The 56,508-nt window shown below is 60.1% G+C and carries 54 protein-coding genes, 3 tRNA genes and 2 pseudogenes (2 of these 59 running past the window's edge); 41 read left to right on the top strand and 18 right to left on the bottom strand.

Annotated features, from left to right (window positions below; genetic code table 11):
- The 3 genes from KX729_RS01940 to KX729_RS01930 all read left to right on the top strand — a co-directional run.
- On the top strand, positions 1-67 hold the end of the coding sequence (locus tag KX729_RS01940) for an ABC transporter ATP-binding protein (RefSeq protein WP_219740748.1). Its footprint begins 1,031 nt before the window's first position; only the last 67 of its 1,098 coding nucleotides appear in the window; the start codon falls outside the window, past its left edge; it ends in the stop codon at positions 65-67.
- Positions 68-121: 54 nt separating this feature from the next.
- Positions 122-1,408: an ABC transporter substrate-binding protein gene (locus tag KX729_RS01935; RefSeq protein ID WP_219741196.1), complete on the top strand. Its 1,287-nt coding sequence runs from the start codon at positions 122-124 to the stop codon at positions 1,406-1,408.
- A 70-nt stretch (positions 1,409-1,478) separates the two neighbouring features.
- Complete coding sequence (locus KX729_RS01930; protein WP_219740747.1) at positions 1,479-3,344, top strand: DUF2264 domain-containing protein; 1,866 nt, start codon at positions 1,479-1,481, stop codon at positions 3,342-3,344.
- Positions 3,345-3,577: 233 nt separating this feature from the next.
- Here KX729_RS01930 and KX729_RS01925 read toward each other — a convergent pair.
- A tRNA-Asn gene (locus tag KX729_RS01925) sits at positions 3,578-3,652 on the bottom strand.
- Positions 3,653-3,838: 186 nt separating this feature from the next.
- Between KX729_RS01925 and KX729_RS01920 the strand changes: the two genes are divergently transcribed.
- The gene (locus tag KX729_RS01920) at positions 3,839-4,090 is read left to right on the top strand and encodes a hypothetical protein (protein WP_246617349.1); all 252 of its coding nucleotides are present in this window, start codon (positions 3,839-3,841) and stop codon (positions 4,088-4,090) included.
- Between the two features lie 31 nt (positions 4,091-4,121).
- On the opposite strand, the gene KX729_RS01915 is transcribed toward KX729_RS01920, so the two are convergent.
- On the bottom strand, positions 4,122-4,763 hold the full coding sequence (locus KX729_RS01915; RefSeq protein ID WP_246617348.1) for an exopolysaccharide biosynthesis protein: 642 nt from the start codon (positions 4,761-4,763) through the stop codon (positions 4,122-4,124).
- A gap of 420 nt (positions 4,764-5,183) precedes the next feature.
- Here KX729_RS01915 and KX729_RS01910 point away from each other — a divergent pair, with 420 nt between their 5' ends.
- Complete coding sequence (locus tag KX729_RS01910; RefSeq protein WP_219740744.1) at positions 5,184-5,468, top strand: hypothetical protein; 285 nt, start codon at positions 5,184-5,186, stop codon at positions 5,466-5,468.
- Between the two features lie 313 nt (positions 5,469-5,781).
- On the opposite strand, the gene KX729_RS01905 is transcribed toward KX729_RS01910, so the two are convergent.
- Positions 5,782-6,030, bottom strand: a complete 249-nt coding sequence (locus tag KX729_RS01905) for a DUF982 domain-containing protein (protein WP_219740743.1) — start codon at positions 6,028-6,030, stop codon at positions 5,782-5,784.
- 183 nt (positions 6,031-6,213) lie between these two features.
- On the opposite strand from KX729_RS01905, the gene KX729_RS01900 reads away from it, so the two are divergent.
- A complete protein-coding gene (locus KX729_RS01900; RefSeq protein ID WP_219740742.1) occupies positions 6,214-6,510 on the top strand; it encodes a KTSC domain-containing protein in 297 nt (98 codons plus the stop codon).
- 241 nt (positions 6,511-6,751) lie between these two features.
- On the opposite strand, the pseudogene KX729_RS01895 reads toward KX729_RS01900, so the two are convergent.
- From KX729_RS01895 to KX729_RS01880, 4 genes and pseudogenes are all read right to left on the bottom strand, one after another.
- Positions 6,752-6,881, bottom strand: a pseudogene (locus KX729_RS01895) (IS21 family transposase); the annotation flags it as partial.
- Positions 6,882-7,068: 187 nt separating this feature from the next.
- On the bottom strand, positions 7,069-7,842 hold the full coding sequence (locus tag KX729_RS01890; protein WP_219740741.1) for an ABC transporter permease: 774 nt from the start codon (positions 7,840-7,842) through the stop codon (positions 7,069-7,071).
- Positions 7,843-7,908: 66 nt separating this feature from the next.
- Entirely contained in the window at positions 7,909-8,244 is a 336-nt protein-coding gene (locus KX729_RS01885) for a hypothetical protein (RefSeq protein ID WP_219740740.1), read from the bottom strand.
- A gap of 484 nt (positions 8,245-8,728) precedes the next feature.
- Entirely contained in the window at positions 8,729-10,603 is a 1,875-nt protein-coding gene (locus KX729_RS01880) for a GSCFA domain-containing protein (RefSeq protein WP_219740739.1), read from the bottom strand.
- 610 nt (positions 10,604-11,213) lie between these two features.
- On the opposite strand from KX729_RS01880, the gene KX729_RS01875 reads away from it, so the two are divergent.
- From KX729_RS01875 to KX729_RS01835, 9 genes are all read left to right on the top strand, one after another.
- Positions 11,214-11,287, top strand: a tRNA-Cys gene (locus KX729_RS01875).
- 174 nt (positions 11,288-11,461) lie between these two features.
- Positions 11,462-11,659, top strand: a complete 198-nt coding sequence (locus KX729_RS01870) for a hypothetical protein (protein WP_219740738.1) — start codon at positions 11,462-11,464, stop codon at positions 11,657-11,659.
- A gap of 142 nt (positions 11,660-11,801) precedes the next feature.
- On the top strand, positions 11,802-12,455 hold the full coding sequence (locus tag KX729_RS01865) for a protein-L-isoaspartate O-methyltransferase family protein (RefSeq protein WP_219740737.1): 654 nt from the start codon (positions 11,802-11,804) through the stop codon (positions 12,453-12,455).
- Between the two features lie 263 nt (positions 12,456-12,718).
- Complete coding sequence (locus tag KX729_RS01860) at positions 12,719-13,618, top strand: PopZ family protein (RefSeq protein WP_219740736.1); 900 nt, start codon at positions 12,719-12,721, stop codon at positions 13,616-13,618.
- A 161-nt stretch (positions 13,619-13,779) separates the two neighbouring features.
- Positions 13,780-16,695, top strand: coding sequence for a valine--tRNA ligase (locus KX729_RS01855; RefSeq protein ID WP_219740735.1), 2,916 nt, complete (start codon positions 13,780-13,782; stop codon positions 16,693-16,695).
- A 356-nt stretch (positions 16,696-17,051) separates the two neighbouring features.
- Positions 17,052-18,284 carry an OmpP1/FadL family transporter gene (locus KX729_RS01850; RefSeq protein WP_219740734.1) on the top strand — a complete coding sequence of 411 codons (1,233 nt, stop codon included), beginning with the start codon at positions 17,052-17,054 and terminating at the stop codon, positions 18,282-18,284.
- Between the two features lie 234 nt (positions 18,285-18,518).
- Positions 18,519-18,758, top strand: coding sequence for a hypothetical protein (locus KX729_RS01845; protein ID WP_219740733.1), 240 nt, complete (start codon positions 18,519-18,521; stop codon positions 18,756-18,758).
- Between the two features lie 24 nt (positions 18,759-18,782).
- A complete protein-coding gene (exoR, locus tag KX729_RS01840) occupies positions 18,783-19,553 on the top strand; it encodes an exopolysaccharide production regulator ExoR (RefSeq protein WP_246617381.1) in 771 nt (256 codons plus the stop codon).
- A 21-nt stretch (positions 19,554-19,574) separates the two neighbouring features.
- The gene (locus tag KX729_RS01835) at positions 19,575-19,925 is read left to right on the top strand and encodes a VOC family protein (RefSeq protein WP_219740731.1); all 351 of its coding nucleotides are present in this window, start codon (positions 19,575-19,577) and stop codon (positions 19,923-19,925) included.
- Here KX729_RS01835 and xth read toward each other — a convergent pair whose 3' ends face one another.
- The gene (gene xth / locus KX729_RS01830) at positions 19,926-20,714 is read right to left on the bottom strand and encodes an exodeoxyribonuclease III (RefSeq protein WP_219740730.1); all 789 of its coding nucleotides are present in this window, start codon (positions 20,712-20,714) and stop codon (positions 19,926-19,928) included.
- 72 nt (positions 20,715-20,786) lie between these two features.
- The gene (gene erpA / locus KX729_RS01825) at positions 20,787-21,116 is read right to left on the bottom strand and encodes an iron-sulfur cluster insertion protein ErpA (protein WP_219740729.1); all 330 of its coding nucleotides are present in this window, start codon (positions 21,114-21,116) and stop codon (positions 20,787-20,789) included.
- A 156-nt stretch (positions 21,117-21,272) separates the two neighbouring features.
- Between erpA and KX729_RS01820 the strand changes: the two genes are divergently transcribed.
- The 15 genes and pseudogenes from KX729_RS01820 to KX729_RS01750 all read left to right on the top strand — a co-directional run bounded on the left by KX729_RS01820 (position 21,273) and on the right by KX729_RS01750 (position 38,090).
- Entirely contained in the window at positions 21,273-22,493 is a 1,221-nt protein-coding gene (locus tag KX729_RS01820; RefSeq protein ID WP_219740728.1) for a deoxyguanosinetriphosphate triphosphohydrolase, read from the top strand.
- A 114-nt stretch (positions 22,494-22,607) separates the two neighbouring features.
- Entirely contained in the window at positions 22,608-24,365 is a 1,758-nt protein-coding gene (gene argS / locus KX729_RS01815; RefSeq protein WP_219740727.1) for an arginine--tRNA ligase, read from the top strand.
- 66 nt (positions 24,366-24,431) lie between these two features.
- A complete protein-coding gene (locus KX729_RS01810; RefSeq protein ID WP_219740726.1) occupies positions 24,432-27,557 on the top strand; it encodes an SPOR domain-containing protein in 3,126 nt (1,041 codons plus the stop codon).
- Between the two features lie 94 nt (positions 27,558-27,651).
- Positions 27,652-28,668 (top strand): beta-N-acetylhexosaminidase, encoded by a 1,017-nt coding sequence (nagZ, locus tag KX729_RS01805; RefSeq protein ID WP_219740725.1) that lies wholly within the window; start codon positions 27,652-27,654, stop codon positions 28,666-28,668.
- Positions 28,669-28,694: 26 nt separating this feature from the next.
- Positions 28,695-29,561, top strand: a complete 867-nt coding sequence (locus KX729_RS01800) for a segregation and condensation protein A (RefSeq protein WP_219740724.1) — start codon at positions 28,695-28,697, stop codon at positions 29,559-29,561.
- Positions 29,558-30,292, top strand: a complete 735-nt coding sequence (gene scpB, locus KX729_RS01795) for an SMC-Scp complex subunit ScpB (RefSeq protein WP_219740723.1) — start codon at positions 29,558-29,560, stop codon at positions 30,290-30,292. The genes KX729_RS01800 and scpB overlap by 4 nt, the downstream gene beginning before the upstream one ends.
- Before the next feature lie 51 nt (positions 30,293-30,343).
- Positions 30,344-31,441, top strand: coding sequence for an ABC transporter ATP-binding protein (locus KX729_RS01790; protein ID WP_219740722.1), 1,098 nt, complete (start codon positions 30,344-30,346; stop codon positions 31,439-31,441).
- Positions 31,442-31,481: 40 nt separating this feature from the next.
- Positions 31,482-31,718: a twin-arginine translocase TatA/TatE family subunit gene (locus tag KX729_RS01785; protein ID WP_219740721.1), complete on the top strand. Its 237-nt coding sequence runs from the start codon at positions 31,482-31,484 to the stop codon at positions 31,716-31,718.
- Between the two features lie 34 nt (positions 31,719-31,752).
- Complete coding sequence (tatB, locus tag KX729_RS01780; protein WP_219740720.1) at positions 31,753-32,478, top strand: Sec-independent protein translocase protein TatB; 726 nt, start codon at positions 31,753-31,755, stop codon at positions 32,476-32,478.
- The gene (gene tatC / locus KX729_RS01775; RefSeq protein WP_219740719.1) at positions 32,475-33,317 is read left to right on the top strand and encodes a twin-arginine translocase subunit TatC; all 843 of its coding nucleotides are present in this window, start codon (positions 32,475-32,477) and stop codon (positions 33,315-33,317) included. The genes tatB and tatC overlap by 4 nt, the downstream gene beginning before the upstream one ends.
- 55 nt (positions 33,318-33,372) lie before the next feature.
- Positions 33,373-34,032 (top strand): annotated as a pseudogene (locus tag KX729_RS34360) (serine--tRNA ligase); the annotation flags it as partial.
- A gap of 45 nt (positions 34,033-34,077) precedes the next feature.
- The gene (gene serS / locus KX729_RS34355; RefSeq protein ID WP_312990545.1) at positions 34,078-34,794 is read left to right on the top strand and encodes a serine--tRNA ligase; all 717 of its coding nucleotides are present in this window, start codon (positions 34,078-34,080) and stop codon (positions 34,792-34,794) included.
- A gap of 1 nt (position 34,795) precedes the next feature.
- Positions 34,796-35,551: a 5'/3'-nucleotidase SurE gene (gene surE / locus KX729_RS01760; RefSeq protein WP_219740718.1), complete on the top strand. Its 756-nt coding sequence runs from the start codon at positions 34,796-34,798 to the stop codon at positions 35,549-35,551.
- A 37-nt stretch (positions 35,552-35,588) separates the two neighbouring features.
- Complete coding sequence (locus tag KX729_RS01755; RefSeq protein WP_376775898.1) at positions 35,589-36,230, top strand: protein-L-isoaspartate(D-aspartate) O-methyltransferase; 642 nt, start codon at positions 35,589-35,591, stop codon at positions 36,228-36,230.
- 159 nt (positions 36,231-36,389) lie between these two features.
- Entirely contained in the window at positions 36,390-38,090 is a 1,701-nt protein-coding gene (locus KX729_RS01750) for a peptidoglycan DD-metalloendopeptidase family protein (protein WP_219740716.1), read from the top strand.
- 62 nt (positions 38,091-38,152) lie between these two features.
- On the opposite strand, the gene KX729_RS01745 is transcribed toward KX729_RS01750, so the two are convergent.
- Positions 38,153-39,022 carry an ATP-binding protein gene (locus KX729_RS01745; RefSeq protein ID WP_219740715.1) on the bottom strand — a complete coding sequence of 290 codons (870 nt, stop codon included), beginning with the start codon at positions 39,020-39,022 and terminating at the stop codon, positions 38,153-38,155.
- 197 nt (positions 39,023-39,219) lie between these two features.
- Here KX729_RS01745 and yajC point away from each other — a divergent pair, with 197 nt between their 5' ends.
- The 4 genes from yajC (at position 39,220) to KX729_RS01725 (ending at position 41,427) form a co-directional block, all read left to right on the top strand.
- Positions 39,220-39,576, top strand: a complete 357-nt coding sequence (gene yajC, locus KX729_RS01740) for a preprotein translocase subunit YajC (protein WP_219740714.1) — start codon at positions 39,220-39,222, stop codon at positions 39,574-39,576.
- Between the two features lie 77 nt (positions 39,577-39,653).
- Positions 39,654-40,040, top strand: coding sequence for an Mth938-like domain-containing protein (locus KX729_RS01735; protein WP_219740713.1), 387 nt, complete (start codon positions 39,654-39,656; stop codon positions 40,038-40,040).
- Position 40,041: 1 nt separating this feature from the next.
- Positions 40,042-40,896, top strand: coding sequence for a phytoene/squalene synthase family protein (locus tag KX729_RS01730; RefSeq protein WP_219740712.1), 855 nt, complete (start codon positions 40,042-40,044; stop codon positions 40,894-40,896).
- A gap of 69 nt (positions 40,897-40,965) precedes the next feature.
- Entirely contained in the window at positions 40,966-41,427 is a 462-nt protein-coding gene (locus tag KX729_RS01725) for a hypothetical protein (protein ID WP_312990536.1), read from the top strand.
- A gap of 9 nt (positions 41,428-41,436) precedes the next feature.
- On the opposite strand, the gene trmFO is transcribed toward KX729_RS01725, so the two are convergent.
- The 3 genes from trmFO to KX729_RS01710 form a co-directional block, all read right to left on the bottom strand.
- Positions 41,437-42,846, bottom strand: coding sequence for a methylenetetrahydrofolate--tRNA-(uracil(54)-C(5))-methyltransferase (FADH(2)-oxidizing) TrmFO (gene trmFO, locus KX729_RS01720; protein ID WP_219740711.1), 1,410 nt, complete (start codon positions 42,844-42,846; stop codon positions 41,437-41,439).
- A gap of 223 nt (positions 42,847-43,069) precedes the next feature.
- Entirely contained in the window at positions 43,070-43,213 is a 144-nt protein-coding gene (locus KX729_RS01715; RefSeq protein ID WP_219740710.1) for a DUF1127 domain-containing protein, read from the bottom strand.
- 254 nt (positions 43,214-43,467) lie between these two features.
- Positions 43,468-43,614, bottom strand: a complete 147-nt coding sequence (locus KX729_RS01710) for a DUF1127 domain-containing protein (protein WP_219740709.1) — start codon at positions 43,612-43,614, stop codon at positions 43,468-43,470.
- 705 nt (positions 43,615-44,319) lie between these two features.
- On the opposite strand from KX729_RS01710, the gene KX729_RS01705 reads away from it, so the two are divergent.
- The 3 genes from KX729_RS01705 (at position 44,320) to KX729_RS01695 (ending at position 47,767) form a co-directional block, all read left to right on the top strand.
- Positions 44,320-44,404, top strand: a tRNA-Leu gene (locus KX729_RS01705).
- Between the two features lie 159 nt (positions 44,405-44,563).
- Positions 44,564-46,054 carry a trigger factor gene (gene tig / locus KX729_RS01700; protein WP_219740708.1) on the top strand — a complete coding sequence of 497 codons (1,491 nt, stop codon included), beginning with the start codon at positions 44,564-44,566 and terminating at the stop codon, positions 46,052-46,054.
- Between the two features lie 90 nt (positions 46,055-46,144).
- A complete protein-coding gene (locus KX729_RS01695; protein WP_219740707.1) occupies positions 46,145-47,767 on the top strand; it encodes an ABC-F family ATP-binding cassette domain-containing protein in 1,623 nt (540 codons plus the stop codon).
- 161 nt (positions 47,768-47,928) lie between these two features.
- On the opposite strand, the gene KX729_RS01690 is transcribed toward KX729_RS01695, so the two are convergent.
- Together KX729_RS01690 and KX729_RS01685 are read right to left on the bottom strand one after the other, a co-directional pair.
- Positions 47,929-49,512: a Na+/H+ antiporter gene (locus KX729_RS01690; protein WP_219740706.1), complete on the bottom strand. Its 1,584-nt coding sequence runs from the start codon at positions 49,510-49,512 to the stop codon at positions 47,929-47,931.
- Positions 49,513-49,744: 232 nt separating this feature from the next.
- Entirely contained in the window at positions 49,745-50,104 is a 360-nt protein-coding gene (locus KX729_RS01685) for a hypothetical protein (RefSeq protein ID WP_219740705.1), read from the bottom strand.
- Positions 50,105-50,372: 268 nt separating this feature from the next.
- Here KX729_RS01685 and KX729_RS01680 point away from each other — a divergent pair, with 268 nt between their 5' ends.
- Positions 50,373-50,726, top strand: coding sequence for a hypothetical protein (locus tag KX729_RS01680; RefSeq protein ID WP_219740704.1), 354 nt, complete (start codon positions 50,373-50,375; stop codon positions 50,724-50,726).
- Positions 50,727-50,769: 43 nt separating this feature from the next.
- Here the strand turns inward: KX729_RS01680 and KX729_RS01675 are convergent, their stop codons facing one another.
- From KX729_RS01675 to KX729_RS01665, 3 genes are all read right to left on the bottom strand, one after another.
- On the bottom strand, positions 50,770-51,396 hold the full coding sequence (locus tag KX729_RS01675; RefSeq protein ID WP_219740703.1) for a glutathione S-transferase family protein: 627 nt from the start codon (positions 51,394-51,396) through the stop codon (positions 50,770-50,772).
- 74 nt (positions 51,397-51,470) lie between these two features.
- Positions 51,471-51,917, bottom strand: a complete 447-nt coding sequence (locus KX729_RS01670; protein WP_219740702.1) for a GNAT family N-acetyltransferase — start codon at positions 51,915-51,917, stop codon at positions 51,471-51,473.
- A 76-nt stretch (positions 51,918-51,993) separates the two neighbouring features.
- Positions 51,994-53,208 carry an NADP-dependent isocitrate dehydrogenase gene (locus KX729_RS01665; RefSeq protein ID WP_219740701.1) on the bottom strand — a complete coding sequence of 405 codons (1,215 nt, stop codon included), beginning with the start codon at positions 53,206-53,208 and terminating at the stop codon, positions 51,994-51,996.
- Between the two features lie 224 nt (positions 53,209-53,432).
- On the opposite strand from KX729_RS01665, the gene KX729_RS01660 reads away from it, so the two are divergent.
- From KX729_RS01660 to KX729_RS01650, 3 genes are all read left to right on the top strand, one after another.
- Positions 53,433-53,975 carry a hypothetical protein gene (locus KX729_RS01660; protein ID WP_219740700.1) on the top strand — a complete coding sequence of 181 codons (543 nt, stop codon included), beginning with the start codon at positions 53,433-53,435 and terminating at the stop codon, positions 53,973-53,975.
- Positions 53,976-54,111: 136 nt separating this feature from the next.
- On the top strand, positions 54,112-56,103 hold the full coding sequence (locus tag KX729_RS01655; protein WP_219740699.1) for an FUSC family protein: 1,992 nt from the start codon (positions 54,112-54,114) through the stop codon (positions 56,101-56,103).
- A gap of 61 nt (positions 56,104-56,164) precedes the next feature.
- Positions 56,165-56,508: the beginning of an RNA methyltransferase gene (locus KX729_RS01650; protein ID WP_219740698.1), read on the top strand. Its footprint extends 490 nt past the window's final position; 344 of the gene's 834 nt are visible here — the first part of the coding sequence; the start codon lies at positions 56,165-56,167; its stop codon lies beyond the right edge, outside the window.

Below are 56,508 nucleotides of genomic sequence, written 5' to 3'. Positions count from 1 at the left end.
CTCCGTGAGCATTCCCGCCGAAAGATGTCATCTCTTCGGGGAAGACGAGCGGCGGATCGGTGGCTGAGACCAAACGAATTGCCCAAGCGAATTACAATGACGAGCAGATGAGGAGGAGACAATGCTCAACAGACGGAAATTCCTGACCAACAGCGCCATGCTCGGCGCCGGCGCAGCCGTTGGCTCGATGCCGGCTTTCCAGGCAATGGCGCAGGAAAAGACCATGCGCCTCTACTGGTGGGGCACGCCGAACCGCGCTGAGCGCACGCTCGGCGTCGCAAAGCTGTTCGAGGCGGCCAATGCGGGCGTCAAGATCAATGGCGAAGTGGGCGGCAACGACTACTGGACAAAGCTGACGACTATGATGGCCGGCGGCAATGCGCCTGACATCTATCAGCTCGAGCCCGGCCGTTTTGCCGATTTCGCGCGTCGAGGTGCTGCCCTGCCGCTCAACGACTATCTCAACAAGTCGATCCGCACGAGCAAACTCGCGCCCGGCGTGCTCGATCTCGGCACGGTGGACGGCAAGGTCACCGGCATGCCGCTGTCGCTCAACGCTTTCGCGCTGTTCTACGACACGGAAGCCTTCAAGAAGGCCGGCCTTCCGCCGCCGTCCGCCACGACCACCTGGGATGACTTTGCCAAGATCAGCGTCGAACTGACCAAGTCGATCGGCAAAAAGAACGTCTGGGCGACCGGCAATTGCTCCCGTTATCTCTATGCCTTCCAGTCCTGGCTGACCCAGCGCGGCAAGCTGCTCTATACGCCGGAAGGCGCTGCAGGCTTTACGGCTGATGACGCGACCGCCTGGTACACCTACTGGAACGACCTCGCCAAGGCTGGCGGCTGCAGCAGCGCAGAAGTCCAGGCGATGGACAAACTGCTGGTCGATTCCAACCCGATGGCAACGGGCAACGCGGTGATGGCGATCGCCTTCTCCAACCAGCTCACCGCCTTCCAGGGCGTCAGCAAGACACCGCTGGCGATCAGCTCAATGCCGATCCTGAATGCTTCGGCACCGTCCGGCCTGTTCTATCGTCCAGGCCTGCATTGGGCGATTGCCAGCACCTCCAAAAACCCGGAACTGGCCGCGAAATTCATTGACTACTTCATCAACGAGCCGGAAGCCGGCAAAGCCCTGCAGGTCGAGCGCGGCGTGCCGGTCAATACCGACATCCAAGCGCTGGTGCAGCCGTCGCTGGACGACGTCTCGAAGCTGACGGTCGAATATATCAAGTCGATCGAAGGTCGCGTCGGTAAATATCCGCCGCCGGTGCCGCTTGGCGCTTCCGAGTTCGAAGAGCGCTCGTTCCGCCCGATGGCCGACAAGGTGGCCTTCGGTCAGGTCAGTCCGAAGGAAGCCGGCGAACAGCTAATGGCTGACGCCAAACGTATCCTGAAGATCTGACGGGTTTTCAAACAGGCGGCGCAGGAGCAATCTCCTGCGCCGTTTCTCTTTTCAGCCATGAGTTTGACCGATGACCGACGCGATTTTCGACGACCGCCTTTTCCGCCCCTGGGCTCGCAATCCGCTGAAGACCCGCGCCGACGTGATGCAGGCCTTGAAGGACTTGGCTCAGCCGGTTGAGAAATACCGCTCGAAGGGCGGCGCGCGCATCCGGCTCGACTCGGCAGGCGCGCATTTCGAACAGGCCTCGGCCGATCTCGAAGGGTATTCCCGGCTCCTCTGGGGCTTGGCACCCGCTCAGGTCGGCGGCGCTGACTGGATCGATTGGGCGCCGATCGCCCGCGGCCTCGCGAATGGCTGCGATCCCCAGCATTCGGAATATTGGGGCGACACGTTCGACGTCAGCCAGCGGCTCGTCGAGCTCGCGGCCATCGGCTTCGCGCTCAGGCTGGTGCCGGAAAAAATCTGGGAGCCGCTGAGCGAGACTGAGCGTGGCAACGTCGCCGCCTATCTCATCGCAGGCCATGGCAAAAGGCATGCGGACAATAACTGGAAATTCTTCCGCCTGATGGTCGGCATGGGCCTACGCCATGTCGGTGTCGATTATGACCGCAGCCTAGACGAAGTTTACATCCGCGAGCTCGACGCCTTCTATCTCGGCGACGGCTGGTACCATGATGGCAACACTCGCCGCGCCGACCATTACGTCCCCTTCGCACTGCATTTCTACGGTCTCGTCCTTGCGGCTCTTGACGGTGGCGACTGGACACAAGGATATCGCGACCGGGCAAGCCTGATCGCCGAGGACATGACCCGCTGGTTCGCCGACGATGGCGCCGGGCTCTGCTTCGGTCGCTCGATGACCTACCGCTTCGCGATTGCAGGCTTCTTTGGTGCAACCGCACTGGCTGGGGACGAGACGATCTCCTGGGGCCAGCAGAAAGGTTTTTATCTGCGAAACCTGCGCTGGTGGGCAAGCCAGCCTTTCGCAACACGAGACGACATCCTGCCGGTTGGTTACGGTTACCCGAACCTCATCATGTCGGAACCCTATAATTCGGCCCAATCGCCTTATTGGGCATTCAAGGCCTTCTTACCGCTGATGCTGCCGGAGAGCCATCCGTTCTGGGCCACGGAAGAACAGGCCTGCACACCGCGCAAAGAGCTGTCCGTGCAGAAACACGCCGGCTTCGTCATCGCCAACCCACCCGGTGACACGATTGCACTCTCCAGCGGCCAGCAGACGAGCGCCGGCAATACGTTCGTGCGTTTCGGACCGGAAAAATACGCCAAGTTCGCCTATTCCGCCCGCTATGGCTTCAGCATCGAAAACGATCCATGGCGTTTCAAGAACGCCGTGCTCGACAACATGATCGGCTTCAGCGACGACGGCGTGCATTTCCGCGTCCGCGAGGACAATGAACAGGCGATGGTGACCGAGGATGGCCTGCTCTATGGCCTCTGGAAGCCGTTTGCAGACGTTTCCGTCGAGACCTTCCTCTACTGGGATAGCGGTTACCACGTCCGCCTCCACCGCATCGACACGCCGCGGGCGCTGTCGACGATCGAGGGCGGCTTTGCCATTGCGCGCGGTGATGGCCTCATGGCGGAAGCCGAGGGGTCTGCGGTGGCAACGACGGAAGAGGATATTTCCGCCGTCTACGACCTCTCTCCCGCCACAAATCGGCAGGGCCGCTGCCATTTCGCAGCCCCGAACACAAATCTCATCTCGCCGAGAACCATCGTGCCGCAATTGATGGGAGACGTGCCGGCCGGCGTGACCGTGCTTGCGATTGCCGTGTTCGCCCAGGCGGAAAGCCTGGCCGCGCGTCACGTCCTCGCGCAACGGCCAGCGGCTCCCGACGTTGATGTGCTGAGGGCGGACATAGCAGCCAGAGGCGTACAAGTTACGCTGATGCGCGGCATCCCGAACTAGCAAGGGGAGGCGTCGTTTGGCGCCCCGTCCGACATTCAGCTCCCGCCTGCCCAGCGCAACAGCGAATTACGCAATCAATGGCGTATCCTGATCGGCGACTGATAGCGCAGGCCTTTCCAAGGACATGCGAACGGAAGTATCGCGCCCAAGCGGAGCGCTTTATTCCCATGTCATAAACGCTTGATACGGAAAGAAGAAAGGCCCGCACATTGCTGTACAGGCCTTTCAGAAACTGGCTCCCCGGGCCGGATTCGAACCGGCGACCTGTCGATTAACAGTCGAATGCTCTACCGCTGAGCTACCAGGGAACACCGCCGTGGCGGCGTGTGGGGCGGGTAATACAAATGCTTTTCGGTTTTGCCAAGCGGTTTTTTCAAAAAAATGAAACTTGCTTGTTTTATCCCCATTTAAGCCCCATCTCCTCGGGAAATAGATGACTTTCCCACAGGAGACAGTTGCCGTTGGCTGAGGCTCGGAAGCAGACAAGATTCGGAATGGACCCGCAGACGGGCAAATTGGCGCTCGGCAGCGTGCAGATTCCCATGCCCCGCTCGCGCATCGGCCGAATCGTCATCGGTCTGGCGCTGATTGTCTGCGGCACGCTCGGATTTTTGCCGATTCTCGGTTTCTGGATGTTGCCGCTCGGTTTCCTCGTCCTGTCGCAGGATCTGCCCTTCGTGCGCCGCCAGAGGCGAAAGCTCGCCTGCTGGTGGGCTCGGCGCCGCAGGGCGCGCAACGGCCGCTGATAGCCCGCAGGCTCGCCGGGGGAGCTTTGGCTCAGCCCAGCATGGAAGCGACGCCGCGGCCGGCGCTGAAGGCGCCATAGGCTAGTGCGCTAAAATAGATGATCGTGATGACGTTGAAGAGATAGCCACCGAGCACCACCGCCCCGTCGCGCTGGATCATGCCGGTGGACAGAAGCAGGATCGCGATCCCCGGCAGCGTGTTCGAAAACGGGATGAGGCCGAGGGGAAACATCAGGAGCACGCCGGCAAGCGTGATCGCCAGAGCGTTGAGCCGGTTGACGAAGAGGCCGGTGGTCAGCGCGATGAGCCGCGGCTTCAGCAGACGGTCCAGGCGGGAAACGATACCGAGCCCTCGCTGCAGCGCAGGCACGAGTTTTTTCGTATCGAGTTCGCGGTCCAAAATCTTCTTCGGCAGCCAGGGCAGACGGTTTGCGGCGATCGCCAGGCTGATCAGGATGATGGCCGCCCCGAAGACGGTGCTGACGCCCGGTATCGAGACCGGCAGCAGGAAGGGCAGGGAGGCGATGGCGCAGAGGATCAGCAGACCTTGTTCGCCGACTGCGTTCATCAGCGCGCGCAACGTCACATATTGTCCGCTGATACCGCCGATCAGCTCCTGCAGCTTGCCGCTGAGCGAGGTCGATGTGTCTTCGAACTGGATGCCGGCGCTCAAGTCTGATCTCCATGCCATGTCAAAGGAAGGGCATGGATAGCAGCAACAGCCGCTTTCGCAAAGGCGCATCCCACAACCTGCCGGAAATGTGACTGACCGGCATGCGATGTAAAATCAAAAGCCTACGGCAATCGTTATTTCGATTGCATCCAATAGTCGTAGGCGCCGCAGCACAGAACGATCGCCAGGATCGCCAGTACGATCGGATTAAGCGTTGTGAAAAATTCCAGATACGCCATGCCGGTCTCCTCTTACCGCATGTTTGCCGCCCGGTGCTCCTCCACCTGACAACAGCTCGTATCCTACCACCATTTGCGCCGCCCGGCTACTTTAGGAAGATGCTACTTTAGCCTTTCGGCAACGAATATCGCGCAGGCTATCCATCAGTCCGGATCGAATCGGACAGGCGGGACGAGACGCATGATATTCAGGGTTATCGAGGGTGGGCGCTCTTCGTCCGCTGCGCTGGAAGAAACGGTCGGTGAAACCGGGACCCCGTGTCGGGACGATGTGTTGGCCGAGGCGGAACGCCGGATCAGGGCAACGGGATACGAGACCTGGCACAATCGCCAAACGCTGACGGGCATTCCCGTGCCGCGCGACATTTCCTACCGGGCAATGCAAATCCGTTTCGCGGCCGAGGCGATCGGCGGGCTTACGGATATTCCGGCAGATTTTCGGTCTGATATCTATTGGCCGATATAGGTCGGCTCTTTCTGATCGCCCGGGCCTAGAACAGCGCCGCGAACAGATGGCCTACATAGAGAATGCTGGTGAGCGAACCAATGGTTGCGCATGCCGTAACGGCGTCGGAAACAGTGAGCTTCATACTGATCATCGCCGTCATGGCGATCCTTCTCATAAGGATAACTAACGGCAACATCGCCGTTGCTCACCGTTCTAGCGTTAACCTCTTAACGGAGACCCTAGTAAGAAAGATTAATGAATGGTTTCGGGCGGATCGGACCGAGATGTAAGTCGCCCGATCCGTCATCGTGACAACTCTGATGCCGCAATGTCAGCTCAGCATTTTCGCTTCGATACTGGCCAGAACGAAGCTTTCACGCACCCGGTCAAGCGGGAGCTTTTTCTGCAGCGCAGCCGCGCAATCCGTTAATGCGTTGATATAATTTGCGCCTTCGCGCACCGGCCAGCGCCATTTGAGATATTCGAGGGCTTCGCGCGGGCCGCGGATCGTTTCGGGAAACCCATATCCGATCCGAACTCTGACGGGGGAACTCCACAGGATATCGTCGATATCGATCATTTCACTCATCATTCACACCTTGGTATTTCGGCGCAGAGAACTCGTTCGATCGGCTTCGGTTCCCTTCATTATGATGAATTTTTCATGAAAGCCTGCATGCCCAATCGCATGGCGGGATTGCTCCAAGCTTGACGGGCGCATTCTCAGATGCGCTAATTGCTGCAGGCGCGAACGGAGGGTGGCATGCAGTGGGTTTCCCTGAACACCAAGCAATTGCGGGCGGCGTCCTATGATGCCGACAGGCAGCAATTGCTGATCAAGACCTCCGGCGGCTCGATCAGGACCCATAAGGGTATCCTGCCGCATATGTTCGACAACCTGGTAGCCTCCGACGACCAGAATTTTTATTACCGCATCTATCTGGAAACCTCGCTCGTATCCGATAGGCGAGGGGCGGGGTCTATCGCCCGGCATATATTGAAGATCGGAGTGGTCGGCGCAGGCGTGCTGCTTTTGTCGGCATCGGCTCTGACCATCTGAACTGCCTGTGTCACAAGGGCTTGCGCATGTTGATGGCGCAGGGTTTTGCAAACTCGGACGGGAAAAAAGCTTCTCGTTTTTCTGGCATATGATTGACAGACCATAGCGAGGAACCCGGCTCAAAATCGCCTCAGCTTCCGTGTACAGCTCGGTGACGTTCCCTTACTTGTCGACAACTCCAAAGGATGCTCAGCGCGCTCCACTGTCTTCCTGTGCCCGATTATGATCTTGTCCGAGGCGCTTGCTCCGCGAACGGATCAAGCTTGCTCGGCCGCTCCGGGACCTTGAACTTCGGCTCCATGCCGTCCAAGCGCAGATATTGGCGGATAGCTATTCCGTGACAGACCGGTCGTGCGGCGAATCTCCCGGATCTATAGACGCTCTCGAAAATGCCAGCGTCGTATTACGCTCAGTAACGCCATGTCGATCACTCCAGAGCCCCCGCTGAAACCTCACGAGGAATGATTGAAACATGGGTTAATTCTCAGTGATAATTTCCAGCAATCCCGGGTCAGCTCTCGGTGCAAATCAATAATCGCATACCACCGCGCCCTATCATCAAATGCGGCGAGATCGAGCGCCGCGCCAGAAAGTGAAAAAGCCCAGTCCCATAAAAAGGGTTGCTGTCGAGGTGATGATCAGGAATTGCAAATTCAGGCCGTCCGCCCCGCCTTGACCGTAGAAGCCCCGCCGAAATAATATTATGATATGCGCAATCGGATTACTTAAAATATACCCTTTCATCGGCTCGGGCATGCTGTTCGGCAAAAATAGAACCCCGGAAAGAAGTAGCAATGGACGAGTTACGATAGAGTATACCTTTTGATATAGCGGGTAGCTGTCGAATAGTACAATATTGAGGGATGCTATGCCAAACGCAAATATCCAGGCCAAGCCAATCGCTTCAAGTATCGGCGCCCAATTGAGCCTTACTTCATAGCGGCCCGTCAAAAGCTCGGCGCCTATAATAACGCCTGTGACAACCACGGATGTTGCGCCTTGTAGAATAAAGCGGGCGACAACCGCGTCTACAGGAGCGACCACCGGATAGGCCAGAAGGTTCCTGTTGGAGCTGATTGCAGAGCTGAGGTATCCTTCCATAGCTTTGAAAAAGTTATAGCCAAGATAGCCTGTGGAATAAAAGAGCGCGAAGCTTTCCCCGACTGGCGGCACTTTACCAAAAACGCCCATGATTTGTGACATGATGGCAATGAATGCGACTGGCTCGATAAGCGCCCAGATATAACCGCCGGGGTTCTTGCCATAGCGAGTTGCGATTTCGCGCATGACGAATGCGACAACGATGCGAAAATGCGAACTGATATTGTACACGATATAATTCCAACGCAGGGCTTTTTTACAAGACCGGCAAACGCGTGAAAAGAGGACCGTAGTCTTTCACTTCAGAAACTGGATGGCTGCGATACACAAGGCGATTGCTGGGTTCGCCGCCTGCTCCACTGGTCCGTCACCGATTGTGGCCGATCCGGCGCCCGGTTCCCAAGCACATCCCCCCGATTTTTTTGGAGAGACGAGCGATACTAGCGCGAATGCGCTTTTCATCGATCGAGTAAACCGTGGTATCTTTTCTGGATATCCGACCAGGTCGGACCAAACAATCGGCGCCTCAGAGTCCGCGCGGTTTTGGTGGACGAGTTTGGCGATTTCGACGTCGAGCTTGCGATCAGGCCCTTTAGCATCCCTGAGGGCGAAGATGAGTTCAGCACGTTTCAAATGAGTTGTGCTCCATTTAAGAAGGAATGGATGTTCTAGCGTCGATCTAGCGCAGAGCCAGCGTGCTGACAAACCGGAATTCTTTTGAAGCGCGTCCACTAGTCTTCGTTACCATCCATTGCCCGCGCGTCGAAATGACCGGCTCGAATAACGCCGTTTCAATCACCAACAATACAGAGACAGATATCACCGGCTGGAATGTCGGCGGAAGATAGCTGCAACGTCCACGATACGGCCTCCAGCCCGAAGCCAATGCAACCGGCCGCCGTTCTCTGGCTCTCCGCAGCAACACAAGATCGGTCCTACTTTTCCGCAAGTGAGAGCAGCCGCAGACCACGGCAGGCGCTGCGACGACTATTCAGCTCCAATGGAAAGAACGCTTGTCCGCCGGTACGGTGCTCAAACTCACGCGCTTCCAGGATAGCGGCGGCGCCGTGACTATGAACATGTAGTCGAGCCATCTAGCGATTGAAAAGGTCGGCAGCTATTGAGCGGCCTCGATCGCTTCTTCATCACACACGATAAACGATCCGGATTTGAGTTCGCCAGATAGATGCGAGCTGGTCGGCGTTTCGGACATGTGCTTCATGAATACCCGCATGACGTGGGACACGCCCTCATCGGTTACTGCCCTGAGATCGTCGTCGAAATATCGGCCGCGACTGTAGGAGCCGGTGATGATCTCGTAGGACGGGAAGTATTGCACGAGGGGTTCACCGTCCGAAACCTCCTGGGCAGCGGCGCGAAGAACTGACTTGCTGTATGTCGTCGAGACAAGCACGTGCTTATCTTCTGCGGTGGCGATCAGCGGAACCGGCGAGACCGTCAAAATAATGCGGACGCCGGGGTTCACGGATCTCAGCCTCGCGATGAAAGCGCGCAGATCGGCAACCGTTTCGCTGACCGTCAGATTGTGAAAGCTATGCTGATGTGGGTCAAATCTGCCGCCCGAGACGCCGGGAGCAAGGGGGAAAGCCGCGCCATCGACTTTGCTCATCCATGTTTCGGTAAGACCAAGGGTAAACACCAGAACGTCGCATTCGCGCCACATGCGGCTTACGCTGGCAAGATGCTCGCGACGGGAGGCTTCAAGGCTGGCTTCATCCACAAAACCTAGCGGCTCGATCTGCGGACGGAAGGGGTCGACAAATTGACCATCTTCGCGCTGCCAGACGCCTTCGGCAGGTTCGAAATCGCCCTCCGATCGGTCGAACAGCTGCAGCAGTTGCCGGGTCGAATAGATGTTTCCATATCGGGCTGAGAAGACGCCGCCTTGCTCTGCGACGAAGTAGTTATAACCAGCGTCCTTCAGTGCTCTTGATATATGCTGGGCAAAGCAACTGCCGGCCGTAGCCACCTTATCGGCGCGAGTGATCTTGAATTTTGTGTCAACGACAGGATCGATATCGCTTGGATCGGGAGCGGCGACTGCCTTTGACCATCGCTGATGATCCTTGATGTTGGAATACGGGTTCGCTGCCCTCTTCGGCTTAGGGGCCGTGTTTCGAAAACGCAGGATACGTTCCATTTTCGGGTCAAGGAGTCGATCGCATTGGATTTTGGCCGGATCCTTGTCGGCCCACATCTTGAAGCACCACGATACATAGCTTTCCAGGTCGAGAGCGTTCCCGGTCGGATCGTTCTCTCTGGCCTTGCCGCGGAAAATGTACTCTCCCTGCAAGCCGAATTGCTTTGCCACTTCAGGGTATTGAGGCCAGACAACGCTACTTATAAGGGTGTCTTCAACAAGGTTTTCGGGGTAGTTCACTTTTGGCGTTAGCCCGAGACGCTTCACAATGCCTCGAGAAATCCCGGCCAGAGGCGCCACCTTGGGGTGGTTTGGACAATGGAAGAAGCATCCAGACTTCTTCCAGGTTTCCAGCTCTTCTGCCAAATCCATGCCGGTGCGGTGGCCGTCATCGATTACCTTTGCCGCTGACGCTTCCCAATGGCTGAAATACCCCAATTCACGAAAAACGGATTCGTTGAAAAGGTTTATGGTTTCCTTGACGGAAAATCCGTGCTGCCAGGCATAGATCACGATCGCGGAACTGCCGCTTCCAGTCGGCCCCATCAGCCTATCCTCGCCATGGTTTGCATAGACGAAGTCTGGGTGGAACGCTGTGAAATACAGGCCGGGGAAATAGACAATATCGACGTCGGCGCGGATCTCGTTGAGCTTGTGAAAACGCGGAGCGAATTCGTTTTGGATGAAGAAAATCTTCGATGCATCATCCGGACGTCTAGTGCTCATGTCGGCTGGTTTAATGACTTCGATATCAAAGTCGCGAACCATCGCCTTTAGGCATTGACTGATGCCTTTGATCTGACAATTACCGACGATTGTAGCTTTCGTCATTATGAAACCCTCACTTTGCCGGGAAGATAGTCCGACCAAAGCGGCCCGCGCAATCTGCAATTTCAAATCAGAGAAATTTATAAAACCCGCGGCGACTTCTCGCCCAAGTAGTAGTCGCGCGTAGTGCCTGAGCAAGCGCCAGCATAAGTCGTAGAACTTCCAAATAACCATCGGAGAACATCACGAACGCCATCGCCTTTCGGGTATTGTGTGGCCCAGTAAAAATTCCCCGCCTTCAAAGTCTGCGTGTCCAGGTAGATCCGGCCGACTTGAACATCGCCGTCATACCCGAAATCTTGGAGCAGCTTTTCGTCTCTTCCGGTCTCTCCCGGTCAGGTTTTCACCCATCGGTATTTCTTCTGCCAAGGCATGCGGAATCGTTCTCGTGTTTTTCGAGACCGGCCGCATTCGGTCATATGTTGCTCAGGCCCGCCGCCCGCAGGTGAGGGGATGGATTCCAGAGATTGGTGAGGAGGCAAGGAGGATTGCAGAACGTGTGGGAAACAGCATTTCAGAAATGAGAGAGGACTGCTTTTCAGAAATCCCCTCTTGCGCGGCGAATAGATTCGTTCTAAAGCGCCGCCACCACTCGATAAAAGAGTACTGCGATGGCCTCGTGGCGGAGTGGTGACGCAGAGGACTGCAAATCCTTGCACCCGAGTTCGATTCTCGGCGAGGCCTCCACTAACTCTCCCTCCGAACCGTTTTCCTTCAAATTAAATAGCGCTTCTGCACCAAGCGTTTACCACGCGGTTTTGTGTGCGCCGCAACATGGTTAATTTTTAACTTTCTCCTCCTAGTCTCGGGAACAGAAAGGCCTGTTCTTCGATTAACGGACAGAACGGAGGGAAAGCGCACATGCTCACCAAGATCATCACCGTACTACGCCAGCCGACCAACGATTTCGAAGGCACCGGCACTTTTGCAGACGGTATTTTTCCGTTGACGCTGGCCGGGCAGTCCGCTTTCGACAAGGGCCACAGCATGCGTTCCTCCTATCAGCGGGACTATGTCACCGCCCGCAAGCTGGAAGAAGCGCCGCCGGCCTACGCCTGATATCGATCCGATTGCTTGAAGCCGGGGAAAGCCGCGGCTTTTTTGCCTTGCAGCGGGGCGGTGTCTTGAAAGCGTGCCCCGCCCTGATTAAGACGGTTCGACAAGAACCGGCACATGGCCGGAGTGATTTGGGACGACGGACATGATGGATTTCGAAGCAGCGCGAACGAAGATGGTCGACAACCAGGTGCGCACCACCGATGTCACCTCGCATTCGGTCCTGCGGGCCTTCTATACGGTACCGCGCGAAGCATTTGTTCCCGAAAAGGCCAAGTCTCTTGCCTATATCGATACCGATATCGAAGTCGGCGCCGGCCGCTTCCTGATGGAAGCGTCGCCACTCGCCAAGCTCCTGCAGCTCGGCACCATCACCAAGGAAGACGTCGTCCTCGAAGTCGGTACCGGCAGCGGTTATGCCACCGCCATTCTGTCGATGATCGCTGGCTCGGTTGTTTCGCTGGAATCGGACGAAGCTCTGGTGCTTTCCGCAGGCCAGACGCTGTCGACGCTCGGCTACGACAATGTCGCCGTGGTTTCCGGCACTCTGGAAGCCGGTTACGCCGGCGAAGCGCCTTATGACGTGATTTTCGTCAACGGTGCCGTCGAAGAGGTGCCGGCCGCTCTTCTCGAGCAGCTGCGTGACGGCGGACGTCTTATCGCCGTCGTCGGTTACGGCAATGCGGCACAGGCCAAGGTCTTTGTTCGCGAGCAGGGCGTGATCTCTGAAGGCTCCTTCTTCAATGCCTCGGTGAAGCCGTTGCCGGGCTTCCGCAAGGCGAAGGAATTCGTTTTCTGACGATCGGCAAAACGCTGGATATTCAAGGGAAGGGGCCGTTTCGGCCCCTTTGTCGTTTTAATCCCCTGTATCCTTTTAGCTCCGGGCAAGCTTCGAATGCGATCGGTGTGACTTCCGGGATTCACATCGCCAACAAAACTGTGTATCGGTAATGGGCCTGGGGCACTTGTGATTGTTTCCAGCCCCCCCAAGACCTTAAGGTAACGGCGAGTCGGGTCCATGCGGAGGAACCGAGTCGTGTGCCGGTAACAGCGGGGAAAGAAATGGCTCAGCCAAATGTAGCGCGTGAACCCTCTATGGAAGAAATTCTGGCGTCCATCCGCCGGATCATTGAAAGCAATGAGCCGGCCGCCGAGAATGCGCTGCCTTCTGACATGTCTGCCGGTTACGGTGACGATATCGACGAATCCGAAGACGTAGGTTTTGCGCCGGACATGGCTGCAAACGACCGCGGCATGCCGCTTCGCCAGGGCCTTCCGCTCCGTGACGAGCCGTTGCGCGATACGATCGGTTTTGCTCCCGCATCTGCAAACCAGCCGATACCGGAACCGCGCACGCTTTCGCTTGCCGATGTTGCCGCCCGCGTCCGCGCCGCCTCGTCGCGCCAGCAGGAGGCCGCACCCGCCCGCCCATCGCAACCGGCCATGCCGACGCTTTCTTCTATGGCCGCTTCGTCCGCCCGTCAGGACGATCCGGTTTCGCTGCGCCCGCAAATGCCGCGCATGCCGGAGCCCCAGGCCGTGCAGCCCGCCGCGCCGATGCGTGCCCCGCAACCCGTTTCCCAGCCTGCAGCTCAGCAGCCGGCTGCCGCCCAGCGCATCAACCCGCCGGTCTTCGATCCGCCGCCGCAGGCGCAGATGAAGGCCGAGCCTCCCGTCCGCCAGGACATGAAGCCGGTTTCGGACGCGCCTTCCCAGAGCCTGCCCGCCAAGATCGAGGAGGCTGCAAACCTTCTCTCCGCCGAGGCCGGTGCACAGGTAGCAAAGTCCTTCAGCGATCTCGCCGCCGTCTTCAACGGCATGGAACGCCGCTCGCTCGAAGATATGGCCGGCGACATGCTGCGCCCGATGCTGCAGGAATGGCTTGACGACAACCTGCCAACACTGGTCGAACGCCTCGTGCGCGAAGAAATCGAACGCGTGTCCCGCGGCCAGCGCCGCTGATCCGCGGTCGGCTTTGCCTATCCGCTTCGTGGGCTCAGCCGGTCCGCGCGAGAGCCAGTTCCAAGATGCCGCTCCGGTGACGGGGCGGCTTTTTTATTGACTTGGAACAGCCCATCCTATTTACACCCCATACCTCTCCAAGAACAAAAACGGGTCAGGAAATGCTCGAAAAGACCTACGATTCCGCTGCCGTCGAACCGAAGATCGCCCAGGCCTGGGAAGAGGCGGACGCCTTCCGCGCCGGCGCCAACGCCAAGCCGGGTGCCGAACCATTCACGATCGTCATCCCGCCGCCGAACGTCACCGGTTCTCTGCACATGGGTCATGCGCTGAACAACACGCTGCAGGACATCATGATCCGCTTCGAGCGTATGCGCGGCAAGGACGTGCTGTGGCAGCCGGGCATGGACCATGCGGGTATCGCGACGCAGATGGTCGTCGAGCGCCAGTTGGCGGAGCGCCAGCTTCCGGGCCGCCGTGCGATGGGCCGCGAGGCTTTCGTCGACAAGGTCTGGGAATGGAAGGAAGAATCGGGCGGCCTGATCTTCAACCAGCTGAAGCGCCTCGGCGCCTCCTGCGACTGGTCGCGCGAACGCTTCACCATGGACGAGGGGCTTTCCAAGGCCGTCCTCGAAGTCTTCGTCACGCTTTATAAAGAGGGCCTGATCTACCGCGGCAAGCGGCTGGTCAACTGGGACCCGAAGTTCGAAACCGCAATCTCGGATATGGAAGTCGAGTCCAAGGAAGTCGACGGCCATATGTGGCATTTCAAATACCCGCTGGCCGGCGGCGAGACCTATACCTATGTCGAGAAGGATGCGGACGGTAACATCGTCCTCTCGGAAGAGCGCAACTACATTTCGATCGCCACGACCCGTCCGGAAACGATGCTGGGCGATGGCGCGGTTGCCGTTCATCCGACCGATGAGCGTTATGCGCCGATCGTCGGCAAGCTCTGCGAAATCCCGGTCGGCCCGAAGGAACATCGCCGCCTGATCCCGATCATCACCGACGAATATCCGGAAAAGGATTTCGGCTCAGGCGCGGTCAAGATCACCGGCGCGCATGATTTCAACGACTATCAGGTCGCCAAGCGCAACGACATTCCGCTTTATCGCCTGATGGACACCAAGGCCTCGATGCGCGACGACGGCGAGCCCTATGCCGTCTACGCCATACGGGCGCTGGAACTTGCAAAGACCGGCGAACTGCCGAGCGAATCCGATGTCGATGAAATCAATCTCGTTCCGGATGATTATCGTGGTCTCGACCGGTTCGAAGCCCGCAAGAAGATCATCGAGGCGATCAATGCCGAAGGTCTTGCCGTCACCATCAAGGATGCTGAAGGCAACGACATTCCCTATGTCGAGAACAAGAAGATCATGCAGCCGTTCGGCGACCGCTCCGGCGTCGTCATCGAGCCGATGCTGACCGACCAGTGGTTCGTCGACAACAAGACGCTCGCCGGTCCGGCGCTGGATTCCGTTCGCGAGGGACGCACCAACTTCGTCCCGAAGAACTGGGAAAAGACCTATTTCAACTGGCTTGAAAACATCGAGCCCTGGTGCATTTCGCGTCAGCTCTGGTGGGGTCACCAGATTCCGGCCTGGTACGGTCCGGACGGCCAGTGCTTCGTCGAGAAGAGCGAAGAGGAAGCGCTCGAAGCCGCCATCCAGCATTACCTGGCGCATGAAGGCCCGTGGAAGGCCTGGGTTCAGGAAAAGCTCGAAAACTTCCTGCCGGGCGACATCGTCACCCGCGATGAAGACGTTCTCGACACATGGTTCTCGTCGGCGCTTTGGCCCTTCTCGACGCTCGGCTGGCCGGACAAGACGCCTGAACTGGATCGTTATTACCCGACCAGCGTGCTTGTCACCGGCTTCGACATCATCCCGTTCTGGGTTGTCCGCATGATGCAGATGGGTCTGCATTTCATGAAGGATGAAGAGGGTAACGGCGTCGAGCCGTTCCACACGATCTACATCCATGCCCTCGTTCGCGACAAGCACGGCAACAAGATGTCGAAGTCCAAGGGCAACGTCATCGATCCGCTGGAACTGATCGACGAATACGGCGCCGACGCTCTGCGGTTCACGCTGGCGATCATGGCAGCCCAGGGTCGTGACGTGAAGCTCGATCCGGCCCGTATCGCCGGCTATCGCAACTTCGGCACCAAGCTGTGGAACGCCACGCGCTTTGCCGAAATGAACGGTGTGAAGCGCGACCCGAACTTCTCGCCGGAGGCGACGAAGCTCACCGTCAACCGCTGGATCCTGACGGAACTGGCCACGACGATCCGCGACGTCACCGACGCGATCGAGACGCAGCGTTTCAACGAAGCGGCCGGCTCGCTTTACCGTTTCGTCTGGAACCAGGTCTGCGACTGGTATCTGGAACTCCTGAAGCCGATCTTCATGAGTGAGGATGAGGCTGCCAAGGCAGAGGCACAGGCTTGCGCCGCCTACATTCTGGAAGAGGCCTACAAGCTCCTGCATCCGTTCATGCCGTTCATGACGGAAGAGCTCTGGGCCCATACCGAAACGCGCGACAGCCTGCTCTGCCATGCCGACTGGCCAGCGCCGGCATTTACCGATCCGTCGGCTGCCGAAGAAATCAACTGGCTGATCGATCTCGTTTCCGGCTCGCGTTCGGCGCGTGCGGAAATGAACGTGCCGCCGTCGGCCACCGCACCGCTGATCGTCGTCGGTGCCAATGACGTCACCCAGGCTCGCCTGAAGCGCCATGATGCCGCGATCCGTCGCCTCGCACGCGCCGAGAGCATCGACCTGGCAGACGTGGCGCCGAAGGGTGCAGCCCAGATCGTCGTCGGCGAGGCGACCGCCTGCCTGCCGCTCGGAAAGCTGATCGATCTTTCCGCCGAGAAGGCGCGGATCGAAAAGACGGTCGGCAAGACGGAAAGCGAGATGGATCGCATCGGCAAGAAGCTTTCGAACGAGAAGTTCGTCGCCAATGCCGATCCGGAAGTGGTCGCCGCAGAGCGCGAGCGTTTTGCCGAACTGGAAGTCCAGATGGCGAACCTGAAGACCGCGCTGCTGAGAATCAGCGAAGCTGGCTGATTCTCACCCGGGTCTTGAAATCGGAAATGCCGCGCCTGAAAGGGCGCGGCATCTTTTTTATGCAGAATACAGCCTGCAATGATCCACAATTGTGCATCTGCTCACACGCAGAAAGCCGCAATGTTGCCGCATTGACACAACTTGCATATTTGAAACCATAAAATTCTAATTGTAACAGTGCTGTGGTCCAAGAATTGGTAATTTCATCCGCGAATCGCGTGATGAGGCCATGTTCCTGGCTCCCTTACGTAACTCAAAGGGGCTTTGCGCTGCACCCATGCGGACAGCCGAAAGTTGTCATTGGGGACGAAGCATCTACAGTGATTCCCATCACTTACCAGGGAGTGGGAGCAATTATGGTAAGAAGACATATTTCTACGGGGCTTATTGCTCTTGCCGCATTCGGTGCCGCTCAGGCGCCGGCATTCGCAGGCGGCATCGAACGGGGCGGCTATAACGTCGACCTTCTCTTCGATCCCTCGCAGTTCGCAATCGAATCCACGGCGACCTTCGTCATGCCGCAGCGCAAGCTGAAGAATGTGCAGGACACGTTTGCCGGTGATGGTCCGCTGAATCTGCTGGGTTATTCCGATTCGGCAAACGATTCGGAAAACTACTGGTCGCCTCGTATCGGCGCCAAGGCCGGTTATAACGGCTTCGACTGCATGTTCGACTATTCGCAGCCTTACGGTGCTCATTCGAAGCCGGGTGCGAACTGGGCGGGCGCCAACCAGAACGTCGAGACCAAGATCAACAGCGACAACTATGCGCTGACCTGCTCTTACAAGTTCGATGCGGGTCCGGGCCAGCTGCGCCTGATCGGTGGTGGCAACTACCTGAGCATGGACGGTTTCAAGGAGCGCCTCGTTGTAGCTCCGCAACTCTTCGCACCGTTCCCGGCCAGCGGCATCGGCCGGCTTGACCTGGAAGGCGATGGCTGGGGTTGGCGCGCAGGCGTTGCCTACGAAATTCCGGAATATGCCTTCCGTGCGAGCTTGATGTATTACAGCGAAGTCAAGCTGAAGGACGTCACCGGCACTGTCGATCTGACACAGGTTCCGGGCTTCCTGCCGGTTCCAGGTGCAGGCACCGTCATCCCGGTCAGCGGTTCCACCGCCATGCCGGACGCAATCGAACTCAAGGTTCAGTCGGGTATCGCTCCGGACTGGCTGGCGTTCGGTTCGGTCAAGTGGACCGACTGGAGCCAGCTGCAGCGTATTCCGTTCTTCTCGGCCGGCGGCGCGGAAGTCACGGCGCTTGACCTCGGTTATCGCGACGGCTGGACCGTCAGCGGCGGTATCGGGCACAAGTTCAATGAAGAGTGGAGCGGTGCCGCAAGCGTCACCTGGGATCGTGGCACCTCGCAGGGCTTCGGCACTTTGACCGACACCTGGACCTTCGGTGCCGGCGTTTCCTACAGCCCGAACAAGAATGTCGAAATTCGTCTCGCAGGCGTTATCGGCATCCTGACGAGCGGCGAATCCGGTGCGGTCACGATCGATGGCGTCGCTGCCGGCGACGAAGCCACCTACAAATTCGGCAACGACATCGTCACGGCGCTCAACACGTCGCTCAAGGTCAAGTTCTGATCTTTTAACCATGATGAGAAAAAGCCCGGCTTCGTCCGGGCTTTTTTGTGCGCGGTCCAGGTTTTCAAGTGCGATTTCGCTGCAACGCTGTGACGATTTGGCAACACATTTTGGAGACTATTGTCAGGCGCCTTGAGAGAGGCGTTTCTGTCCACTTCCCGCCACAAACGGGGCGCAGCGATAGGACGGCAACAGACGCGGACCGCGGGGGCGGAGCGCGTATTTCGGAGTACCATGGGCGGGTTTCTTTTTGAAAAGCTGGGCTTTTTAGCTTCCGGCGAGCGGATTTCGGCAAAAGTCCCTGACGCGGTCGGGGCCGCGACGAAGGGTCCTTTTCTTGCCGAAAACGGCAAGTACAGTTTCATTCGTCTCTCGGGAGGAGAAGGCACCGGACAATCCCGGCCGAACCTTTTTCCGGCAGCGAGCGAAGCTCGGGCTGCATACGGCAGCTGCGCGCGGAGTGAAAGAAACTGAATCATGCCGAAGTCTATCGCATCCATGAGAGTATTGCTTCTTGGAGCCTCGTTTGTCTCGGCGCTCGCGGGATCCGCTTTCGCATTCGACATCAAGTCCGGCGTGACGAAGGAGTCCGGTCCGTTCGACCTCTTCAAGTTCGGCTTCAAGGCCTATAAGAACGGCCAGAAGGAAGACGCGGTCGAAGCCTATCGCTATGCCGCCGAAAAGGGCCATACGGGCTCGCGCTGGGCGCTGGCCAATATGTATGCCTTCGGCGACGGCGTCGCCAAGGACGATTTCGAAGCCTTCAAGATCTATAACGAGATTGCGGCGCAGGGCATCGAGCCCGGTTCGGAAGATACCGGCTTCTTCATCAACGCGCTGCTTTCGCTCGCCAATTATTACCGTCGCGGCATTCCGGGCAGCCCGGTCAAGCCGGATCTGTCCCAGGCGCGCCAGCTGTATTTCCAGGTCGCCTCGACCTTCGGCGTCGCGGAAGCTCAATTCCAGCTTGCCAAGATGATGCTGACGGGCGAGGGCGGCGGCGCTAACATTCAGCAGGCCAAGAAGTGGCTCAACCAGGCCCGCCGCAGCGGCCATGCCGGCGCCATGTCGATCTTCGGCAATATCCTTTTCCAGGAAGGCCAGACGGTACGCGGGCTGGCATTCATGACCGCGGCGCTCGACAAGTGTTCCTCCAAGGAATGCGGCTGGATGCAGCAGCTTCAGGAAGAGGCTTTCTCGGTGTCTGGCGAAGAGGACCGCCGCGGCGCAGTGGCGCTTTCACAGGCCTTCGCGAAGGGCGGCGACTAATCGCCTCGAAAGTCGGGTGACATGGCTGTTCGGCGGATCGTTACCAATATCGAATCTGACAGGCTCGACATGGCGCGGGCCTTTTACGGCGACATTCTCGACATGGCGGTAGTGATGGATCACGGCTGGATCGTGACATTCGCTGCCGACACTTCAATGGCACCGCAAATCAGCATCGCTTCCGAAGGTGGTTCAGGCACGCCCGTGCCGGACCTCTCAATTGAAGTCGATAATTACGATAATGTTCTCGCGAGGGTAACCGAACGCCGCCTCGCGATCGAATACGGCCCGGCAGATGAGCCCTGGGGCGTAAAACGCTTTTTTCTGCGCGATCCCTTCGGCCGGCTGGTCAATATCCTCTCGCACGGCTGATCAGCCGAAATCGAATATTCCGACGACCGGCACGTGGTCCGATGGCTTTTCCCAGGCGCGGACATGCTTTTCGATCGCCGTCGATTTCAGCTTGTCGGCCGCTTCTGCCGACAGCATCAGGTGGTCGATGCGGATGCCGTTGTTCTTCTGCCAGGCACCGGCCTGATAATCCCAGAAGGAATAGAGCTTGGTGGCATCCGTCGTGGCGCGCACTGCATCCGTTAGACCGAGATTTTCAAGGCGGCGAAAAGCGGCGCGGGTCTGCGGCAGGAACAGCGCATCGGTTGCCCAGGCTGCTGGATCGAAGCAATCATGCGGTTCGGGGATGACATTGTAGTCGCCGGCGAGAATCAGCGGCTCTTCGAGCGCCAGGCAGTTCAATGCATGACGGCGCAGCCGTTCCATCCAGGCGAGCTTGTAGGGATATTTGACGGGATCGTCGGAAGGATTGCCGTTCGGCAGGTAGATGGATGCAACGCGGATTGCGCCGCCCGGAACGGAAAACACACCCTCGATATAGCGCGACTGCTCATCGCTGTCGTCACCGGGAAGCCCGCGCAGCACTTCGTCGGGCTTGATCTTCGAGAGGAGGGCGACGCCATTGAAGCCCTTCTGGCCGTGGGTTTCCACATGATATCCGAGTGCCTCGATCTCCAGCCGCGGAAAACCTTCATCGACGGATTTGATTTCCTGCAGGCAGACGATGTCCGGCTGGGAATCGGTAAGCCACTGGCGCAGGCTGTCGATGCGCGCCTTGACGCCGTTGATGTTCCAGGTGGCGATCTTCATGGGGCTCGTCCTTCCGTCTTTCCGCTTCCTCTTTTAGCGAAAGAGGAAGCGTTGGGAAGGGCGAAGATTTCTCTAGATCGAGAAGCTAGTGCCGCAGCCGCAGCTGGCGACCGCATTCGGGTTCTTGATCTGGAAGGACTGGCCGAGCAGGTTGTCGACGAAGTCGATCTCGGAGCCTTCCATATAGACCAGCGAAAGGCTGTCGATCAGCACCTTGGCATTGCCGTTGGCCACAACGACGTCGTCGTCGGCCGCAGAATCGGCAAGATCGAACTTGTAGGAAAAGCCGGAACAGCCGCCGCCCTCGACGGAGACACGAAGGGCCTGCTTGCCGGCTTCGGCGCCGACGATTTCCGAGATGCGCTTTGCGGCGGCATCGGAGAGGGTTACATTTGCGTTCATTTTCATCTCCTGCCGGGGTCAAGGCCCGGGGGAATAAGCTCGAATACCTGTCACCGGCGTTGCGCACGGTTTTACTATAGGTATGAAGAGGTGAAGGGCGCGTCAATGGGTTGGCGCGCGACACGAACGGGTGAAGGTCCAAGAGTGGGTGAAGGCATGAGCATCGATAGCGGGGCACTCGGGTTCGGCAGCGGTGAACGGGCGGTCTATTCCGCCAATCCCTGGGCTTCGCGCGGCCGCATGTTTCCCGAAAGCACCAGTCTGACGCGCTCGGAATTCCAGCGCGACCGCGACCGCATCGTCCACACCACCGCTTTCCGCCGCCTGAAGCACAAGACGCAGGTCTTCATCAGCCCCGACGGCGACCATTATCGCACCCGTCTGACCCACACGATCGAGGTGGCGCAGATCGCCCGTGCGCTGGCCCGCGCCCTGAAGGTGGACGAGGATCTGGCGGAAGGCGTGGCGCTCGTCCACGATTTCGGCCATACGCCCTTCGGCCATACCGGCGAAGACGCGCTGGATGAGATGCTGAAACCCTATGGCGGTTTCGACCACAATGCCCAGTCGCTGCGCATAGTCACCAAGCTCGAGCGTCGTTACGCCGAATTCGACGGCATCAACCTCACCTGGGAAAGCCTCGAAGGGCTGGTCAAACATAACGGTCCGCTGATGACGGCGGCAGGCGAGGGCATCAAGGGACCGGTGCCGCAGCCGATCCGTGACTATTGCCAGCTGCACGATCTGGAGCTCGCGAGCTTCGCCAGCCTGGAAGCGCAGGTGGCGGCGATCGCCGACGATATCGCCTACAACACCCATGACATAGACGACGGCCTGCGTTCGGGCCTGCTGACCTTCGACATGCTGGAGGATGTTCCCTTCCTCTCGGGCTTGATGGCGGAGGTGCGGACGAAATATCCTCACCTGCTCGATCCGACCCGCTTCGCCTACGAGATCACCCGCCGGCAGATCACCCATATGGTCGAGGACGTGATCGGTGTGGCGCAGACCAACCTCAAGGCACTGAAGCCGCAAAGCGCCGAGGATATCCGCGCGGCCGGCCATGTCATCGCGACCTTCTCGCCGGAGATGGCCGAAACGGACAAGCAGATCAAGAAACTGCTCTTCGCCCGCATCTATCGCCATCCGGAGATCATGCGCATTCGCGCCGGCGCCACCCAGATCGTCCAGGACCTGTTCCGCGCCTACATGGCCGATCCGTCGCTGATGCGCAGCCACTATTGGGTCAACCAGATTCCCGGCCTTGGCGAGGCGGCCCGTGCGCGCCATGTGGGCGATTATCTTGCCGGCATGACCGATACCTTTGCCATCAAGGCGCATGGCGAGCTGTTTGACCAGACTCCAGATTTGCGCTAGGCACCCCCGAATTACAGCGTTGCGTGCCATGTTTTGGCGCGCAAAGAACGCTGTAACATTAGAATGCCAACGGCTTTTAAGACCCAAACGGACCGGCCTGCCCGGAAGAGTGACATGAACCTGTTTGCCGACTTCGAAATAAGAATCAAGAACGCTCTGGAAACGATTGATATCGTGAAGGAAAAGCGAAGCGAAGTCGATTTTGGCCGCGTTACGGTGGAGCCGCCGCGCGACCAGAGTCACGGTGATGTTGCCACCAACGCCGCCATGGTTTTGGCAAAGCCGCTCGGAACCAATCCGCGGGCGCTTGCCGACGTGATCGCCGCGGCCCTTCGCAATGATCCCGATGTCAGCGAAGTTTCCGTTGCCGGTCCCGGTTTCATCAACATCCGCCTTTCGACCGGCTATTGGCAGAACGTCCTGTCCTCGATGATCAAGGCCGGCCTCAGCTACGGTCGATCGACCATGGGTGAGGGCAAGAAGGCCAATGTCGAATACGTCTCGGCCAACCCGACCGGCCCGATGCATGTCGGCCATTGCCGCGGTGCCGTTGTGGGCGACGCGCTGGCGAACCTGATGGATTTCGCCGGCTACGACGTCACCAAGGAATATTACATCAACGACGCCGGCAGCCAGATTGAGGTGCTCGCCCGTTCCGCCTTCTTGCGCTACCGCGAAGCGCTCGGCGAGACGATTGGTCAGATTCCGGAAGGTCTTTACCCGGGTGATTATCTCGTGCCGGTCGGCGAGGCGCTGGCCGCCGAATATGGCTCACGGCTGCACAACATGCCGGAAGACGAGTGGATGCCGATCGTCAAGGACAAGTCCATCGAGATGATGATGGGCATGATCCGTGAAGACCTGGATGCGTTGAATGTCCATCACGATGTCTTCTATTCGGAGCGGACCCTGCACGCCAATGGCGCCCAGAGCATCCGTCAGGCGATCAACGACCTGACCTTCAAGGGCCATGTCTACAAGGGCACGCTGCCGCCGCCGAAGGGCCAGTTGCCGGAAGACTGGGAAGACCGTGAGCAGACGCTGTTCCGCTCGACGGAAGTGGGGGACGACATGGATCGCCCGCTGATCAAGTCCGACGGCAGTTATACCTATTTCGCCGCCGACGTTGCTTACTTCAAGGACAAGTATGATCGCGGTTACGACGAGATGATCTACGTGCTCGGCGCCGACCATGGCGGTTACGTGAAGCGACTGGAAGCCGTCGCGCGCGCCGTTTCCGGTGGCAAGGCCAAGCTCACCGTCCTGCTGTGCCAGCTCGTCAAGCTTTTCCGCAACGGCGAGCCGGTGAAGATGTCGAAGCGTTCCGGCAATTTCGTCACGCTGCGTGAAGTGGTCGATGAAGTCGGCCGCGATGCGGTGCGCTTCATGATGCTGTACCGGAAGAACTCCGAACCGCTCGACTTCGACTTCGCCAAGGTGACGGAACAGTCGAGTGACAATCCGGTCTTCTACGTGCAGTATGCACATGCACGTTGCGCCTCAATCTACCGTCAGGCGAAGGAGGCGTTCCCGGATCTGGACACTGATTCGCTCGACCTCACAGCAGGCATTGCGCGGATCAGCGACCCGAACGAAATGCAGCTTGTCGCTAAATTGGCCGAATATCCCCGGATTATTGAGGCTGCCGCCCAGGCGCAGGAGCCCCACCGGCTTGCTTTTTACCTCTACGATCTGGCAAGATTTTTCCACGCTCATTACGATAAGGGCAGAAAAACTCCCGAATTACGGTTTGTTAAGGATAACGACCGAGAATTGACCATCGCCAGGCTTGGGCTGGTGCGTGCTGTTGCCTCTGTTTTGAAGTCCGGACTGACGATCACAGGCACTGCTGCACCGGAAGAAATGCGGTAAGTATCGCCCTCATTTCCCCACATTGCACTGGCATATGCGTTGTAGTGTAGGTGAGTGGACGAGGTAATGGCCGATAACAACCTTGCGCGTAGCCGGAATGATTTGCCGGATTTCTTTGCAGACGATGACCCGCTGGCAGAACTGGCCCGAATCGTAGGTTACGAAGACCGACCGGTTGCCAGACCCGCTGCAGCGCCGCTGCCGCGGCGCGAACCTGCGTTCAATCTGGAAGACGAGTTGCTTCGCGAGTTCGAGCAATATGATGCGCCGCGTCTCGATCCGGCCAACGATATTGCTTTGGACGAAGCTCCGCGCCGTGCGCTTGAGCCGCCGGCACTGTTCGAGCCATCTTTCGAACAGCCGGAGCCGCGTTTCGCTCCCGACGAAAATCGTTTCGACGCGCAAGAAGAGATTGCTCCGGCTTTCGAGCAGGCGGCGTACGATGCTCGTTTCGACGCTCCGGCCTATGAAGAAGCCGATAGCGCCTTCTCTGTCGATAACGCGCAGGACGTCGTTGAAGCCGCGCCAGCCGCCTGGCAGCCTGAAGAAACTGTTCGTTTCGAGCCGGTCTTCGATCTGCCAGATGTGCCCGTCGCAGGCCCGGTTTCCGTCATTCCAGCCGCTACTGCACATCCGCAGCCGGCTGCAGAAGAATTCGATCTCGCCGCTGAACTCGAAAATTCGTTCGGTGCCGAAGAGCCGTCTCCGGCAGAATCGGTGATTTTTGCCGCTCCGGAGCCGGAGGTGAATCTCGCGCCGGCGTTCTTTCCTGTTGCAGAGCCCGATGTGAAGCAGGACGCGAAGGCCAAGGGTTACGTGCCCGGCTTCCGCATGCCGCTCGCCAATTTTAATATCGCCCGCGAAACTGCCGATTCGGCCCCGCAGACCGCGGTTCCGGCAACGGCTGTGCCCGAGCCGAAGTTCGATCTGCCCGTGCTCGCGGACATGCCGACCGAAAAGCCGGCTCAGTCGGTTGATGAAGCTTGGACGTTCACCAAGCCGGCTGCTCCTGCGCTGTTCCCCTCGGTGGAAGTCGCCAGGTCCGAGGCACCGGTCGAGTCCGCCTCGGCGCCGGTTGTTCCTGCAAAGCCTGTTCCTGTCGCCGCCGGCGTCAGAGAGCAATTGTCGGCGCTTGATGAGCTGATCCACGACGTGCAGCGTTATTCGCTGCCGGCTTCTGTTGCGAAGTCGGAAACCAAGGCTGCCGAAGTGGAACCGGCCTCGGTCGCGGCCCCCGTCCTAGTCAAGGTCGCGCCCGCTGTCGAAGCCGATCTGGTTGTTGAAGCACCGGTCGAGCCGGTACTTGCCAAGACGCCTGTTGCCGCTCCGTCTGTTGAGGCGCCGGCCGTTGCGGAAGAAAAAGATCCGTTCGCGGATGACGAATTCGAATTGGCGCTCGATGATCTCGAGCTCGATCTGGCCGATATCGTCATCGAAGAGACTGTGAGGGAACCCGTCAGGGCTGCCGCCCTGGTTGCCGTCGCAGCTCCTGTTCAGGCTGCAGCGCCGAAGATCGAGGCCTTTGTCGCTCCGGTCGTGGCTGCCGCTGCCGCACCGGTTGTCGCTCCCGTATTCGAGCCGGAAGTGGAGGAAGAGGCGTCTGCTTCCGAACTCCCGTTCGATCCGGCCCAGATCTCCGAATCCGAGGATCAGGTCGAGGCGATCGCCGAACTCGACGTTCCGGAACTGCCGGTCGAAGAGCCGGATGAGCCGGTCGCCTATCGTCCCGACTACGATCTCGACATCGATGCGGAACTGGCGACGCTTCTGGCTTCCGCCAACAAGCAGGAGCCCGCGGCACCTGCTGCCCGCAAGCCGGATTTCGATATCGCAGCCACCTCTCATCGTCCAGGCAGCGACCGCAATCCCTATGCCGCCGCTCCGCAGGCGAACTATGCCGAGCTGGATGCCTTCGAGCGTGCGCTGGAAGAAGACTTCCGCCGCAGCCTCTCTGCTCCGCTTGCACCCGTCGAACACGAAGAGCTGCAATATTCGGACTCCGACTATGTCGCGACGGTGGAAAGTGCCCGCCGCTCGGTTCGCAGCTGGGTCGCGCCGCTGGTCATCGCAGGCGTGGTGATCTTCGGTGGCGCGGGTGCCTATGCGCTTCTGGGCAAGGGCGTCCCCGGCGTTTCGAGCGGCGAACCGGTCATCATCGTCGCCGATACTGACCCGATCAAGGTTGCACCGGAAAATCCGGGCGGCAAGACCGTGCCGAACCAGGACAAGGCGGTCTACGACCGTGTCGCCGGCGTCTCTTCGCCGGATCCGAAGCAGCGTCAGTTGATCTCCACCAACGAGCAGCCGGTCGATGTCGTCCAGAAGACGCTGATGCCGGATACGCTGCCGCTGGAAGGCGAAAACGATATTGATCCGACGGATGTAGGCCAGACGCAGGATCCGCGCCTGTTGCCGAACCAGGGCCACTCTGTCGCCGCCAATACGGGCGATCAGCAGCCGGTCGCGGTCATGCCGCGCAAGGTCAAGACGATGATCGTGCGTGCAGATGGCAAGTTGGTCGAGCAGGAAATGCCTGCACCGGCTCTTGCCGCTCCCGAGACTGCAAAGGTTCCGGCTGCCGGCGCCAAGCCGGTCGAAGTGGCCGCGGTTCCGGCACGCAGCCAGTCTGCTCCAGCCAATGGCGCTGCAGGCATCGTTCCGGTCTCGGCACCCATAACACCCGCCGCCATTCCGGCCCAGCCTGTCGCCGCAAAGCCGGTCGCTCCGGCTCCGGTGGCTGCTGCTCCTGCACCGGTTGCCGCTCCGACGGCCGCCGTGATGCCGGCTTCGCAGCCTGCCGCTCCGGCAGCAGCGTCCGCCAGGGCTCCGGTTCCGGCCAGCCGTCCGGCCGAACAGCCGGTCAACGTGGTCGCTGCCGTGACCGATCAGGGCGCCGTACGTGCCCCGACGGCCGCCGCTCCGACACAGGTCGCTTCGCTCGGCGCCGATGGTGGTTATGTGATCCAGATCGCGTCGCTGCCCTCGCAGGCCGAAGCGCAGAAGTCGTACCAGAGCCTGTCGTCGAAGTTCGGCACTGTCATTGGTGGCCGTGGCGTCGATATCAAGGCTGCCGAAGTCGCCGGTAAGGGCACGTTCTACCGCGTCCGCATCCCGGCTGGCAGCAAGGACAATGCCGTTGCGCTCTGCGAGAAATATCGCTCGGCCGGTGGCAGCTGCCTTGTCGCGAAATAAGGCTTCACGTTTTCAGATCAACGGGGCGCTGGGCGCCCCGTTTTTCGTTCAGCTCCCATTTTTGGTTGCCGATAGCATCGGATAAGATCGTTCCATGACCGAATCAAAAGCCATGATCCTGGGCTCCAGCGGCCCGACCCTCACCGCCGACGAAATCGCGCTTTACCGGGACGAGCGCCCCTGGGGCTTCATCCTGTTCGCCCGCAACTGCGTCGAGCCACAGCAGATCACCGATCTCGTCGCGGCCATGCGCGACAGCATCGGGCGGCCGGATGCACCGGTTCTGATCGACCAGGAAGGTGGCAGGGTGCAACGTATCCGCCCGCCGATGCTGGAGAAATATCCTTCGGCCGCGGTGCTCGGCGAGCTTTACCGGCAGGATCGCGAGAAGGGCCTGCGCGCCGCCTGGTTGATGTCACGGCTGCATGCTTTCGACCTTATGAAATTCGGTATCAATGTCGATTGCCTGCCAGTGCTCGACGTGCCCATTGAAGGCGCCAGCAACGTTATCGGCGATCGCGCCTATGGGTTCGATCCGAAAGCGGTTTCCGAAATGGGTAAGGCCGCGGCAGAAGGCTTGAAAGCCGGCGGCATGCTGCCGATCATGAAGCATATGCCGGGCCACGGCCGCGGCATGGCCGACAGCCATCACGAGCTGCCGGTCGTCACTGCCTCGCGCGCCGAACTCGAAGCGCATGACTTCGTGCCCTTCGTGGCGATGAACGACGAGTTGATGGCGATGAGTGCGCATATCGTCTTCACCGCAATCGACAAAAACGATCCCGCGACCATTTCGAGCAAGGTGATCGACGAGATCATCCGCGGCCATATCGGTTTCGACGGCCTTCTGGTCTCCGATGATACCTCGATGAACGCGCTGAAAGGCACGATCGGCGAGCGCGCGGCGCGGATTGTTGGGGGCGGTTGCGATATCGTCTTGCATTGCAATGGCCTGATGGACGAAATGAAGGCAGTGGTGAAGGAAGCAATCCCGCTTGCCGGCGATGCGCTGAGACGCACACGGGCGGTGGAAGCAGCCTTCGGACCCGGAGACGGCGCCGACGAGGCAGCGATCCGAAATGAATTTCACGGCCTGCTCGCCACCTCCTAGTGGCGCGTGGGCAGACGGGGACTGGAATGGCCAATACGACACCGCCGAATGCCATTCCAGGTGACAAGCCTATCCCTTTGGAAAAGTTGTGGCAGGACGTAACGCCCGAGCGGGCGACCGACGAGCCGGCCCTGGTCATCGATGTCGGCGGGTTCGAAGGACCGCTCGACCTTCTCCTGCATCTCGCCCGCAATCAGAAGGTCGACCTCGCCCGCATTTCGGTTCTGGCGCTCGCCGAGCAATATCTGCAATTCGTGGACAGCGCCCGCCGGGTGCGCATCGAGCTTGCTGCCGATTATCTGGTCATGGCGGCCTGGCTTGCTTATCTCAAATCCAAGCTGCTCATCCCGCAGCAGATAAAGGGTGAAGACGGCCCGAGCGGCGAGGAACTGGCGGCAACGCTTGCCTTCCGCCTCAAGCGTCTCGAAGCCATGCGCGATGCCGCAAGCCGTCTCGTCAACCGCAATCGGCTCGGCCGCGATATCTTCGCCCGTGGTGCGCCGGAACATATCCCTCAGCGCGTCCAGTCGGCTTACGACGCGTCGCTTTACGATCTCCTGTCGGCTTATGCCAACCTGCGCCAGCGCAGTGCCATCACCCAGGTGACGATCGAGCGGCGCAAGGTCTGGTCGCTGGTCGACGCCCGCGAGCTCCTGACCCGCATGCTGGGCGAAATCGCCGACTGGACGGCCCTGCAGACCTACCTCCTGCCTTATCTGCCGCCGGAAGACCGGATAACGGCAACCGCAAGCGCCTTCGCCGCCTCGCTGGAACTGGTGCGGGAAGGCAAGCTCGAAATCCGCCAGGACGGCGCCTTCCAGCCGATCTTCCTGCGTAAGGGGCCGGGGCGCCCGCTGACCGCGCCACAAACCGGGACTGGAGGCGCCGAATGACGCTTGGCGAAAACGATGACCTGCTGCCGTCCGCTGTCGTTGACGATGCAGTGGAAGAGGGGGGTGAGGAGCCGCAGTTCAGCGCCGGCGAAGCGGAACGCATCGCCGAAGCCCTTGTCTTTGCCTCCGCAGAACCGGTTTCCGAAGCCTTTCTCGCCGATCGGCTGCCACGCGGCACGGATGTCGCGGCGATCATGCAGCGCCTCGCAGAAGCCTATGCGCCGCGCGGCGTCAACCTGATCCGCACCGCCGACCGCTGGGCCTTCCGTACCGCCGCCGATCTTTCCTTCGTTATCCGCAAGGACGACAACGAGGCGAAGAAGCTGTCGCGTGCCGCGCTCGAGGTTCTGGCCATCATCGCCTACCACCAGCCGGTGACGCGTGCCGAGATCGAGGAGATCCGCGGCGTGACGACATCCAGAGGCACGCTCGATGTGCTGATGGAGGCAGGCTGGGTACGTTTTCGCGGTCGCCGCCGCACGCCCGGCCGGCCGGTTACCTTGGGCACGACGGTGGATTTCCTCGACCATTTCGGCCTCGAAGAGCTCCGCGATCTGCCTGGTCTCGAAGAATTGAAGGGAGCCGGACTTCTCTCCGGCCGCATTCCGCCTGGCTTTGCAATCCCCGCGCCGCATAGCGCCGACGACCTTGCCGAGGACGAAGACCCGATCACCCAGCTCGATCTCGAAGAACTCGGTCTCTTGACACCCGGCGGTGAAGCTGACGAATAGCTTCATCTTTCCTGAAGCTTCCATCACAGATGGAACGGAACCGGGTGGTGAATGGCGCAGGCGCTCCGATCGGCGGAACTTGAAGACGGCAGGGCGACGCCTGTCCCCGCATCCCGTCTGGCATTCGAAGGCATCCGCCATGCCTATCACGGCAAGCAGACCCTGCATGACGTTTACCTGACCGCGGAACCCGGCGAAGTGCTTTGCCTGCTCGGCCCTTCCGGCTCCGGCAAGACGACACTCTTGCGGATTGCTGCTGGGCTCGAAGCCCAGAGCCACGGCCGCATCGTCATTGACGGCCGGGAGGTCTCCGGTTCCGACATTTTCCTGCCGCCCGAAAAGCGTGGCGTCGGGCTTATGTTCCAGGATTTTGCGCTCTTCCCGCATATGACCGTGCTGGACAATGTCCGCTTCGGGCTGACCGGCCTTTCCGCCAGGGCAGCACAGGCGGAAGCCTCTGAGGCGCTTGCCCGCGTCGGCTTGTCGCACCATGCGGAAAAATACCCGCATGCGCTTTCCGGTGGCGAGCAGCAGCGTGTCGCACTGGCCCGTGCGCTGGCGCCGCGTCCCGGCGTGCTTCTGATGGACGAGCCCTTTTCCGGCCTCGATTCAAGATTAAAAGACAAGGTGCGGGCCGATACGCTCGACATCCTGAAAGACAGCCGCGCAACGGCGATCGTCGTGACCCATGATGCCGAGGAAGCTATGCGCATGGCCGATCGGATCGCTTTGCTGCAGGACGGTAGGCTGGTGCAGATCGGCACGCCGGAAGAGCTCTACCGCAAGCCGAAAACCCTTTTCGCCGCGGGGTTTTTCTCGGAAATCAACCAGTTTTGCGGTGCAGTAGCAAATGGCAAAGTGCAGACGCCGATCGGCAACGTGCCCGCAAGCGGCATTGCGGAAGGCCAGGACGTTTCGATTGCTGTCAGACTGACGGATCTAGGCGTGGATGTGCATGAGGGCAGGGTGGCGGCACGAGTCGTTTCCCGACGTTTTCTCGGAGCGGCCGATCTGCTTCTGCTCGAAGTGCCCGGTCATCATGAAACGGTCCGGGCGAGAATTCCTGCCGGCAGCCTCCCGGCCGGGATTAACGACGTCTTCATGCGGGTAAGTGCTGAGGATATTTTGGTGTTTGAAAAAGCATCATAAACAGCTTACATCGATAGACGGGTTCTAATGGAGTTGGAATATGGGTTCTTTTAGTGTGTGGCATTGGCTGATCGTTCTGGTCATCGTGCTCGTTCTCTTCGGACGTGGCAAGATTCCGGAGCTGATGGGCGATTTCGCCAAGGGCATCAAGAGCTTCAAGAAGGGCATGAGCGACGACGACGCAACCGAGGCCAACGCCCCGGCGAGCGGCGCGACGACGACCGCAAAGACCGTCGATCACAAGGCTGATGAGGTCAAGGAAACCAGCCGGTCGTAATTGACCGGCCTCAGGGTTTCAGGAGCTTCATTGCATGTTTGATATCGGCTGGACCGAACTGCTGGTCATTGCCATCGTCCTGATCGTGGTCGTTGGACCGAAGGACCTTCCGCCCATGCTCAGGGCGTTCGGCAAAATGACGGCCAATCTGCGCAAGATGGCCGGCGAATTCCGCACGCAATTCGATGAGGCATTACGCGAATCGGAGTTGGATGACGTCCGCAAGACGATTTCCGATGCCCAAAGCCTGAACCCCACCAATGCGCTACGCGATGCGATCAATCCGCTTCGCCAGATGGGTCAGGACATCCGTGCCGATCTGCAGAAGGCGACGCAGATGCCGACGCCGGCTGCCACGCCGGAATTGAGCCCGACCGATATCGAAGCGCAGCAGGCGGTTGAGGGCACCGAAACCGTCAATCCTGCGCCGGAAATCCCGGCAAACTTCCCATCCCCGGCGGCTGTGAACACGGCAGCCGCACCAGTAGCCGCTGCGCCCGCTCAATCCGCCCCGGCAGCACCTGCTGCGGCAGTAACTGCCGAACCGGCAGCGAAGCCGAAGGCCGTCCGCAAGACGACCGCCAAGGTAAAGCCCGTAGCAGAAACTGTTGCCGAGCCCGTGGTTGTAACCGAAAAGCCGAAGCGCACACGAGTTGCCAAGCCCACAGTTACCTCTGACGAGGTTCTGGAGGCTGCCAAAAAGTCGCTCGCCCGCAAGCGCGCTACCAAAAAGACAGATACGCCCAAGGGTGACGCATGAGCGGTGACATCGAAGACAAGCCGCAGCCGCTCATCGAGCACCTCATGGAGCTGCGCACCCGGTTGATGTGGTCGATCGGCGCGTTTTTCGTGGCCTTCGTAGTCTGCTTCTTTTTTGCCAAGCAGCTCTTCAACCTGTTGGTCGTCCCCTACAAATGGGCCGTCATCTGGGCGCATCTCGATCTGGCAAAATCCGAGCTGATCTACACCGCACCGCAGGAGTTCTTCTTCACGCAGGTGAAGGTGGCGATGTTCGGCGCGCTGGTCGTCGCCTTTCCGGTGATCGCGACGCAGATCTACAAGTTCGTCGCCCCAGGCCTCTACAAGAACGAGCGTTCGGCGTTCCTGCCGTTCCTGATCGCTTCGCCGATCCTGTTCCTCATGGGCGGCGCGCTGGTCTATTTCTTCTTCACGCCGATGGTCATGTGGTTCTTCCTGGCCATGCAGCAGGCGCCGACCGAAGGCGAAGTCGGCATTTCGCTTCTGCCGCGCGTTTCGGAATATCTCAGCCTGATCATGACGCTGGTCCTGTCCTTCGGACTGGTCTTTCAGCTGCCGGTTATCACCACGCTGCTTGCCCGCGTCGGCATTCTGTCCAGCGACTGGCTGAAGCAGAAGCGCAAATACGCCATCGTTCTGGCTTTCGTGGTCGCTGCGGTTCTGACGCCGCCGGATCCGATGTCCCAGATCGGTCTTGCTATACCGACCATCCTTCTCTACGAGATTTCCATCTACGCCGCACGACTCGTCGAGCGCAAACGTGCTGAAGATGCTCAGACAGAGCAGGCAGCGTCGGACGTCGCGGAGACGGAAAAGGCCGAAAGCCCCGAAAAGGTCTGAAGCCTCCAGTCTCATTTCGGGCATGCGGTATTTTGCTTTTCAAGGCTGAGGACCGATGCTCGATATCAAGTGGATCCGTGAAAACGAAGGGGCTCTCGACGCCGCACTCGCAAAGCGTGGCGCCGCGCCCATGGCGGCAACTCTTCTGGCGCTGGACGACGAGCGCCGCTCCGTCATCCAGACACTCCAGGACATGCAGTCCCGCCGCAATGCCGCCTCCAAGGAGATCGGCGCGGCCATGGCCCAGAAGAATTCCGAGCTTGCCGAAAAGCTGAAGGCCGAGGTCGCCACGATCAAGGAGACGATGCCGGCCGCCGAGCAGGAAGAGCGCAAGGCAATCGCCGCGCTCGAGGATGCACTGTCGCGTATTCCGAACATTCCGTTCGACGACGTGCCGGTCGGCAAGGACGAACATGACAACGTCGTCAAGCACGTCGTCGGCGAAAAGCCGCGCTGGAACCATGCCGCAAAAGAACATTTCGAAATCGGTGAAGCGCTCGGCTACATGGATTTCGATCGTGCCGCCAAGCTTTCCGGTTCGCGTTTCACGGTCCTGACCAGCCAGCTAGCCCGTCTCGAACGCGCGCTCGGCCAGTTCATGATCGACATGCACACGATGGAACACGGTTATACTGAGGTAAGCGGTCCTTTGATCGTTCGCGATACCGCGATGTTTGGGACGGGACAGTTACCTAAGTTTGGCGAGGATCTTTTCTTCGGCGCCTCACAAGGATCGCGTTCAAGACAAACGCGAGATGCGATTTCGAAGTATGCGACTCCGGAAGATATCACTGCGATCTCCTCTGGAACAAAAAGCTTTGAAGAAGTCGTTGAAGAAATTTTCGAGCGCGCTCCTACCAGCGAAGATTATTGGTTGATCCCGACCGCAGAAGTGACGCTCACCAACCTCGTGTCTGCCGAAACGCTGGAGCAGGAAAAGCTGCCGCTGCGCTTCACCGCACTTACCCCATCCTTCCGTTCGGAAGCCGGTTCGGCCGGTCGCGATACGCGCGGCATGTTGCGCCAGCACCAGTTCTGGAAATGCGAACTCGTGTCGATCACTGATCAGGAATCGTCGGTCGCCGAGCATGAGCGCATGACGGAATGCGCCGAGAACGTGTTGAAGCGCCTTGGCCTGCATTTCCGCACCATGACGCTCTGCACCGGCGACATGGGTTTTGGCGCCCGCAAGACCTACGACATCGAAGTCTGGCTGCCGGGGCAGGATGCCTATCGCGAAATCTCGTCCTGCTCCGTCTGCGGCGATTTCCAGGGGCGTCGCATGAATGCGCGTTACCGCGTCAAGGACGACAAGAACCTGAAGTTCGTTCACACGCTGAACGGTTCGGGCGTCGCTGTCGGCCGCTGCCTCATCGCGGTTCTGGAAAACTACCTGAACGAGGACGGTTCCGTCACAATTCCGGACGCTCTCCTGCCGTATATGGGCGGTCTCACCAAGATCGAACGGGCCGCCTGACATGCGCATTCTGCTCACCAATGACGACGGCATTCATGCCGAGGGCCTCGCGGTGCTGGAACGCATCGCGCGGTCACTTTCGGACGATGTCTGGATCGTCGCGCCGGAAACCGATCAGAGCGGGCTTGCCCACTCTCTGACGCTTTCCGAACCGCTACGGCTGCGTCAGGTGGGCGAAAAGCATTTCGCGCTGCGTGGCACGCCGACCGATTGCGTCATCATGGGCATTCGCGAGGTTCTGCCGGAAAAGCCGGACCTCGTTCTGTCGGGCGTCAACGACGGCGCCAACATGGCCGATGACGTCACCTATTCCGGCACGATCGCTGGCGCCATCGAAGGCACGCTGCAGGGTGTGCGCTCTTTCGCGCTGAGCCAGGCCGTTCGCCGCGAAAACGGCCGCGTGGTTCCCTGGGATGTGGTCGAAACCTACGCGGCGGATCTGATCCGCAAGCTGATGGATGTGGACCTGCCAGACGGCACGTTCCTTAACCTCAACTTCCCGAACTGCGAGCCAAAGGACGTCCACGGTGTCGAGGTGACGGCGCAGGGCAAGCTCGATTTCGGCCTGACGATCGACGCACGCGAAGATGGCCGCGGCAAGCCCTATTACTGGCTGCGCTTCGGCGAGCGGAAAGGCAATTTCCGCGACGGCACCGATATCCAGGCGCTGAAGCAGAACAAGATTTCCGTGACGCCGCTGAAGCTGGACCTGACCGACTATTCGGTTCAGGATCGCGTCGCGAAGGCACTTCTATGACAACGCTGGTATTCGGAGCAGCCGATTGAAATCGGGCATGGTCGAAAAAGAGGGGTTTGCGGCTCTGGTGCTGCGGCTCCGTTCGGAAGGTATTTCCGATCTTGACCTGTTGACGGCCGTCGAACAGACGCCGCGCTCTCAATTCGTGCCCGCACCGCTGGCCGAAGACGCCTATTCCAGCCGCACCGTGCCGATCGACTGCGGTTCCTTCATGGAAGGGGCCGATCTCGCGGTCCGGTTGCTGCACCGGCTTCAGGTCAAGCCCGGCCATCGAGTGCTGGAAATCGGCACCGGCAGCGGTTTTACCGCCGCCGTCATGGGCCGCATTGCCGAGCGGGTGCTGACAGTCGAGCGTTATCGCACGCTGACAACCACGGCCCTGGCCCGGATCGATGGGCTCGGATTGCGCAATGTCATCGTCCGCCAGGCGGACGGCAGCAACGGCATGCCGGGCGAGGGCACGTTTGACCGCATCTTCGTCACTGCGGCCTTCACCGCGCTGCCGCGGTTCTACGCTGAACAGCTCACCCATGGTGGCTCGATGGTTGCGCCGCTGATGCTCGATGAGAATACCTGCATGATGGTGCGGCTGACCAAGACCGGCAGCCGATTCGAGCGCGAAGACCTGTTCACGGTGCCTTTTCTGCCGATCGTTCCGCAGATCGCCGCGGCGCTCTGAACCGAACTCGGCCTTTTGTTCCATGCCGTAGCGCCTTTCCGCGCTGTCATGGTTATCAATTTCCCAAAAAATTTCGGTCGATGCTGCCGTTTTAACCCGTCAGTAAGACTAACAGGTTTTAATGACTCTCACGATGGTTGCGTATCTGTAGGTCGAGTCATGCGTCTAATGAGTTCTCCGAATTTCGGAAAATCCGCTGTAAAGCTTGCTGTTGCAGCGCTTCTCGCCAGTGCGGCGACGGGGTGCAGCTCGGATACATCGCGCTTCTCCGGTCTTTTCTCCAAATCCGACAATATTACCACCGCTTCGATCCCGCAGCGGCAGATGGGTGGTGCTTACGGCCGGGCGCCGACGCCACAGGCTGATCTCGGCAACGGCCAGATGCTGCCGCCGATCCCGCAGGATGAGTATAATTCCCGCAATGCAGCGATGGCCCAGCCCTATCCGGGGAATTCCGGTTATGGCCAAGGTGGCAACGGGCAGGGCGGTTACAATTCCGGCGGTTATCGCCAGGGTGGTTATTCCTCGCCGTCCCGCGTAGCCTCCGCTCCGGCCGCCGTGCAGCGTTCCGAACTTGCCGCTCCGGGTGCTTCCGCACCTCGCGCCGCAGCGCCGATGAACCGCGATCCGGCAACCCGCCAGGAAGCGATGGCCCAGCCGTTCCCGGGCGGTCAGCAGGCATCTGCTGCGCCGATCGCTTCGCCGAGCCGTCCGTCGCGTCCCGACAATCTGGTCACCGGCACGACCCGCCCGCTCGGCTCGCCGCAGAGCGCCAGCGTTTCTCCGGGTGCGGCTCAGGCTGCGCCGATGTCCGGCTGGTCGACGGTCAATGCGCCCAAGGTGGCACTGCGTCCGGGCGAAAACGTCTCGACTCTTTCCAAGCGCTACGGCGTTCCGGAAAAGGAAATCCTGAAGGCGAACGGCGGCGCCGTCGCTCCGGGCCAGACGGTCGTCATCCCGACCTTCGGCACCGCCCAGGCTTCCGCCAAGACGGCGGCCGGCGATATCGATCTGCACAACAAGGCTCCAGGTCCGGCCCGCGAGCCCGAGCAGAAGGTTGCCGTTCTGCCGACGCCCGGTCGCGACAAGGCGATGGCCGAGCCTGCCAAGCTGACGCCTCCCGGCGGCAAGCCGCTCGGTGGCGCCTATACCGTCAAGCCGGGCGATACGCTGAGCAAGATTTCCCGCGAGACCGGCACGCCGATCGACCAGTTGAAGGCCGCCAACGGCCTGACGACCGGCAGCGTCCGCATCGGTCAGACCCTCAAGGTCACCAACGGTGTCGCCGCACCTGAGGCGACCGATCAGGTCAAGACCGCCTCGATCCCGGCAAAACCGGCGGCGCAGCCGAAGCCGGCTGCTCCCGCAGCCCAGGTCGTCCAGGTATCCGCGCCTGCCGCCGCAGCAAAGCCGACCGAGACGGCTTCCGTCGCCGACGTCGAGAAGAAGTCTGACAACGGCGCCGCAGCACCGCAGTCCACCGGCATCGGCAAGTATCGCTGGCCTGTCAACGGCGCGGTCATCGCCGGCTACGGCCAGAACGTCAACGGCAGCCGCAATGACGGTATCGATATTTCGGTTCCGGAAGGCACGCCGATCAAGGCCGCTGAAAACGGCGTGGTCATCTATGCCGGCAACGGTCTGAAGCAGCTCGGCAACACGGTTCTCGTCCGCCACGACGACGGCAAGGTCACCGTTTACGGCCATGCCGGCAGTATCAACGTGACGCGCGGCCAGAAGATCACCCGCGGCCAGGCGATTGCCTCGTCCGGCATGAGCGGCGACGCCACGCGCCCGCAGGTTCACTTCGAAGTCCGCAAGGATGCGACCCCGGTGAACCCAACCACTTTCCTTGAATAATGTAATGCGTTTCAAGGGGACGGAGAAAAAGCCCGGCGAGTGATCGCCGGGCTTTTTTGTGGTTATCTGTCAATCGACTTCCGCATCCGTCCGGCCAGATCCTGAATATACTGCCACGCCACGCGCCCGGAACGTCCGCCGCGGGTCGTCGCCCATTCGAGCGCCTGATGGTGCAATGTCTCGCGATCGAGCCCGAGATCGAAATGGTCGGCGTAACCGTCGATCATCGTCAGATAATCGTCCTGGCTGCATTTGTGGAAGCCGAGCCAGAGGCCGAAACGGTCGGAAAGCGACACCTTTTCCTCGACCGCTTCAGACGGATTGATCGCCGTCGACTGTTCGTTCTCGATCATGTTGCGCGGCAGGAGATGCCGGCGGTTGGAGGTGGCGTAGAACAGCACGTTGTCCGGCCGGCCTTCGATGCCGCCGTCGAGCGCCGCCTTCAGAGACTTGTAGGCCGTGTCGTCATGATCGAAGGACAGGTCGTCGCAGAACACGATGACCCGCAGGCCAGAAGCTTTCAGGATATCGAGAAGGTCGGGCAGGGAGGCTATGTCCTCGCGATGCACCTCGACGAGTTTCAGCGGAATGCCGCTTGCGGCCCGCACATCCTCATGCACGGCCTTGACCAGCGAGGACTTGCCCATGCCGCGCGCGCCCCAGAGCAGCACGTTGTTGGCTGGGAAACCGTCGGCAAAGCGCAGCGTGTTTTCATGCAGGATATCACGCACGTGATCGACACCGCGGATCAGCTTCAGCGCTACGCGGTTCGGCCGTGGGACGGGCTGCAGACGCTTGTTGGCGGGCACCCAGACGAAACATTCGGCCGCATTCCAGTCATTCACCGCGGGTGGCGGGCCGGCAAGCCGTTCCAGAGCGTCCGCCAACCGGCGGACTTCCGCGAGGATCAAGGTGTTGATGTCGTCGCTCATGGTGTTTCTCCGCTTGGTCTCGCCGCCCAGGGCGGTCTTTGTCGTTGCGGTAACACGCTCGTTATTGCGTCAAAAGGCTCGCAGCGGTGGATTCGGTACTGTAAGCGGCCTGTTTCTGTTGCATTCCGGCCCATCGCAACTATATTCCGGCGGCTTGAACGGGGGCCTGACGTCTCCGGTAGTTTTAGGAGTAGTCGATGTTCATCACCGAAGCATTCGCCCAGGCCTCGGGAGCCGCACCGGCGGCATCCCCGTTCGGCTCCGGCCTCGAGATGCTTTTTCTTTTCGCACCGCTTATGGTGGTCTGGTATTTCTTCCTGATCCGCCCGCAGCGTGCGCAGCAGAAGAAGCGTGCCGAGACCCTGTCGAGCATTCGCCGTGGCGATCAGGTCGTGCTCGGTGGCGGCATTACCGGCAAGGTGACGAAGGTGATCGACGACGCCGAAGTTGAGGTCGAAATCGCCGAAGGCGTAAAGATCCGCGCCATGCGCGCCTATGTCGCCGAAGTGCGCGTAAAGGGCGAGCCGGTCAAGACGGAAACTCCGGCCAAGTGATACCCGGTATCGATCCAGTTCAATGACAGCCGGGCCGGATACTCCGGCCCGAAGTTTTTTAAGGAGCGCTTGAGACCATGGCAAAAGGCATCGAAATTCGCGACGCCCATTTTCCCGGCCGTGCTCCGATCGATGCCTATGGCAATGGCGGCTTTCGGTTTGCGGATATGTCGCATCGCGGTTCGCTCCTCTGCCTTCCTTCCGGCATTTACGGCTGGGAGATGCAGGAAGGCGATCCGCTGACGGTGGACGCTTTTGCGCGGGTCATTGCCGAAGCGAAGGATATCGAAGTTCTTCTGGTCGGCACCGGCCAGAATCTTCGGCCCATCCCCGCCGATCTCAAGGCCGCACTGAAGGCGAGGGGCATTTCCTCCGACCCGATGGGAACAGGCGCTGCCGTGCGGACATTCAACATCATGCTTGCCGAATCGCGCGCCGTCGCGGTGGCGCTTATCGCGGTCTGACATGAGCGACGCTGCCCGGACCGATGGCGATATCTGCCTCTCGATGCTGAGAGATACCGACCGCGACCGCTATCTCGCCTGTCTTCTGTCTCCGGCCGACAAACGTGGTGCGCTGGCCGCCCTTTACGCCTTCAATGCCGAAATCGCCCGCGTGCGGGATGTCGTGCGCGAACCGCTACCCGGCGAGATTCGCCTGCAATGGTGGCGCGATCTCATCGAGGGTAGCGCCCATGGCGATAGCGGCGGCAATCCGGTCGCCGCCGCCTTGCTTGCCGCGATCGAGACCTATCGCCTGCCGCGCCAGACGCTTGTCGCCATGATCGAGGCACGCATCTTCGATCTCTACGACGACCCGCTGGAGAACCGGAACGCGCTGGAAGGGTACGCCGGTGAAACCGCATCGGCACTGATCCAGCTCGCAAGTCTCGTCCTTTCGGCCGATGACGCTGCCAAATCTGCCGAGGCAGCGGGCCATGCAGGCGTGGCACAATCGATCGCTGGCTTCCTGCTGCTGTTGCCGATCCATCGCCGCCGCCAGCAGCTTTATCTGCCGCTCGATATTCTCGCGGCGACCGGCCTTGATCGGGACAGTTTTCTGGCGGGCGAAGACCGGCAGCGCATCGCTGCGGCGATCGAGGCATTCGCCGGCCTCGGCCTCGAACATCTTGCCAAGGCGCGCAAGGCCGGCCCGGTACCGCCGACCGTATTTTCGGCCTTCCTGCCGGTAGCGCTTGCCGAACCTGTCCTGCGTCGCGCTGCAAAGACGGGTGCCGCGATGCTCGACACGGCCATGCAACCGCCGCAATGGCGGCGCCAGATCAGTCTTCTGAAGGCCTCCATCATTCGCCGTTTTTGACAGACGCCAAATTCGCGCAAGCCTCGCAAGCTAAAGACCCGGACGCTGGCCCATCAAAGGAGATATGGTGTGAGCCCCGTTATCATCTGGTCGATCATTTTCGTGCTGCTCATGGGCCTTGCCTATTATCTGACAAAGCTCGTCAGTCGCGACAGGCCGGACGGCAACCGCCACGATACCGGCCTCGCGATCATGGAATTCGGCCACGCCTTCCCGCACGAAGCGATCCGCAGCCTGCATGTGACGGCGGACGGCGATGCGATCTTCGTGCGGTTGCACGACAACAAGGCCGGCTTCATGAAAAGCCACCGCAACCACTATTCCTGCCACCTGATCGAACCTGGCCGCGTGCGGGTCTCGCCGCTCACCAATGCCAAGGGTTTTTCGGTCGAATTCCTCGATTCGCCGAGCCAGAACGGTGTCTACAAGTTCGGCTCGGAAAAGGAGGCAGCCGAAGTCGCGCTCTGGCTGCTCGACAATTACGTCAGCGTCGCCGATCGGGATATCGAGGAGCCGGTTCGCGGAGCATAGGCCGGGATATCAATCCCGACCGAGCCATGTCGCGCAATCCTTCAGCGCGCGCGCTGACATCAGTTGCCGCTTCATCACCGTCTTGTCCTTGCCGCGAAAACGCTTGACGCCTTCCGGCTTGACGATCGAACCCGGTTCCAGCTCCGGAAACAGGCCGAAGTTGACGTTCATCGGCTGGAACGAGCGCTTGCCCGGTTCCTCGTCATGCACGAGATGTCCGCCGGTGATATGACCGAGCAGCGAGCCGAACGCGGTCGTCACAGGCGGCGATACAAGCGTTTCGCCCTTGCGTTCCGCCGCAGCGAATCGGCCGGCGAGCAGACCGATCGCAGCGCTTTCCACATAACCTTCGCAGCCGGTGATCTGGCCGGCAAACCGCAAGCCCGGTCGGCTCTTCAGCGTCAACGATTTGTCGAGCAGAACCGGCGAGTGGATGTATGTATTGCGGTGCAGGCCGCCGAGCCGGGCGAATTCGGCATTCTGGAGGCCGGGAATCATGCGGAAGATTTCCGCCTGCGCACCGTATTTCAGCTTCGTCTGGAAACCGACCATGTTGTGGAGCGTGCCGAGCGCATTGTCCTGCCGCAGCTGCACGACGGCATAGGCCTTGACTGTCGGGTTATGCTCATTGGTGAGGCCCATCGGCTTCATCGGGCCATGGCGCAAAGTCTCGCGACCGCGCTCCGCCATCACCTCGATCGGCAGGCAGCCGTCGAAATAGGGCGTGCCTTCCCATTCCTTGAACCCGACGGTATCGCCGGCGATCAATGCGTCGACGAAGGCATTGTATTGCGCCTCATCCATCGGGCAGTTGATATAGTCCTTGCCGTTACCGCCGGGGCCGACCTTGTCGTAGCGCGACTGATACCAGCAGATATCCATGTCGATCGATTCGCGATGCACGATCGGCGCGATCGCATCGAAGAAGGCCAGCTGATCTTCGCCGGTTTCCGCCTGGATCGCCGCAGCAAGTGCCGGCGAGGTGAGGGGGCCGGTCGCGACGATCGCCAGATCCCATTCCTTCGGCGGCAGGCCCTGGATTTCCTCGCGCACCACGGTGATCAGCGGATGTTTTTCGATCTCGGCAGTCACGGCATCGGAAAAACCGTCGCGATCCACGGCCAGCGCACCGCCGGCGGGAACCTGATGCTTGTCCGCGCATGCGATGATCAACGAATTGGCGAGCCGCATTTCCGCGTGAATAACGCCGACGGCGTTGGCCGTCGCGTCATCGGAGCGGAAGGAATTCGAACAGACCAGTTCGGCTAGCCCATCCGTCTTGTGGGCATCGGTACCGCGCACGCCGCGCATTTCATGGAGAATCACCGGCACGCCGGCGGATGCGATCTGCCAGGCGGCTTCCGAACCGGCGAGACCGCCGCCGACGACATGGATGGGGGAGAAGGAATTTGTGCTCATGGCCGGCTCATTATCACGGCAATTCGAGAACCGGAATCAAAAAGCAGCGATGCGCAATGCATCAAAAGGCCGAGAATCAAAAAGGCACCACGGAGAGTGCCTTTGACATGTCTTTGGATATTTCACACCCGGATTTTGGGGGTCCAGGGAAAATATCCGGACATTCCGTCATCTGCTTCTCACCACTGCGGATAAACCGCGCGGGTCCGCCTGCGAGGAGCGATTAACGGAAGGAGCGTGCCGCGATGTGGCGGATGTCGTAACGAGTCAGGCCGATGTCGCTGAGTGCCTGGTTCGACAGGTTGCCCAGTTCGTTCATCGTGCGGCGGTAGCTGATCCAGTTCTGTGCGATGCGGATCGGGTTCATGGTCGTTTCCTTAATGTCTTTGTCCTGATGCTCTGTTTGTCATCAGCGATGAGCGTCTTATACAGCCGCATAATAAAAATGTGCAGTGCAAAAACTGTGCGACTGCTATGCAAATGTGCAGGTGATTGATGCTTTTTCAGGCTGAGCCCGAAAATCGAGCAGATATTTTAAGCTTTAAGTTTTTGTAAACAAAAAGAAAAGCGCCTCCCAAAGGAGGCGCTTTTCAAAATCTCGTTGGTGGATCGCGACGTGGCTTAGAAGCCGACGGCGGTACGTGCAACGCGGCGGATGTCGGAGCGGCCGATGCCTAGGTCCGAAAGCTCGCGGTCGGTCATGCGGCCGAGCTCGTTGACGGTTTCGCGGTACTTGCGCCAGGTGGTGAGCTTCTGTGCGATGTTCATGATGGTGTCCCTTTCTAGGCCCTGCCAGCAGCCCCTCGGCGCTGACTTCAATCTCATGAACATGAATATATGCTGCGCTGCGAAAACTAACAGCGCCTATTCGGTATGCCACCTATGCATTTGGCGCATTACGCATTCGTTTACCATGCGGTTGGTGGTGCATTATGCGTGGATTTTAGGCAAGGGGATGAATGTTGGGGCAAAAAAATAACGCCCACCGGGGGAGGAGATCCGGTGGGCGTCATTTGTAACGACCGGCGAATTGGGAGGAGGAGGATCGCCGGTCCCATCGGGCGCAACGCTGGGAGGAGGAGTGCGCGGCCCGAATTCCTGTACTCGGTATAACCCGAGGGCAATTCCATTTTCGAAATGGCTTGCCAGGCCATTTGAACCAGAGAGATCGAAAACCGTTCCAATCAATCTCTGTATTTGCATATTATGAGATTGCGCTGCGATTGTGCAGTGCAATATCAGAATGGATGGCATGCGATGACTGCATGGCTTCCTTTTGTCTGATTTAAATGTACACATTCTAATTTAATAAAAAGTTAATGACATTTGTGGCAGCCGCATCCGGTTGTGTTGAAAAGGCCTGTGCGCAGACTGCCAAAAAACCGTCATTTTCCCTTTGCGTGCGTTAAAACGGGTGATATAGAGACGCGCGCTCCGGAAGCCCTCTGCGTGAGGATTTCGACGTGTTGGGGCGCGGGTATGGTGAAATTGGTAGACACGCCAGATTTAGGTTCTGGTGCCGCAAGGCGTGGGAGTTCAAGTCTCTCTACCCGCACCAGAACCGCCGGGAGTGCGGTCGGAGCCGCTTTCGGCTGGATGATATGCGCTCCGCAAAGCCGCGGCTGGTTTCTTTAAAGTTCCGGCGATGTGCTCACTGAAACAACGGCTGTAGACGCCAGTTATATGGGCACCGCCGCCACGATATGAAGGTTTGAAAATGCAGGTTACCGAAACGCTCGCTGAAGGGCTGAAGCGCGAAATCAAGGTCGTTATCCCGAAGCAGGAGATGGAGCAGGAGCTTGCCGTTCGCCTCGCCGACGCCAAGGACAAGGTCCGCATCAACGGTTTCCGTCCGGGCAAGGTGCCGCTCGCGCATCTGAAGAAGATGTACGGTAAGTCGATCATGGCCGACCTCGTCAACGAGATCGTTCGCGACCGCCCGAACCAGATCCTTTCCGAGCGCGGCGAAAAGTCCGCGACGCAGCCGTCCATCGCCATGACCGAGGACGAAGCTGAAGCCGACAAGATCCTGAACGCTCAGGCCGATTTCGAATTCACCGTTTCCTACGAAGTCATCCCGCCGATCGAACTGAAGTCGACCGACGGTCTTTCGGTCATCCGCGAAGTCGTCGAAGTTACCGAAGACGAAGTCAACGAGCAGATCGAAAAGATCGCCGAGAGCGCCCGCACCTTCGAAACCAAGAAGGGCAAGGCTGCTGACGGCGACCGCGTCACCATGAACTACCTCGGCAAGGTCGACGGCGAAGCCTTCGACGGCGGCGCTGCCGAAGATGCCGAACTGGTTATCGGCTCCGGCCGTTTCATCCCGGGCTTCGAAGACCAGCTGGTCGGCGTCAAGGCCGGTGACGAAAAGCAGATCACCGTTATCTTCCCGACCGAATATCCGGCTGCAGACCTTGCCGGCAAGGAAGCCACCTTCGACATCACCGTCAAGGACGTTGCGGCTCCCGGCGCGATCGAAATCAACGACGAACTCGCTTCGACGCTCGGCATCGAATCGGTCGACCGCCTGAAGGAAATCGTTCGCGGCCAGATCGAAAGCCAGTACGGCTCGGTCACCCGCCAGAAGGTCAAGCGTCAGATCCTCGACCAGCTCGACGGCATGTACCAGTTCGACACTCCGGAAACGCTCGTCAACGCCGAGTTCGACAACATCTGGCGCCAGATCAACACCGACCTGTCGCAGTCCGGCAAGACCTTCGAAGATGAAGGCACGACGGAAGAAGATGCACGCGTCGAATACCGCAAGCTCGCAGAGCGCCGCGTCCGTCTCGGCCTCGTTCTCTCCGAAATCGGCGAGAAGGCCGGCGTCGAAGTGACCGAAGAAGAAATGCAGCGTGCGCTTTACGCCCAGCTGCAGCAGTTCCCGGGCCAGCAGAAGGAAATCCTCGATTTCTTCCGCAACACGCCGGGCGCTTCCGCTTCGCTGCGCGCGCCGATCTTCGAAGAAAAGGTCGTCGACAAGCTGCTTTCCGAGATCAAGGTCACCGACAAGACCGTGACCAAGGAAGAGCTGATGGCTGAAGACGAAGAAGCCGATTCGGCTGAAAAGCCGGCCAAGAAGAAGGCTGCTCCGAAGAAGGCCAAGGCTGAAGCTGCTTCTGACGAAGCTGCCGAGGGCGAAGAAGCCGCTCCGAAGAAGAAGGCTGCTCCGAAGAAGAAGGCCGCCGAAGACAGCGCCGAATAATCTTCGCATAAGACAGATAGAAAGCCGGATCGGCGACGATCCGGCTTTTTTGTTGCCTATCCCTTTGTGACCCTCTCGGAACTGCCTGCCATGATCCGCATCGAAAACATCAGCAAGTCGAACAGCCACCGCATTCTCTATATCGAGGCCTCGGCGGCGCTGAACCGCGGCGAGAAGATCGGTCTTGTCGGCCCGAACGGGTCCGGCAAGACGACGCTGTTCCGGATGATCACCGGCCAGGAAGTGCCGGACGAGGGGCAGGTCTCGACTGAGAAGAACATCACCATCGGTTATTTCAGCCAGGATGTCGGCGAGATGTCCGGCGTCAGCGCCGTCACTGAAGTGATGGACGGGGCAGGGCCGGTTAGCGTCGTTTCCGCCGAACTGCGCGAACTCGAAGCCGCGATGATCGACCCTGATCGCATGGACGAGATGGAAGAGATCATCGAACGTTACGGCGAGGTGCAGGCGCGTTACGAGGAACTCGACGGTTACGGGCTGGAAAGCCGCGCCCGTGAAGTTCTGGCCGGCCTCTCGTTCACCCAGGAAATGATGGACGGCGATGTCGGCAAACTCTCCGGCGGTTGGAAGATGCGCGTGGCGCTCGCCCGCATCCTTTTGATGCGCCCGGATGTGATGTTGCTCGACGAGCCGTCGAACCATCTCGATCTCGAAAGCCTCATCTGGCTCGAACAGTTCCTGCGCGGTTATGACGGCGCATTGCTGATGACTTCCCACGACCGCGAGTTCATGAACCGCATCGTCAACAAGATCATCGAGATCGATGCCGGCTCGCTGACCACATTTTCCGGCGATTACGGTTTCTACGAACAGCAGCGTGCCCAGAACGAAAAGCAGCAGCAGGCGCAGTTCGAGCGCCAGCAAGCAATGCTTGCCAAGGAAATCAAGTTCATCGAACGCTTCAAGGCGCGTGCCAGCCACGCGGCGCAGGTGCAGAGCCGCGTCAAGAAGCTCGACAAGATCGAGCGCGTCGAGCCGCCGCGCCGTCGTCAGGCCGTTGCCTTCGAATTCCTACCCGCGCCGCGCTCCGGCGAAGACGTCGTTAACATCAAGGGTGTTCACAAGGCCTATGGCAGCCGCACGATCTATGAAGGCCTGGACTTCATGGTTCGCCGCAAGGAGCGCTGGTGCATCATGGGCATCAACGGCGCCGGCAAGTCGACGCTTCTGAAGCTCGTCACCGGCACTGCCGACCCGGACAAAGGCTCGGTCAATCTGGGCGCCAGCGTCAAGATGGGCTATTTTGCCCAGCACGCCATGGATGTTCTGGACGGCGAACAGACCGTGTTCGAATGGCTTGAGTCAGAGTTCCCGCGCGCCGGCCAGGGTGCGCTGCGCACGCTTGCCGGTTGCTTCGGTTTTTCCGGCGACGATGTCGAGAAGAAGTGCCGCGTTCTCTCGGGTGGCGAAAAGGCCCGTCTCGTCATGGCCGCCATGCTGTTCGACCCGCCGAACTTCCTCGTCCTTGACGAGCCGACCAACCACCTCGATCTCGATACCAAGGAAATGCTGATTAAGGCGCTGTCGGAATATGAAGGCACGATGCTTTTCGTCAGCCACGATCGCCATTTCCTAGCCGAGCTTTCGAATCGCGTGCTGGAACTGACGCCGGAAGGCATCCACCGGTATGACGGCGGTTATACGGAATATGTCGAGCGCACGGGTTACGAGGCGCCGGGACTGCGAAGCTGATCGCTTTGCAGATTCCGGACATCATGTAGCGTTTCGAAAACTGCGTGTGGCCAAGCGGTATGGGTGCCGGTGCCTTTCGTGCTCGGCACCGCATGCATTTTCCTGCTGATCCTAGTCAACATCGGCCGTCCGCACGGAAAAGGCGCACCAAGGCCTCCTGATCACCCCTTCGCCGAGATCGCGCTGAGTTCCTCGAGGTCAAGATCCCTTTCCAGTTCATGCAGCGTTTCGTCGTCGATTTCGCCAGCGCGGTGAAGCCTGATCAGCTCGCGCCGGCCGGTCGCGACGGCCTGTAAAACAACATCGAAATGCGCGTGGAGGAGGGGCGTGTAGTGGTCCGTCCGCTCGACATAGTCGCCGATCCGCTCGGCTCTGACCGTGTAGCGTTTGAGAAGTTGCGGGTGAACGAGATTGCCGCCTGCGTCGTAAGCGAGGCCCTGGATCGTCAGCAGCTGCGCCTGCGCCATGGCGGCTTCGGCCTGGGGCATGGTCATGCGGGCCTTGTCCGCTTCCGGCTCCACCAGGCCCGTCCATCCGATGATGCGGCCGAGCGTCGTGCCCTGGATGAGGACGGTTCCGAGAATGATGGCGAATGACGTGATCAGGATGAAGTCGCGGCCCGGAAAATCTTCCGGCAAGCTCAGCGCAAGCGCGAGCGTTACCACGCCGCGCATCCCCGCCCAGCTGAGCACCATCGAATTGCCGGCTCCGAGGGGCGGATAACGCTTGAAACCGAGCGTGTTGAACAATCGTATCATGACATCCGATCCGAAGACCCAGGCGAAGCGCGCGAATGTCAGGGCGAGCAGGATGGCGAGGATCGGCAGGCCCATCGTTTCGATCACCACGCCGAACCCGCCGCCGCGCTCGACGACGCCTCTGAGCGACAGCCCGATCAGGATGAACACCGCAGCTTCCATGAGGAAGACCAGAACGGTCCAGAAGGCGACGCCCCGCATTCGTGTCGCCGCGGTAAAGACGGTGTGCTGAAACCAGCCGGCGATCAGGCCGGTCATGACGGTTGCGATGACGCCGGAGACGTGGATGAGTTCGCCGAGCACATAGGCCGTCCAGCTGAGAAGGATGGTCGCGGCGATGATCAGATATTCGTCTTCGAGCTGGCGCACGAACAGAAGCCAGACCACGCTGACCGCAGTGCCGACCAGCGCGCCGCCAATCGCCAGCACCAGGAACGTGCCGGCCGCATCGACGGAGCTGAACGTTCCGGTGATGCCGGCCGCAACGGCGAAGCGGAAGAGAACCAGTCCGCTCGCATCGTTGAACAGGCTTTCGCCTTCAAGCAGGATCTGCAGTCGGCGCGGCAGTTTTACCCGCTGCAGCACGGCACGCGCGGACACCGCGTCGGGCGGAGAGACGATCGCGCCGAGCGCCGCGCAGGCAGCCCAAGGCAGGGACGGGAGCAGGAGATGGGTGACGACCGCGATGACGACGGTCGTGAACAGCACCGCGCCCACCGCCAGCGAGGCGATGCCGATCATATGTCGACGCAGCCGGGCAAGCGCGATGGACCATGCCCCGTCCATCAGGAGCGGCGGCAGGAAGATGACCAGGACCAGATTGGGATCGACCGTGATGGCGGGCAGGCCGGGCATGAAGGCCAGAAGAGCCCCACCGGTCAGGAGAGCGACGGATGGCGGCAATCCAAATCTATGGGCCGCGTAATGAAGCAGGATGATCGCCACGAACATTGCGATCACCAGCTCGAACAGATGTGTTGGTTCCATGCTTGTCTGCCTCTGCTCGGGCTCTCTTCACGTCAGGCCTATAACAGAACAGGTTTGCGGAAAAGGCAATTTCTTCGAGGCGCTTGCGGACCGCCGGATGCTGTTGTCCAGCAACGGATATCCGCCGGCCGGCGAATGTCGGCATCGAACAGAATTGTCCGCATGCGAAAACAGCCGGTTCGAAAACCGGCTGTTCAGATCGTGAATTATGGCGTTGAAGGCCGCGTGTCTATCAGCGGCAGACGCGCATCGTCTCGTAATGCCAGCCGCCATTATAAGCGTTCGGCACGCGACGGTCTTCCATCCAGCAGCGCGGCGGTGGCGGCGGTGGCGGATCCGCGTAGTAGCGCGGGCCGCTGTCATTGGCGAGCGCGCCGCCGATCAGCCCACCGACGACACCAGCAGCAAGGCCGCCGGCAATGATCGCGCCGGTATTGTTGCGGCGATGATGCCGCTGGGGCGGTGGCGGAGGACCGCGGCGTTCCCAACGAGGACCGCGTTCGTAATATTGCGCCATGGCGGGCGTCGACGTGGCGAGCACGCTGCTCGATATCGCCACGAGAGCCAGCGCCGAAGTAATGATCTTTTTCATCAGGAGCATCTCCAAAACCCATCGAGCCGGTCCGGATAACCCGCCACTCGACGTCCTTTCACGATGGACCCGTCAGGTTTAACACTCGATGAACGAATTCGTCGTTACGTATTTTCCCTAATGTATCGGCCAGTCGAATCGATACAGTTTAGGTGCTTAGTGTATGGGGCCGAGCATAATTGAGTGGCGAGGGAACTTTGTTCTGCTGCCGTTCATTTTGTGTCGGCAGAATGGCAGCATGTTCGGTTCTGCCACCAGGGAGAGAGAGATGGAACTGAGAAAAATCACTGTGGTTGCTGGGATATGCGCGGCGGTTCTTGGAGCCGGCTTGCTTCCGACAGCTTCTTTTGCTCAATCGATACAGTACGATCTTCGTCGCGGCGACGTCTATGTGCGGCCGGGCTATGAAGAGCCGCGGTATGAACGGCGCTACGAGCGTCGCGAACGTAACCGCTGCAGCCCGCGTGCGGCCTTGAACGAGGCACGCCGCTGGCTGCGGGAACCTCGCATCGTGAGCCAGGACCGGCGGAATTACTACATCGACGGTTACGGCAAGAGCGGCGGTGGTCGCGGTCAACGCGACGCTGTCTATATCGACACGGATACGTGCGATCGTCAGTAATCCGACTTCCGTGGCAAAGCCCTAACGAATTGCACGAGGCGGCCTACGCCTTCTGCAACTCGGCAGCCGCGGCATTGTCCTTGTCGTTTGCCCGCTGATAGGCCTCGCGCAGCGCCAGCCGCCCGAAATATTGTTCGAAGGCTGCGCGCTTTTCGATCGTTCCCCATTGCAGGCCGTAGCCGATCTGCGAGCCGACGTAGACGTCGGCTGCGGTAAACGTGTCGCCTGCGATGTAGGGATTGGTCCGGACTGCCGTTTCAAGCGTATCCATGACGTCCTTGAACGTGCCGTAACCGACCATCCGCTCCCGTTCCTTCGGCACTTCGAAACCGAGCGCCTTGTTGCTGACGGCCGCCTCCAGCGGGCCGGCGGCGAAGAACATCCAGCGGTAATAATCGGCGCGGTCGGCGGGCGCCGGTGCGAGGCCTTTTCCAGGGAAGGCATCGGCCAGATAGGCGCAGATCGCGGCGCATTCGGTCACCACGGTCTTGCCGTGCACGACCGCCGGCACCTTGCCCATCGGATTGACCTGTCTGTAATCGTTGCCCTTCATCGTCGTGCCGAAATGTAGGATCTCGGTCTGGTAGGGCGCGCCGATCTCTTCCAGCATCCAGCGGGCAATGCGGCCGCGCGACATCGGGTTGGTATAGAGCACCAGTTCGTCGGTCATGAAGCATCCTCCGTGTTCGCGTTACGTTCTAATGTGTATGCATAACGGAATCAAGACAGGCCCGCGTGTGGCCCTCAGATCGGCTTGCGATACTGGATGAACCCTGCGTTCTGCGCTACGCGGTCATAGAGACGCCGTGCCGTAGAATTGCTTTCGTGCGTCAACCAGTAGAGCCGCGTCGCTTTCTTTTCACGCGCGAGTGCGGCCACAGCATCGATCAGCGCTTCACCGGTGCCTTTGCCGCGCTGGCTCATGTGGACGTAGAGATCCTGCAGATAACAGGTCCAGTCGGGCAGCCAACAGGAGCGGTGGAAGATCGCGTGGGTGATGCCGACCATCTTGCCGGTCTCGTCGAAGGAGCCGAGGCCGTACATCGGTTCCGCCGGATCGAGCAGGCGGCTGAAGGTGAGCTCGTACTGCTCCTTGGGCAGCACTGTCTCGTAGAAGCGCAGATAGGCTTCCCACAGCGGCGCCCACCGGGCGTAATCATTCTGCTCGAACGGGCGGATTGTATTGGGCATGGTGCGCGGGCTCCTCCAGACGAAAAACGGCGGAGATTTCTCCCCGCCGTGGAATCATTAGCCGATTTTCTTGAGCTTAGGCAGCCATTGCGACCTTGAGGTTTTCATCGATCTTGTCGAGGAAAGCGGTGGTCGAGAGCCACGGCTGATCCGGGCCGATGAGCAGCGCCAGGTCCTTGGTCATGTGGCCGGCTTCGACGGTATCGACGCACACGACTTCCAGCGTCGAGGCGAACTTGGCGAGTTCGGCATTGTTGTCCAGCTTGGCGCGGTGTGCGAGACCGCGGGTCCAGGCGAAGATCGAGGCGATCGAGTTCGTCGAAGTCTCCTGGCCCTTCTGGTGCTGGCGGTAGTGACGGGTAACCGTGCCATGGGCGGCTTCCGCTTCGACCGTGCGGCCGTCCGGCGACAGGAGAACCGAGGTCATCAGGCCGAGCGAACCGAAGCCCTGTGCGACGATGTCGGACTGGACGTCGCCGTCGTAGTTCTTGCAAGCCCAGACGTAACCGCCGGACCACTTGAGAGCGGCAGCGACCATGTCGTCGATCAGGCGGTGCTCGTAGGTGATCTTCAGTTCGTCGAACTGTGCCTTGAATTCGGCATCGAAGATTTCCTGGAAGATGTCCTTGAAGCGGCCGTCATAGGCCTTGAGGATGGTGTTCTTGGTCGACAGATAGACCGGCCACTTGCGCATCAGGCCGTAATTCAGCGAGGCGCGGGCGAAATCGCGGATCGATTCGTCGAGGTTGTACATGGCAAGTGCGACGCCGGCATCCGGAGCCTTGAAGACTTCCTTCTCGATCACGGCGCCGTCTTCACCGACGAACTTGATCGACAGCGTGCCCTTGCCCGGGAACTTGAAATCGGTTGCCTTGTACTGATCGCCGAAAGCATGACGGCCGACGACGATCGGCTGGGTCCAGCCCGGAACGAGACGCGGCACGTTCTTGCAGATGATCGGCTCGCGGAAGATCACGCCGCCGAGGATGTTGCGGATCGTGCCGTTCGGGCTCTTCCACATTTCCTTGAGGTTGAATTCCTTGACGCGGGCCTCGTCCGGCGTGATCGTCGCGCACTTGATGCCGACGCCGTGCTTCTTGATGGCGTTGGCCGCATCGACGGTGACCTGGTCGTTCGTCGCGTCGCGGTTCTCGACCGAGAGGTCGTAATATTCGATGTCGAGATCGAGATAGGGAAGGATCAGCTTGTCCTTGATGAGCTGCCAGATGATGCGGGTCATCTCGTCGCCGTCGAGATCGACGACCGGGTTTGCTACCTTGATCTTGTTCATGGAATTCCTCTTGTGGTGAAACGTCGGGAATGGTGGCCCCGACGGGTGAAAACCTGTTTGCGCTATAGCATCGGCAAGCCGGAACGCAAAGGCATTCAGGCCGGCTTATGTGGCTTTTCGGGCGAGAAATCGCGGCCGCCTCGCAACGCGGGATGATTGCCCTTGCCAAACCATAATGCCGGGTTAATGTCCGCCAGAATCTCTCAAGCAACCGGAATATTCCCATGCGGAGCCTGCCGCTCGCCCTTGCATTTTCTCTGGTCACCTCGCTCGCCTCCACCTTCGCGGTGGCGGCTGACGTCATCGATCCCGTCAAGGAAGTGATGAAGACCACCGAGGACAACTGGAACACGGTCGATCAGGACTGGAAGTATATTTTCGATCCCGACCCGCTGGCAAAACTGTTCAGCAAGCGCTTCCAGTCGGCCTATATCGAAGCCGCCAAGCATCCCGCCTACGACACCGACGATGGCAAACCGGGCGATCCCTTCGGTTATGATGTCATCACCTCGTCGCAGGATGGCTGCCCGCTCAAGGAAATCACCACCACGACGGCGCCTGGCAAGAACGGCGCCACCGACGTCAAGGTCACCTTCAAGCAGTGGACCTGCATCGACGATACCGAGATCAAGGACAGCGTCTCGGAAGTGCATTTCGACGTCATCCAGGAAGCTGGCAAGCCGGTCATCGATGACATCCATCGGGTGACCGATGGCGAAAGCGACAGCCTGTTTGAGGAAATGCAGTCGATCGCCAAGGGTGAATGACGGCGGCGCGGATGATTCGCATGCGGGGCAGGCGATCCGATGATGTGAACACCCTCGCCAAAGCCTCAGGCGGGAATATATTGCCTCCCGACATACCGGCCCCCACGTCAGGCGAAGGGCCGGTCGGGGATGATCGATGAAACCTGCTGCGAAAATCCGGGACTGGCTGCTGGCAAATGACCCGGCGCTGTCGCGTTTCCGCATGGCGGGGCGCGTGACACTGACGGTGATCGCCACCGTCTCGGTTCTTGCCGCGATCCATCTCGCGGGCCTAGCGCTGCCGACCATCGCTTATGGTCTGGCGATCATCCTGTCCATCGAAGGCGGCGTCGCGGTGCGCGACCGGTTGCCGAAAGAGCAGCTGAAGACCCGGCTGATCGGCAGCGTCGTGTCTCTCGCCTGCGTCGGGCTCGCCGCGGCGCTGGAGGACTGGCGCTTTATTTCCGACCCGATGTTCATCGTGGTCATCGCTTTGGCCAGCGTCGCCCGGATCTATGGGCCGCGCGGCTTCGCGGTCGGCATGTTCGCCTTCACCTCCTATTTCATGGGCGCCTATCTACGCCCGAGCCTTTCCGATCTGCCGCTGGCCGCACTCGGGCCGGCCGTCGCCGTCGTCACCGGCCATGTGGTGCGGACCTACATCCTGCCGGACGATTGGCGGCGTGATCTGCTTCAGTCGCTGGTGGCGATCCAGGGCCGCGTCACGGATATCCTGATGAAGCTTGCCGTGCTTTCCAGTGGCAATACATGGGAGGATGCGGACCGCCGCGAATTGCGGGCGCTGGAGGAGCGGCTGAAGGATGTCGTGCTGATGGCCGAAGGTTTTCTGCCGCGGCCGCAGGATGGCGCAATCGAGGCGGAGGACGAGCCGCTCACGGCACTCGCCATGAAGATCTTCGACGTGCACCTGGCGGCCGAAAGCGCCATCGTCTTGTCTCTTGAGGCTCTGCCGCCCTTCATGCTGGTGCATGCCCTGATCGAGGACGATGCGGATCTGGCGGAAAAGATCGCTGCCGGTCCGGCAGCAACCGGTGACGAAAAGAGCGCCGAGACCGCTCGCGCGCTTATCTGGCTGCAGAAGGCGAGGGCGGGTCTGAACGAGTTGGTCGAGGAGGGACGGACGACCGGCTTTCGCGCCATCAAAAATGCCGCTGCCGCCCCGCCGCCGGCCAGGCTGGATTTTTCGCTGAAGAACCCGGTCATGCGCGCCGCGGTGCAGATCACTGTCGCCGCCTCGCTCGCCATGGCTTTCGGCCTGATGCTGTCGCGCGACCGCTGGTTCTGGGCTGTCATGACCGCTTTCCTGATCTTCACCAATACCAAGTCGCGCGGCGATGCGGCGATCCGTGCCCTGCAGCGATCGATCGGCACGCTTTTGGGCATCGGTATCGGTCTGGTCGTCGCGACCTATATCGGCCCGCAGCCGCTCGTCTCGGTGCCGCTGGTCGCCGCCTGCATCTTCCTCGGCTTCTATTTCCTGCAGGTCTCCTACGCTTTGATGACCTTCTTCATCTCGATCGTGCTCTGCCTGATCTACGGCCTGATCGGCACGCTGACGGTCGATCTTCTGGCGCTGCGCATCGAGGAAACCCTGATCGGCGCCATTGCCGGCACCGTCGCGGCTTTCCTCGTCCTGCCGGCCTCGACCCGTTCGACGCTCGATCAGGCACTCACCCGCTGGTATGGCGGCCTGCAGGCTCTGCTTACGGCCGTGAAGGAGGGCCGCAACGGTTTCGAGGTGATCGAGCTGTCGCGAAAACTCGATGCAGCGTATCGCGACGTAACCATCGCCGCCCGCCCGCTCGGCACATCCTGGTCGGTGGTGACCCGGCCCGGGCAGGTGCGGCAGACGCTGGCGATCTTCCTTGGTGCCACCTATTGGGCGCGCATTTTTGCTCGCAATGCGGTTCAGGCCGGACGTAAACCGGAGGGCGAGGTGCTTGCGGCATTGGAAGATGCTCTGAAGAATATCGAGCTGCTGGCGCCGCGCGGATCGGAATGTTTCGGCGTGAAGCGCAATCTCTCCCGCGCCGCCGGCCGGCATCTGCCGATCTTCAAGCACGGCACCCGCGTCGGCGTCGAAATGATCGGCACCATGCTCGGCCGGCTTTATCCCGTTGCCGCGTAAGACTTGCCCGCCACGGCTGCTAAGGCTATTGCGGGCGCAAATTGAGAGACGGAACTAAAAAATGTCAGGCACGAACAGCGAGCGCGAACTGATTGCCGAAGGCCCGGCGGTCATTCTGGTGGAGCCTCAGCTCGGCGAGAATATCGGCATGGTGGCCCGCGCCATGGCAAATTTCGGCCTCGCGGAACTGCGCCTCGTCAACCCGCGTGATGGCTGGCCGAGCGAAAAGGCCCGCTCCGCTGCCTCCAAGGCCGACCACGTCATCGACGGCACGAAGGTCTACGACACGCTGGAGGAGGCGATCGCCGACCTGAACTTCGTCTACGCCACGACAGCGCGCGAACGTTACGGCTTCAAGCCGGTCCGCTCGCCGGTGACCGCCGCGGAAACCCTGCGCGGCAAGTT

The organism is Neorhizobium populisoli (assembly GCF_019430945.1).
Lineage (GTDB): Bacteria > Pseudomonadota > Alphaproteobacteria > Rhizobiales > Rhizobiaceae > Neorhizobium > Neorhizobium populisoli.
This window is presented reverse-complemented; position numbering and strand designations above follow the sequence as displayed.

What these genes read in the sequence shown, in the direction of transcription:
- KX729_RS01935 (WP_219741196.1), top strand. Translation starts at nt 122, where the DNA reads ATGCTCAACAGACGGAAATTCCTGACCAACAGCGCCATGCTCGGCGCC.
- KX729_RS01930 (WP_219740747.1), top strand. Translation starts at nt 1,479, where the DNA reads ATGACCGACGCGATTTTCGACGACCGCCTTTTCCGCCCCTGGGCTCGC.
- KX729_RS01920 (WP_246617349.1), top strand. Translation starts at nt 3,839, where the DNA reads ATGGACCCGCAGACGGGCAAATTGGCGCTCGGCAGCGTGCAGATTCCC.
- KX729_RS01910 (WP_219740744.1), top strand. Translation starts at nt 5,184, where the DNA reads ATGATATTCAGGGTTATCGAGGGTGGGCGCTCTTCGTCCGCTGCGCTG.
- KX729_RS01905 (WP_219740743.1), bottom strand. Translation starts at nt 6,030, where the DNA reads ATGATCGATATCGACGATATCCTGTGGAGTTCCCCCGTCAGAGTTCGG.
- KX729_RS01900 (WP_219740742.1), top strand. Translation starts at nt 6,214, where the DNA reads ATGCAGTGGGTTTCCCTGAACACCAAGCAATTGCGGGCGGCGTCCTAT.
- KX729_RS01880 (WP_219740739.1), bottom strand. Translation starts at nt 10,603, where the DNA reads ATGACGAAAGCTACAATCGTCGGTAATTGTCAGATCAAAGGCATCAGT.
- KX729_RS01870 (WP_219740738.1), top strand. Translation starts at nt 11,462, where the DNA reads ATGCTCACCAAGATCATCACCGTACTACGCCAGCCGACCAACGATTTC.
- KX729_RS01865 (WP_219740737.1), top strand. Translation starts at nt 11,802, where the DNA reads ATGATGGATTTCGAAGCAGCGCGAACGAAGATGGTCGACAACCAGGTG.
- KX729_RS01860 (WP_219740736.1), top strand. Translation starts at nt 12,719, where the DNA reads ATGGCTCAGCCAAATGTAGCGCGTGAACCCTCTATGGAAGAAATTCTG.
- KX729_RS01855 (WP_219740735.1), top strand. Translation starts at nt 13,780, where the DNA reads ATGCTCGAAAAGACCTACGATTCCGCTGCCGTCGAACCGAAGATCGCC.
- KX729_RS01850 (WP_219740734.1), top strand. Translation starts at nt 17,052, where the DNA reads ATGGTAAGAAGACATATTTCTACGGGGCTTATTGCTCTTGCCGCATTC.
- KX729_RS01845 (WP_219740733.1), top strand. Translation starts at nt 18,519, where the DNA reads ATGGGCGGGTTTCTTTTTGAAAAGCTGGGCTTTTTAGCTTCCGGCGAG.
- exoR (WP_246617381.1), top strand. Translation starts at nt 18,783, where the DNA reads ATGAGAGTATTGCTTCTTGGAGCCTCGTTTGTCTCGGCGCTCGCGGGA.
- KX729_RS01835 (WP_219740731.1), top strand. Translation starts at nt 19,575, where the DNA reads ATGGCTGTTCGGCGGATCGTTACCAATATCGAATCTGACAGGCTCGAC.
- xth (WP_219740730.1), bottom strand. Translation starts at nt 20,714, where the DNA reads ATGAAGATCGCCACCTGGAACATCAACGGCGTCAAGGCGCGCATCGAC.
- erpA (WP_219740729.1), bottom strand. Translation starts at nt 21,116, where the DNA reads ATGAACGCAAATGTAACCCTCTCCGATGCCGCCGCAAAGCGCATCTCG.
- KX729_RS01820 (WP_219740728.1), top strand. Translation starts at nt 21,273, where the DNA reads ATGAGCATCGATAGCGGGGCACTCGGGTTCGGCAGCGGTGAACGGGCG.
- argS (WP_219740727.1), top strand. Translation starts at nt 22,608, where the DNA reads ATGAACCTGTTTGCCGACTTCGAAATAAGAATCAAGAACGCTCTGGAA.
- KX729_RS01810 (WP_219740726.1), top strand. Translation starts at nt 24,432, where the DNA reads ATGGCCGATAACAACCTTGCGCGTAGCCGGAATGATTTGCCGGATTTC.
- nagZ (WP_219740725.1), top strand. Translation starts at nt 27,652, where the DNA reads ATGACCGAATCAAAAGCCATGATCCTGGGCTCCAGCGGCCCGACCCTC.
- KX729_RS01800 (WP_219740724.1), top strand. Translation starts at nt 28,695, where the DNA reads ATGGCCAATACGACACCGCCGAATGCCATTCCAGGTGACAAGCCTATC.
- scpB (WP_219740723.1), top strand. Translation starts at nt 29,558, where the DNA reads ATGACGCTTGGCGAAAACGATGACCTGCTGCCGTCCGCTGTCGTTGAC.
- KX729_RS01790 (WP_219740722.1), top strand. Translation starts at nt 30,344, where the DNA reads ATGGCGCAGGCGCTCCGATCGGCGGAACTTGAAGACGGCAGGGCGACG.
- KX729_RS01785 (WP_219740721.1), top strand. Translation starts at nt 31,482, where the DNA reads ATGGGTTCTTTTAGTGTGTGGCATTGGCTGATCGTTCTGGTCATCGTG.
- tatB (WP_219740720.1), top strand. Translation starts at nt 31,753, where the DNA reads ATGTTTGATATCGGCTGGACCGAACTGCTGGTCATTGCCATCGTCCTG.
- tatC (WP_219740719.1), top strand. Translation starts at nt 32,475, where the DNA reads ATGAGCGGTGACATCGAAGACAAGCCGCAGCCGCTCATCGAGCACCTC.
- surE (WP_219740718.1), top strand. Translation starts at nt 34,796, where the DNA reads ATGCGCATTCTGCTCACCAATGACGACGGCATTCATGCCGAGGGCCTC.
- KX729_RS01755 (WP_376775898.1), top strand. Translation starts at nt 35,589, where the DNA reads ATGGTCGAAAAAGAGGGGTTTGCGGCTCTGGTGCTGCGGCTCCGTTCG.
- KX729_RS01750 (WP_219740716.1), top strand. Translation starts at nt 36,390, where the DNA reads ATGCGTCTAATGAGTTCTCCGAATTTCGGAAAATCCGCTGTAAAGCTT.
- KX729_RS01745 (WP_219740715.1), bottom strand. Translation starts at nt 39,022, where the DNA reads ATGAGCGACGACATCAACACCTTGATCCTCGCGGAAGTCCGCCGGTTG.
- yajC (WP_219740714.1), top strand. Translation starts at nt 39,220, where the DNA reads ATGTTCATCACCGAAGCATTCGCCCAGGCCTCGGGAGCCGCACCGGCG.
- KX729_RS01735 (WP_219740713.1), top strand. Translation starts at nt 39,654, where the DNA reads ATGGCAAAAGGCATCGAAATTCGCGACGCCCATTTTCCCGGCCGTGCT.
- KX729_RS01730 (WP_219740712.1), top strand. Translation starts at nt 40,042, where the DNA reads ATGAGCGACGCTGCCCGGACCGATGGCGATATCTGCCTCTCGATGCTG.
- trmFO (WP_219740711.1), bottom strand. Translation starts at nt 42,846, where the DNA reads ATGAGCACAAATTCCTTCTCCCCCATCCATGTCGTCGGCGGCGGTCTC.
- KX729_RS01715 (WP_219740710.1), bottom strand. Translation starts at nt 43,213, where the DNA reads ATGAACCCGATCCGCATCGCACAGAACTGGATCAGCTACCGCCGCACG.
- KX729_RS01710 (WP_219740709.1), bottom strand. Translation starts at nt 43,614, where the DNA reads ATGAACATCGCACAGAAGCTCACCACCTGGCGCAAGTACCGCGAAACC.
- tig (WP_219740708.1), top strand. Translation starts at nt 44,564, where the DNA reads ATGCAGGTTACCGAAACGCTCGCTGAAGGGCTGAAGCGCGAAATCAAG.
- KX729_RS01695 (WP_219740707.1), top strand. Translation starts at nt 46,145, where the DNA reads ATGATCCGCATCGAAAACATCAGCAAGTCGAACAGCCACCGCATTCTC.
- KX729_RS01690 (WP_219740706.1), bottom strand. Translation starts at nt 49,512, where the DNA reads ATGGAACCAACACATCTGTTCGAGCTGGTGATCGCAATGTTCGTGGCG.
- KX729_RS01685 (WP_219740705.1), bottom strand. Translation starts at nt 50,104, where the DNA reads ATGAAAAAGATCATTACTTCGGCGCTGGCTCTCGTGGCGATATCGAGC.
- KX729_RS01680 (WP_219740704.1), top strand. Translation starts at nt 50,373, where the DNA reads ATGGAACTGAGAAAAATCACTGTGGTTGCTGGGATATGCGCGGCGGTT.
- KX729_RS01675 (WP_219740703.1), bottom strand. Translation starts at nt 51,396, where the DNA reads ATGACCGACGAACTGGTGCTCTATACCAACCCGATGTCGCGCGGCCGC.
- KX729_RS01670 (WP_219740702.1), bottom strand. Translation starts at nt 51,917, where the DNA reads ATGCCCAATACAATCCGCCCGTTCGAGCAGAATGATTACGCCCGGTGG.
- KX729_RS01665 (WP_219740701.1), bottom strand. Translation starts at nt 53,208, where the DNA reads ATGAACAAGATCAAGGTAGCAAACCCGGTCGTCGATCTCGACGGCGAC.
- KX729_RS01660 (WP_219740700.1), top strand. Translation starts at nt 53,433, where the DNA reads ATGCGGAGCCTGCCGCTCGCCCTTGCATTTTCTCTGGTCACCTCGCTC.
- KX729_RS01655 (WP_219740699.1), top strand. Translation starts at nt 54,112, where the DNA reads ATGAAACCTGCTGCGAAAATCCGGGACTGGCTGCTGGCAAATGACCCG.